Here is a 57671-nt window from a genome sequence, read left to right on the forward strand (position 1 = left end):
AGGAACCGAAGGGACTTGGTCACGCCATCTGGTGCGCCCGCAAGTTTATCGGCAACGAGCCTTTTGCCGTCCTGCTAGGGGACGACATTGTGGAAGCGGAACATCCCTGCCTGAAGCAGATGATCGATGTCTACGATGAACTGCAATCTCCGATTGTTGGTGTACAGCCTGTTGATTGGAGCGAGGTATCCCGCTATGGGATAGTGGACGGAGAGTTGCTGACCCCTACCGATGATCGTGTTTTTCGGGCCCGCCGCTTAATTGAGAAACCAAAGACCGAAGACTCTCCCTCCAACCTGGCTATTATGGGACGTTACATTCTTACACCGGATATTTTCGAGATCCTGGGTCAACAATCTGCTGGTGTAGGGGGAGAAATTCAGCTTACGGATGCCTTGTCCCGATTGAATGAACAGCGGCAAATTCTTGCTTATCATTTTGATGGGTTACGTCATGATGTTGGTGAAAAGTTGGGCTTTATTGAGACATCGATTCACTACGCATTGCAACGCCCGGATCTACGGAAAGATCTCTTAAAGTATTTGGAACAGGTCGTAAAGGATCAATAAATGGTTTTCCGCATGCCCTTGAAGTCCAGCCGAAGAATGATATCGCGGCTGGGCTTTAATTTGTTTTATGGAAGAGCAAATATGAGGGTTATACAGGCCAATGAACAAACACATACCCGACACTTTACATATACATAGTCAATATGAAGAAATGATGTCAACAGCAAAACGGAGGGATGTCATGAAGGTACTTCCGCTGTTTATGGATGGTGCTGCCATATTGGAACCCAAGGTTTATGGTGATCACCGTGGATATTTTATGGAGAGTTATAATGAGCAGGTTCTGCATGAACAGGGGATACAGCACGTCTTTATTCAGGACAATCAATCCTTGTCGGCTGAAGCAGGTGTTCTGCGTGGGCTTCATTACCAGCTTCAGCCCAAAGCACAGACTAAATTGGTGAGGGTTATATCAGGGGCTATATATGATGTGATTGTGGATGTCCGCACCTCATCCCCTACTTTTGGCCGATGGAAAAGTGTCATTCTAAGTGAGTACAACCAGCGGCAGCTGCTTGTTCCTCAAGGATTTGCTCATGGATTTTGTACCTTGGTGCCTAATTCCCTGGTAACTTATAAGGTAGACGCCTATTATTCGCCTGAACATGATCGTGGAATTTTGTGGAACGATCCGGCGCTCGCCATTGATTGGCCTGTGACGAAACCTATATTATCGGAGAAGGATCAGAAGCATCCTCTACTGAAAGATGCTGAACTGAATTTCGACTAATTAATCAGACTTTTCAGATACTTCTGTATCTGGAGGCAGAGGGAGAGAGACAGCATGAAACTACTGGTTACGGGTGGGGCCGGATTTATCGGCAGCAACTTTGTGTTATATATGCTTCGTGAACATCCGAGTTATGAAATTATCAATGTGGATGCATTAACGTATGCAGGAAACTTGGAGAACTTGCATACGGTAGAGTCCAATCCCCGATATACCTTCATCAAGGCAGATATTGCAGATGTACAGCAGATGGAAGCTGTTTTTTCCCAAGGCATCGATGTGGTTGTGAATTTCGCTGCCGAGTCTCATGTGGATCGAAGTATCCTGTCCCCGGATATCTTTGTGCGTACCAATGTGATGGGTACTCAAGTTCTGCTGGATGCGGCAAAGAAGTATCAGGTCACCAAATTTGTTCAGGTATCGACGGATGAGGTATATGGATCATTGGGTGCAACGGGGTTATTTACTGAAGATACACCTCTGATGCCAAACAGTCCTTACTCTGCAAGTAAAGCTGGCGGGGATCTGCTCGTAAGAGCCTATCATGAAACCTTTGGATTGCCTGTAAATATTACACGTTGCTCCAATAACTACGGGCCTTTTCAATTCCCGGAGAAACTGATTCCGCTGATTATATCCCGTGCATTAAATGATGAAGCCATTCCAGTATATGGTGACGGCCTCAATATTCGTGACTGGCTGTATGTCGAGGATCACTGCAGCGCGATTGATTTGGTGATTCATAATGGTCAATCTGGAGAGGTATACAACATTGGTGGTAATAATGAACGTACCAATATATACATTGTGGAGAGCGTATTGGAACAACTGGGTAAACCGGCGAGTTTGATTCAATATGTACAGGATCGATTGGGACATGACCGACGTTATGGTATAGATCCTACCAAGATACGTACAGAGCTCGGATGGCAACCTGCACACAATTTTGAGACAGGGATCAAGGAGACGATCCAGTGGTATCTGAAACATCAAGATTGGTGGACTAGAATTCAATCAGGCACATATCAGGACTATGTTCAGCTTCAGTACGGTAAGCGGATGGGTGATTCGTCCAAATGAACTATAGAGTTATGGTGACTGGCGCGGCAGGACAGCTGGGTTATGATGTGGTGAAGACCTTTCAAGCAGAGGGTCATCAGGTATTGGCCTGTGACAAAAACCAGATGGATATTACCGATCAACAGCAGTGCACAGATATGATTACAACCTTCCGGCCTCACATCATTATTCACTGCGCTGCTTACACGGCGGTCGATCAGGCTGAGGTAGATGAGGATACAGCACATGCAATCAATGCATCAGGTACTAGAAATATCGCGGTTGCCGCCGAGAAAGTGAAAGCAAAACTGGTATATATCAGTACCGATTATGTATTTGATGGGAGCGGGAGTACACCTTACCGCGAGTACGATGTAACGAATCCGCAGAGTGTATATGGCAAGTCGAAGCTTGCTGGGGAACGGCTGGTTCAAAGTTTGTGTACGCAATGGTTTATTATTCGAACATCATGGGTGTTTGGCGTGTATGGCAGTAATTTTGTCAAAACCATGCTGGAACTTATGGAGAAGCGTCCACAACTGCAAGTTGTTCATGACCAACAAGGTTCGCCAACCTATACGGTCGATCTTGCCCGATTCATTCATACCCTTTCTACGAGTGAAAAATATGGTATCTATCATGCTTCCAATTCAGGAACTTGCTCATGGTACGAGTTTGCAGAGGCAATAAAAGAAGAAGGCGGTAAGCAGAGTGGGTTCGAGCCGACAGCCGAACTTACACCATGCACAACCGATCAGTTTCCGCGTCCAGCCCCTCGTCCTGCATACTCGGTGATGGATCATCTGGCGATTCGAACGAACGGTCTGGAACCTCTGAGACCTTGGCGTGAGGCACTGATTGCGTTTATGAAAGAGTGGAGTGTACAGCAAAAGGACTGAGCATGTGGAGGGTCTCTGCTTTATACCCATAGTCTACCCACCATTTAACAGCCGCCTCGGGCGGCTATTTTGTTTTGCACCTCATCAATTCGGGTAGTTAGCTAACAAAAAGCTACTGAGGATGTGAATGCTATATGAAACGCATTGCCGCCGTGTTAATATTACTGATCGTTACCGTGGGCACACTCTTTTTCGCCTATGAAAGCGAGAGTGAGGAACAACGGGACGGATTTACCGCCTATAGATTAATCGCCCATGCGATGGGCAGCATTCGTGATCAACCATATACCAACGCCTATGAAGCGATGATTGCCAATTACGAGAAAGGCACACGTGTATTTGAGATCGACTTTATGTTAACATCGGATCGCAAAGCCGTAGCCAGACATGAATGGACCGCTAATATGAGCAAAATGCTAGGACAAGACGAAGAGCTTCCGGAGGATAAACAAGCCGGGGCACTGACACATGATGAATTTATGAATACGCCTATTTTAGGCATGTATCAACCCATGGATGCCGATGGCATTATAGATGTACTGGCCGAGTATCCGGATATGTATATCGTAACCGACACCAAGGAACAGAAGGATGAGGATATTCAGCAGGTGTTAAGATCCCTCGTGGATGCAGCCAAAGAACATGATCCATCCGTGCTGGACCGGGTGGTTGTACAGATCTATAACGAACCGATGCTCGAAACGGTGAAAGAAGTCTATGCATTCCCTTCCATTATCTATACGTTATATGCCACACAGGATACAGAAGCTCAGGTTGTTGATTTTGTTCAAAAGAATGATATTGATGCAGTTACCATGCCTGAATATAAAGTAAACCAGAATTTCGTCGCCAAGCTGAATAGTGCAGGTTCTGTCACCTACGTGCACACCATCAACGACACTGAACAAGTGGCTAACTATGAGAAGTGGGGCGTGTACGGAGTATACTCAGACGTGCTGACGGAGCAGGAACTGGATGAGATGAATACACGTTTTGCCTGGAAACCGTAAAAATTCATGTTTTTCTGTTCCCCTTTTTATACGAACATTGACACTCACTGTCTGCTGACTTAGACTTAGTTTACAAGCTTTCTAGGATGCAGAAGAACCTCTGGAGGAATGTTCGTTGATAGACATGATTAAGCAGTGGAGACATGTATTTAAGCTTGACCCGGACCGGGAGATTACTGACGAAGAACTCGATCTGGTCTGCATGTCGGGGACCGATGCAATTATCGTCGGCGGATCTTCGGGAATTACTTATGATAACACGGTAGACCTGATGTCCCGTGTGCGTCGTTATGAGTTGCCATGTGTGCTTGAAGTATCCGATCTGGAGGCTGTTGTTCCCGGTTTTGATGGATATCTGATCCCAATGGTCCTGAATGCAACGGACAGCAAATGGATGATTGGGCACCACCAGCAAGCCATAGAGCGTTATGGTTATCTTATCCCATGGGATCTGCTGATTGCCGAGGGTTATATTGTGCTTAATGCAAACTCTACGGTAGCGCGGTTAACTGGTGCAGATACGGATCTGACGACAGGAGCTGCGGTGGCATATGCCCAGGCAGCGGAGCGTCTGCTCAATCTTCCAATTGTATATATGGAGTACAGTGGAACGTTCGGAGATATGGAGCTTGTTGGTGAGACATACAGACAACTGGAGCGGGCACACCTTATCTACGGCGGCGGAATTGATGATTCGGAGAAAGCCTCGCAAGCTGCCCAAGTGGCAGATACTGTCGTGGTAGGTAACATTGTGTATAGCGATTTGACTAAGGCACTTGAGACGGTGTTGGCTGTAAAAGGAACCATTTAATCGGTTTAGTTTACCATTCCCCCATTTTCCCCTTATGATCTGTTAAAATAGAACTTTGCCCTTACTAATTAAAGAAGTTATATGAGCGTAATGTCGTTTACACGATAACAAAGAGGAGAGAAGTGAGCTGGAGAAACGAAATGCTCGTTAAAAGCTTTCTGTAAGAAAGCTAAATCCTAAGCATACTTCTATTACCTGATTTTGTTCTTTTTTTACTAAGAAATTCGTATACAGGGACTATGTTTACACGAGAACGAAGAGGACAGAAATAAGCTGGAGAAGCGGAGCGTTCGCCTTTATTACCTGATTTTTACCTTTGAAAAGTAGATCGAAAAATCCGGGAATAACAGCGATCGGAAGATTATTCTGTCATCGTAGTGACGAGTGTAACCGATAGCTCACTTATACCGACCAACCAACGAAAGGAGCATGCATGCATGCAACCTGTAAATATACATGATGCCGTTGCACGGCTTAACACCCCTCAACGGCAAGCCGTCGAGGCGACGGATGGCCCGCTGCTGATTATGGCCGGAGCGGGCTCCGGCAAGACCCGGGTGCTAACACACCGGATTGCCTACCTCATTGCAACACGGAAAGCACCCCCGTGGGGCATTTTAGCGATTACATTTACGAACAAAGCCGCTCGTGAGATGCAAGACCGGGTATCCCAACTCGTAGGTGGCTCACAAGGCCGCGACATTTGGGTATCCACATTCCACTCCATGTGCGTGCGTATTCTGCGCCGTGATATTGAACGTATTGGCTTTACCTCCAACTTCAGTATTTTGGACTCATCGGACCAATTATCTGTAATTCGTAGCTGTATGAAAGATCAGAATATCGATACCAAGAAATTCGAGCCCAAAGCAGTTCAATCCATGATGAGCACGGCGAAGAATGAACTGATCAGTCCGGAGCAATATGAGAAGCAGGCAGGAGATTATTTCGAGGGTATTGTAGCGAAGATATATAAGATGTATCAGAAAAAGTTAAGAGCCAACAACTCACTTGATTTCGACGATCTCATTATGCAGACCATTCAACTGTTCAAAGAAGTGCCGGAAGTCCTCGACTTTTACCAAAAGAAATTCCAATACATTCACGTGGACGAGTATCAGGATACGAACCGTGCACAGTACATGCTGTGCCGCATGCTCGCTGACAGTCACCATCACATCTGCGTTGTAGGGGATAGTGACCAGTCGATCTATCGCTGGCGTGGGGCGGATATCAGCAATATCCTGAACTTTGAGAAAGATTACCCTGAAGCAAGTACGATTTTGCTGGAGCAGAACTATCGTTCAACTTCCAATATCCTGAATGCAGCGAATGAAGTGATCGGCCTGAATACAGGGCGTAAACCGAAGAAACTGTGGACGGACAAAGAGGGTGGTTCGAAGATCAAGGTGTACCGTGCGGATTCCGAGCATGATGAGGGGTATTTTGTTACCTCTGAGATTAGTAAAAATGTGAAGAACGGCAAATCATATCAGAACCATGCTATTTTGTACCGTACCAACGCTCAGTCCCGGGTTATAGAGGAAATTCTGATCAAGTCTGATATTCCGTATCAGATTGTCGGCGGCATCAAGTTCTATGATCGTAAAGAGATCAAGGACATTCTGGCGTACCTTCGACTATTGTCCAACCCCGACGATGATATCAGTCTTACACGGATCATTAATGTACCGAAACGTAGCATCGGGGATACAACAGTAGCGAAGCTGGCGGCTGCGGCAGGAGAGCGTGGAATTTCTATTTTCCGTGTACTTCAGGTCGTAGATGATCTTGGTTTTGCTGGTCGTACGCGGAATGCGCTGGTGGAGTTCTATGACATGATCGCTGCGTTGCATCAGATGGTAGAGTATCTGTCTGTAACTGAACTGACCGAGAAGATTCTTGAGATGAGCCAATACCGTCTTGAGATGCAAAATGAAAACACACTCGAATCCCGTGCACGGCTGGAAAACATTGAAGAGTTCCTGTCGGTAACGATGGAATTTGAGAAAAATAATGAAGACAAAACGCTCGTGTCGTTCCTCACCGATCTTGCATTGATTGCTGACATCGACAGCATGAACGATGATGAAGAGGATCAGAGCGACGCGGTTACCCTGATGACCATGCACAGCGCCAAAGGTCTGGAGTTCCCGGTTGTCTTTATCGTGGGTATGGAGGAAGGAGTCTTCCCGCATAGCCGTGCCTTTATGGACAATGAAGAACTGGAAGAAGAACGCCGACTTGCTTATGTAGGGATCACCCGTGCGGAAGAGCAACTTTTCCTGTCTTGTGCACAGATGCGGACGTTGTTTGGACGTACCACAGCGAACCCGCCTTCCCGCTTCCTGGATGAAATTCCGGATGAGCTAAAGGAGGACACCTCCATGGCTCGTGATCGTTACCGCCGTGGCAGTAGCGGAGGAGGCTCATATGGTGGACGCGGACTAGGTTCCAGTGGAGGAAGTAACTTCGGTGGTGGCACCAAGCTGTTCGATCACCAAAGTAAAAGCGGTTCATCTGCTACCTCATCCACGCCAACTTCGCGTGTGACCACAAGTGTCTCCCGCCCAACATATTCTACGCCATCATCTGCTTCCAAGCCGGCAGCTTCTAATGGTGAAGCAGGGTTCAAGGCAGGAGATAAAGTGCAGCATGGCAAATGGGGGACAGGCACGATTGTTGCGGTCAAAGGGACAGGTAATGATACAGAACTTCAGATTGCCTTCCCGGCTCCGGTGGGTGTGAAACGTTTGCTTGCCGGATTTGCCCCAATTACGAAAGTAGAATAAGAACGAAACCTCCTTTTGCACGATAACAGAGAGTACAGAAATAAATTGAAGAAGCATAGCGTTCGCCTTTATCCCCGGATTTCCACCTTTTAAAATGGATTAAAAGAAATCCGGGGATAACAGCGATCGGAAAGTTATTCTGTTATCGGAGTGTGAGTGTGGATATTCATTCATTGAAATTATGTAGTGATATCAACGATGGAACGTTATTCTGTTATCGGAGTTTAACGTGCAATAGGAGTGTTCGTTCTACATATATAGACCAAATTAACGGAGGGATGGCCCTGTATGGACCCGATGCACCGGATGGAGCAACTCGTTACCGAGCTGAACCAGCATAATTATCAGTACTACACGATGGATCAGCCACAGATCAGCGATAAGGAGTATGATCTTCTGTACGATGAACTGGTTACGCTGGAACAGGAAAGCGGCATGGTTCTGCCTGATTCTCCAACACAGCGTGTGGGTGGCGAACTGCTCAAGGGGTTTACCCCGCATCGCCACTTATCCTCCTTATGGAGTCTGGACAAAGCACAGAATATTGAGCAGCTGCGTAGCTGGAATACCCGTGTACTGAAACTGATTAATGACTATAACAGTAAAAATCCCGATACGCCTTTACCGGAACCAGGTTATGTCATTGAGTTGAAGTTTGACGGATTGACGCTGAACCTGACGTACACAAACGGTGAGTTGGTACAAGCCTCTACACGAGGGAACGGTACCGTAGGTGAAGGTATTTTGGCACAGGTAAGAACGATCCGATCCGTTCCGCTCAAAATTCCTTACACAAGCGGTACGATTGAAGTACAGGGTGAAGGTATCATGAACTTGTCTGTCCTGGATCGATACAATGAGACAGCGGCAGAGCCGCTCAAAAATGCGCGGAATGCAGCAGCAGGAGCGCTCCGCAACCTGAATCCAAAGGCGACGGCTGAGCGTAGGCTGAATGCTTATTTTTATAATGTAGGTTATTCGGACGACATTCAATTTGCCAATCATCAGCAGATGATGGACTTCCTGCGGGAGAACCGCTTCAAAGTGAATCCATCCATCACGTATTTCCATGAGTTTGATGATGTAATGGAACAATTGGCTGCGATTCAGGAGAACCGGGGGCAGCTAGACTATCTGATCGATGGAGCTGTTATCAAAATTACGGACATGCGCACCCGCGAAGTGTTGGGTTATACCGATAAGTTCCCTCGCTGGGCGGTGGCATACAAATTCGAGGCTGAAGAGACCACAACGGTTCTTAACGCTGTGGTATGGAATGTGGGCCGTACTGGCAAAGTAACTCCGCTGGCACGCGTAGAACCGGTTGAACTTGCCGGGGTAACGGTACAGAACTGTACTCTGAACAATGTCGGCGATATTGAGCGCAAAAATCTGAAGTTTGCTCTGGGCACACGGGTCTTTATCCGTCGCTCCAACGACGTCATTCCTGAGATTCTGGGTAAAGTGACGGAGGAGAGTGATGGTGAGGAGATCGTCTTCCCTGAGCAGTGTCCTGCATGTGGATTCCCACTGGAGCAACGCGGAGCGCATCTGTTCTGTAACAATAGACTTGCGTGTAAACCACAAACGGTGGCACGTATTTCCCATTTTGCTTCCCGTGATGCCATGGACATCGAGACGTTCAGTGAGAAAACGGCGATTCAGCTGTATGATGATTTGAACGTGCGTGAGCCTGCCGACCTGTATACGTTACAGTTTGATGATCTGGTGAAGCTGGAGCGGTTTGGGGAAAAGAAAGCGAACAACCTTATCGCTGCGCTTGAGCTTAGTAAAGATAGAGACCTGGCTTCCTTCTTATACTCACTGGGTATTCCGAACACAGGTAAATCGACAACGCGCATGCTCGCTGATCATTATCGAGATCTGCACGCCATTATGAATGCAACCGTGGAAGAGCTGGTTGAATTACCCGACGTAGGTGGTATCGTGGCTGAGAGCATCGTAAACTTTTTTGCAGATCCGTTTACACAGGCTGCAATTGAGAAAATGCTCAACTTGGGTGTGAAAGCTCAGGCACCTGAGGCACCAGCCGTTGCTGTTGTGGAAGATTCCTTCTTCAGTGGTAAAACGGTCGTCTTGACCGGAACGCTGCATCAATTGACGCGGGAAGAGGCAACGCAAAGACTGGAAGCGCTCGGAGCGAAGGTGACTGGCAGTGTGTCGAAAAAGACAGATTTGGTTATTGCCGGAGAGAAGGCAGGTAGTAAACTAACCAAAGCTCATGATCTCGGTATTCCAACGATTGAGGATGAGGACGAACTTGTACGTCTTTTGAACCCACAGGGTTAAAGTGTAATCAGAGAGTTCATAATGAGGAAAAAGAAAAAGGCCCCCGAAAACACGAATATGTGATCGGGGGCTTTTGCTATTTATCTAAATTATTTTTACAACGAATGAATGCTCACCAATCTTATCTTATCTGATCATGACCCACTTAAATTGTTAGGGATGCGTTGAGATGCGCCTGTAAGCCATGCATCCTTGTCATATCCTCGTTCTTCCCAGTAACCGATATGTTCGCTGTCGATGAGTTCAATGCGATTTAACCATTTTACCGATTTATAGGCATACATCTGAGGAATGACGAGGCGTACCGGACCGCCAAGATCAGCAGGGATAGGTTTGCCATCATGCATGACAGCGACCATAATATCTTCCATTTGCGCTTGATCCAACGTAATCGCATCCGTATACACACCATCACCGGAATAAAACTTCACACTGTGAGCTTCCGGTTTGACCCCGGCTTGTTTCAAAAGATGTGCAAGAGAAATGCCTTCCCAGGTATTTTTATATACAGACCAGCCCGTTACACAGTGGAAATCACTAACCTGTACGGTACGCGCCAGCTTCACGAATTGTTCCCAATTCCAAACCTGTGCCCGTTCAACCAGTCCATCAATTCGGAAAGACCAGTTAGCATTGGAGAAGGACGGTATAGGCGTAACCGTATATACGCGGAAATGACCTTCAGCTCCGCCTCCAATGGGAGGTGAAGAGGCAGACAGCGGTTGTGGCAGAGGAACCATACGGTTAGGGTCGTTCTCCAGCATGCTATCAATACTGTTATCGATCTTGAGATTTCGTCCTACCCAGGATATAAAAGTAGGACCAAGAGTCACGGCGAGACCAACCCCCACAGCAGAACGGATGAAAGTTCGTCGTGTATACAACGGTTGAGGTCGCTCCTCTGATTTGAGGGGATCTCTCTCGGAACTGCGATCAAACTGGGAAGAAGATATAGCAGCCGGAGTTTCTTTTTCATCCGATCTTGAATCAGATGGGTCAGCTGTATTTTGAGTTCGTGTTGAAGTTGTAGTGGTTTTAACCGCACGACGTGCAGGATCCTTTAACCATTTGGTCCGAGTGATGGAGTGATAGATAATATAAGGTAAGCCCACCCAAGTCAGCAGGTCATGGATCAAAAGTGCAGCATTCGACCATCGAGGTCCAGCTAGCTTGAACTGCCATAATACAATACCCGAGAGGAGCCAGCCTACCAGCAGCGCAAGAACAAAGATGGTGTTCACCCTTTGCCAAGGCCTATTTCGAAGTTGTTTCCAGTGCTTTCCGGCCAAAATCAAGTAATATACTACGGGTGCCAGCATAGCTAGCCCAACGATGATATGTAGCCATTTTAACCAGACACGTCCAATTCCGAGTATCTCGCGCCAAAAGCCGCCTACCAGCATAAGACCTGTTATAGCAAGGATCACAACAATCCATGCATTCCATGCATGGATGGAAACCAACTTTTTGCCGTAACCTTTCCGTCTGTTCTTTAACCATTGCTTCAAGTGCGATCACCCCATATAGGTTAGTAATGAGTTTATTCAGAACTTTGATATGTAATAGCTAGCTGTGAATGGAGTACGTGATCTGTGTAAAGGTGCAATGAGAGATGGTTATACGATTGTTCATAGGCTACTTATGAAAGTAGTACAATTGACTGCTTAACCTTATCCCTATATCTATATACCTTATTATAGAGTTTTTGGATCACTTTCTTCAAACTAATAGAAGGGAGTATTTATAGAGATGAGTTATTTCTTTAATATGTAATGCACTTTAAGGGTAGCCTTTCACTTGCTCAGAGCATGTGCTAATCTGTCGAATACAGGTTGGAAACAAGACACCGTAGATGAAGATATCATGTTATCAAAAGATTGATTAAAAATGCTTGCTAAATAAATCACTACGTGATATATTATTTCTTGTCGCTTCAAACGAATGATTGTCATAATCATTTGAAAGAAGACGAAAACAAAGTGTTGACAGTAAGTTAGTTAACATGATATGATAAGATTCCTGTCCGGTTGACAAACATCAACATAAACGGACATACAAGTTCCTTGAAAACTGAACAAATGGATAGTAACTTTTGATTCACAATGAATCGTCAGATTCAAAATGAGCTTATCGCTCTTTTCAATACTTTATTGGAGAGTTTGATCCTGGCTCAGGACGAACGCTGGCGGCATGCCTAATACATGCAAGTCGAGCGGAGTTGATAGGAAGCTTGCTTCCTTGATACTTAGCGGCGGACGGGTGAGTAACACGTAGGCAACCTGCCCTCAAGTTTGGGACAACTACCGGAAACGGTAGCTAATACCGAATAATTGTTTTCTTCGCCTGAAGGAAACTGGAAAGACGGAGCAATCTGTCACTTGGGGATGGGCCTGCGGCGCATTAGCTAGTTGGTGAGGTAACGGCTCACCAAGGCGACGATGCGTAGCCGACCTGAGAGGGTGATCGGCCACACTGGGACTGAGACACGGCCCAGACTCCTACGGGAGGCAGCAGTAGGGAATCTTCCGCAATGGGCGAAAGCCTGACGGAGCAATGCCGCGTGAGTGATGAAGGTTTTCGGATCGTAAAGCTCTGTTGCCAGGGAAGAACGCTTGGGAGAGTAACTGCTCTCAAGGTGACGGTACCTGAGAAGAAAGCCCCGGCTAACTACGTGCCAGCAGCCGCGGTAATACGTAGGGGGCAAGCGTTGTCCGGAATTATTGGGCGTAAAGCGCGCGCAGGCGGTCATTTAAGTCTGGTGTTTAATCCCGGGGCTCAACCCCGGATCGCACTGGAAACTGGGTGACTTGAGTGCAGAAGAGGAGAGTGGAATTCCACGTGTAGCGGTGAAATGCGTAGATATGTGGAGGAACACCAGTGGCGAAGGCGACTCTCTGGGCTGTAACTGACGCTGAGGCGCGAAAGCGTGGGGAGCAAACAGGATTAGATACCCTGGTAGTCCACGCCGTAAACGATGAGTGCTAGGTGTTAGGGGTTTCGATACCCTTGGTGCCGAAGTTAACACATTAAGCACTCCGCCTGGGGAGTACGGTCGCAAGACTGAAACTCAAAGGAATTGACGGGGACCCGCACAAGCAGTGGAGTATGTGGTTTAATTCGAAGCAACGCGAAGAACCTTACCAGGTCTTGACATCCCTCTGATCGATGCAGAGATGTATCTTTCCTTCGGGACAGAGGAGACAGGTGGTGCATGGTTGTCGTCAGCTCGTGTCGTGAGATGTTGGGTTAAGTCCCGCAACGAGCGCAACCCTTATATTTAGTTGCCAGCACTTCGGGTGGGCACTCTAGATAGACTGCCGGTGACAAACCGGAGGAAGGTGGGGATGACGTCAAATCATCATGCCCCTTATGACCTGGGCTACACACGTACTACAATGGCCGGTACAACGGGCTGCGAAATCGCGAGATGGAGCCAATCCCAACAAAGCCGGTCTCAGTTCGGATTGCAGGCTGCAACTCGCCTGCATGAAGTCGGAATTGCTAGTAATCGCGGATCAGCATGCCGCGGTGAATACGTTCCCGGGTCTTGTACACACCGCCCGTCACACCACGAGAGTTTATAACACCCGAAGTCGGTGGGGTAACCGCAAGGAGCCAGCCGCCGAAGGTGGGATAGATGATTGGGGTGAAGTCGTAACAAGGTAGCCGTATCGGAAGGTGCGGCTGGATCACCTCCTTTCTATGGAGAATCGTTTCCTGCAACGGAAACATTCAAATATGCAGGTTCTTAGAACCTGCAACAGCAACACAGTTACTTATCCATTTGTTCAGTTTTGATGGAATTTGATGAGGGGCCATAGCTCAGCTGGGAGAGCGCCTGCCTTGCAAGCAGGAGGTCAGCGGTTCGATCCCGCTTGGCTCCACCAAACAATTTCATCTATTTGGCTTGTTCTTTGAAAACTAGATATCGAAACGAAACAAACGCGAATTAGAACATTCCTTTAAGCTGAACTTGTGCAAACAAGTCAAGTGTATAAAGGTAGTTAAATTGCTTTTGTGATGGTATCGGGTGAGAGCGACTTTTGGCTTTGCGCAAGCAAAACAAGGGAAGCGAGCGACCGAAACCGGAACAAAATGGTTAAGCTACTAAGAGCACACGGAGGATGCCTAGGCGCTAGGAGCCGATGAAGGACGTGGCGAACAACGAAACTGCCTCGGGGAGCTGTAAGCAAGCTTTGATCCGGGGGTGTCCGAATGGGGAAACCCAGCTGGGGTAATTTCCAGTTACTCACAACTGAATACATAGGTTGTGTAGAGGCATACCAGGGGAACTGAAACATCTAAGTACCCTGAGGAAGAGAAAACAATAGTGATTCCGTCAGTAGCGGCGAGCGAACGCGGAGAAGCCCAAACCAAAGAGCTTGCTCTTTGGGGTTGTGGGACGTCTCACATGGAGTTACAAAGGAACCGGTTAAGCGAAGAGGTCTGGAAAGGCCCGCCAAAGAAGGTAAAAGCCCTGTAGTTGAAAGTTGGTTCCCTCCGAGACGGATCCCGAGTAGTGCGGGGCACGTGAAACCCCGTATGAATCCGGCAGGACCATCTGCCAAGGCTAAATACTTCCTAGCGACCGATAGTGAAGCAGTACCGTGAGGGAAAGGTGAAAAGCACCCCGGAAGGGGAGTGAAATAGAACCTGAAACCGTGTGCTTACAAAAAGTCAGAGCCCGTTTTAGGGGTGATGGCGTGCCTTTTGTAGAATGAACCGGCGAGTTACGTTCCCGTGCAAGGTTAAGGTGAAGAGCCGGAGCCGCAGCGAAAGCGAGTCTGAATAGGGCGATGTAGTACGTGGACGTAGACCCGAAACCGGGTGATCTACCCCTGTCCAGGGTGAAGGTGCGGTAACACGCACTGGAGGCCCGAACCCACGCATGTTGAAAAATGCGGGGATGAGGTGGGGGTAGCGGAGAAATTCCAATCGAACTCGGAGATAGCTGGTTCTCCCCGAAATAGCTTTAGGGCTAGCCTCGGAAAACAGAGTCGTGGAGGTAGAGCACTGATTGGGTGCGGGGCCCGCAAGGGTTACCAAGCTCAGTCAAACTCCGAATGCCATAGACTTACTTCCGGGAGTCAGACAGTGAGTGCTAAGATCCATTGTCAAAAGGGAAACAGCCCAGACCATCAGCTAAGGTCCCCAAGTGTGTGTTAAGTGGGAAAGGATGTGGAGTTGCACAGACAACCAGGATGTTGGCTTAGAAGCAGCCACCATTGAAAGAGTGCGTAATAGCTCACTGGTCGAGTGACTCTGCGCCGAAAATGTAACGGGGCTAAACACACCACCGAAGCTATGGCTTGATGCTTTGCATCAGGGGTAGGGGAGCGTTGTATAAGGATTGAAGGTGTACCGTAAGGAGCGCTGGACATTATACAAGTGAGAATGCCGGTATGAGTAACGAAAAGATCAGTGAGAATCTGATCCGCCGAAAGCCTAAGGGTTCCTGAGGAAGGCTCGTCCGCTCAGGGTAAGTCGGGACCTAAGGCGAGGCCGAAAGGCGTAGTCGAAGGACAACAGGTCGAAATTCCTGTACCACCGTAAGCCGTTATGAGCAATGGGGGGACGCAGTAGGGTAGTGACGCGGACTGATGGATGTCCGTCTAAGCAGTAAGGCTGATGTGTAGGCAAATCCGCACATCATTAAGGCTGAGCTGTGATGGGGAGCGAAAATTGTAGTAGCGAAGGTCATGATCTCACACTGCCAAGAAAAGCCTCTAGCCAGGTGAAGGTGCCCGTACCGCAAACCGACACAGGTAGGCGAGAAGAGTATTCTAAGGCGCGCGGAAGAACTCTCGTTAAGGAACTCGGCAAAATGACCCCGTAACTTCGGGAGAAGGGGTGCCCCGGTAGTGTGAATAGCACGAGGGGGCCGCAGTGAAAAGGCCCAAGCGACTGTTTAGCAAAAACACAGGTCTGTGCGAAGCCGTAAGGCGAAGTATACGGGCTGACGCCTGCCCGGTGCTGGAAGGTTAAGGGGAGTGGTTAGGGAGCAATCCCGAAGCTGTGAACCGAAGCCCCAGTAAACGGCGGCCGTAACTATAACGGTCCTAAGGTAGCGAAATTCCTTGTCAGGTAAATTCTGACCCGCACGAATGGCGTAACGACTTGGGCGCTGTCTCAACGAGAGATCCGGTGAAATTTTAATACCTGTGAAGATGCAGGTTACCCGCGACAAGACGGAAAGACCCCATGGAGCTTTACTGCAGCTTGATATTGAATTTGGGTACGATCTGTACAGGATAGGTGGGAGCCTTTGAAACGTGAGCGCCAGCTTGCGTGGAGGCAACGTTGGGATACCACCCTGATCGTATCTAGGTTCTAACCTGGTACCGTAATCCGGTGCGGGGACAGTGTCAGGTGGGCAGTTTGACTGGGGCGGTCGCCTCCTAAAGAGTAACGGAGGCGCCCAAAGGTTCCCTCAGAATGGTTGGAAATCATTCGAAGAGTGCAAAGGCATAAGGGAGCTTGACTGCGAGACCTACAAGTCGAGCAGGGACGAAAGTCGGGCTTAGTGATCCGGTGGTACCGCATGGAAGGGCCATCGCTCAACGGATAAAAGCTACCCTGGGGATAACAGGCTTATCTCCCCCAAGAGTCCACATCGACGGGGAGGTTTGGCACCTCGATGTCGGCTCATCGCATCCTGGGGCTGAAGTAGGTCCCAAGGGTTGGGCTGTTCGCCCATTAAAGCGGTACGCGAGCTGGGTTCAGAACGTCGTGAGACAGTTCGGTCCCTATCTGTCGTGGGCGTAGGAAATTTGAGAGGAGCTGTCCTTAGTACGAGAGGACCGGGATGGACGTACCGCTGGTGTACCAGTTGTTCCGCCAGGAGCACCGCTGGGTAGCTATGTACGGACGGGATAAACGCTGAAAGCATCTAAGCGTGAAGCCCCCCTCAAGATGAGATTTCCCAGTATGTAAGACCCCTTGAAGACGACGAGGTAGATAGGCTGGGGGTGGAAGTGCAGCAATGCATGGAGCTGACCAGTACTAATCGGTCGAGGGCTTATCCAATAGCAAGTTGTAATTCGCATGTTTCGTTTCGAATCTAGTTTTCAGAGAACGATCTCTGAAATGTAAGCTAAGCTATGCGTTTGGTGGCGATGGCGGAGGGGTTCCACACGTACCCATCCCGAACACGACCGTTAAGCCCTCTAGCGCCGATGGTACTTGGACCGCAGGGTCCTGGGAGAGTAGGACGCCGCCAAGCGAAGAACCACTGCCGATGTTATTCGGTGGTGGTTTTTATTTGTTTATTTTAGGGGATGCGGAAGCATCTCTTATTTGACTTTGTAAGAATCCTCTGACACACTCTAAGGGGTACATATATCAGATATCAGGCCATGATTTGGATTGATATAACTCTAGCGAATGGGGTGTAGGACAACATGGAAATTCAGAAATTGACGGTAGATGATTTTGAACCGGCGATGGCACTCTCCGAATATGCTTTTCAAGTGGCAATGAGTGAAGAACAGAAAGAAAAACGGCGGAGTCAATTTTCGTCACAGGATATATGGGGTGTATATGAGGACGGGCAGCTAGGAGCCAAACTTCACATTATCCCTTTTCAAACCTATATTCATGGCAGATCGTTCGAGATGGGCGGTATTGCGGGTGTAGCCACCTGGCCAGAGTATAGACGCAAAGGCTGGGTAGCGGGTCTGCTGAAGCATGCGTTGGAAGAAATGAATCGTAACAAACAGAGCATATCATTCTTGCATCCATTCTCTTTTGGTTTCTATCGGAAGTATGGATGGGAGACTTATGTTGAATTTAAACGTTATAAAGTACCTACAGCTCATTTGCCTCAGAAAAAAGCGACACCTGGAACAATTCGGCGTGGGGATCCGGGCCTCAGCATATTAAAGGAAGTATACAGTGCTTATGCTGAGCGTTATAACGGAACTCTGGTTCGGGATGATGCAAGGTGGGAGAATTCAGTTCTTGTTAATGGGACCAGCCAGAAGGCTGTATATTACGATGAAACTGATGCAGCACAAGGTTATCTTTTATATGAGGTTAAGGAAAATAAATTTACCATTAAAGAGATCATCTATCTGAATGAAGAGGCTAGGCAAGGATTGTGGACCTTCATTGCTAACCATGATTCCATGATCCAGGAAGTTACTTTGCAGGCGCCTGCCAGTGATACGCTTGCCTTCCAATTGGATAACCCACGGATTCAGCAGGAGATTGTACCTTATTTTATGGCGCGTATCGTTAGTGTAGAGCAGTTTATATCCCAGTATCCATTTGCAAGCCAGGACTCACCGGTGCAGATTGTTCTACAGGTAGAGGATACCTACGCTCCGTGGAATGAAGGGGTATGGCAATTAAACGTGGCAATGAACGGAACAGCGTCCATATGGAAAACATCGGAACCAATTAATGATGATCAGACCATTAAGGTGGATATTCAATCCCTTACCGCGGTGCTGATGGGATATCGCAGACCAACGGAAATGGCACGAATCGGAAGAATTAACGGACCGAACACAGCAATCAAGGCTTTGGAACAAGCGATTCCTGAACGGGAAACCTATTTGCTCGATTTCTTCTGATGACTATTCCTACTGCTCCATTTAACTTGATTAGCTTATATAGAAATACGGCGTGATTGAAAGACAAATGGACTTCTCCAGCAATTTTGGGGAGGTTTTTTTGTGTCTGGGGAATATTTCGTGTAAAATCGTAAAAAATGAATAGTGACCCCACTTGGCAAAACCACAAAATATGCTATAATGGTTATAAAGTCAAAGAAAGTCAAAGTCAACTAAAGGTTTAATACTTAAGTAGCTTTCTTTCTACAATCTGATGCATGATCGCTAATATACGGGGTTCATTTCATCGGAGGATCAAGGGAATATTAAAGGACCTTCGTGCTTCCTTCGCTCTCCTGTTGACACCTGTGGAAGCAAGATTCGCTGTTTCCCTGATTGGTTAAATGGGTAGAGAAGGTGTACTCTGTGGGGGCGTGTGGGTCCTTATTGACTTAACGTTTCAGACAGTGGAGGATGATTGGATGCGTAATATCTCTGATATTATCGAACGATATCTGAAGAGTATTTTGCATGAAAGTCCCGAAGGAATGGTTGAAATTCAGCGTAATGATCTGGCAGATCAATTCTCATGTGTACCTTCCCAGATCAATTATGTCATCAGCACACGTTTTACACTCGAGAAGGGATACCTGGTAGAGAGTAAACGCGGCGGTGGTGGTTATGTTCGCATACAGCGCATTGAATTACCGGCCCAATCAGCTCTGCATAATCATTTGCACCATAGTATTGGTGAAGAGATCGGGCAGACAGCTGCCGAAGGTCTGATCTATCAATTGGAAGAAGCGCGCTTCTTGAGCAAGCGGGAAGCCGGGTTGATGCGAGCTGCTGTATCTAGAGAGGTTATATTGGTCAAACTTCCTTACCGGGATCAAATTCGTGCCAGAATGTTGAAGGCGATGTTAATATCTTTGCTCGGTAAATGAAAACTATCGGGGTCAAAGGAGGTACATCAATATGCTGTGCCAAGAATGCAATAAACGTCCGGCGACACTTCATTTTACGAAGATCGTAAATGGAGAGAAGACGGAATTCCATATTTGTGAGTCATGCGCCCGTGAAAAAGGGGAAATGATCCCTGGAACAGCAGGTGGGTTTTCCATTCACAACTTGTTGTCCGGATTGCTTGATTTTGATCCAGCCGGCAAAAGTGGATCGGCAGGAACACCACCTGCAAAAGCACTTCAATGTGAAGAGTGTGGTATGACGTACTCACAATTTAGTAAGATAGGCCGGTTCGGCTGCAGTTCATGTTATAAATATTTTGACAGCCGTCTGGATCCTTTGTTCAAGCGGGTTCATGGTAATACGTCCCATGTAGGCAAAGTGCCTGCACGAGCTGGTGGTCGCATCAAGGTAAAACGGCAAATTGCTGATCTGAAGCGTGAGCTCCAAGAGAGCATCGCACAAGAGGAATTTGAAGAGGCGGCTCAGATCCGTGACCAGATCAGAGGACTTGAAAAAGGAATAGCTCAGGAGTAAAGTTTGTCATGAGTAGGAGGGATGCGTAATGCCTAATCTGCGTTTTACAGAGAAGGCGCTCAGCGACTGGATGCGCAGTGATGCGGCTGATTCCGAAATTGTCATTAGCAGCCGTGTCCGGATTGCACGCAACCTTCAGCATGTTCCGTTTCCGATGCTGGCTTCCAATGAGCAATCGGAAGAGGTGCTGAATAAGCTGAGCGAAGTACTTCAATACGATGACGTTCATGCCTTTGGGGATTTTCATACGTTGGACCTGATCGATATTGACGAACTCGACAAACGGGTGCTGGTGGAGAAACATCTCATCAGTCCAAGTCTTGCGAATGAATCCAGGAATGGTGCGGTTATTCTCAGTGAGGATGAGTCTGTCAGTATTATGATTAACGAAGAGGATCATCTTCGTATCCAGTGCCTCTATCCGGGGTTCCAGGTGAAAGAAGCCTGGGAGAAAGCTTCCGCAATAGATGATGCTTTTGAAGCGCACGTGGATTATGCTTTTGATGATCGCAGAGGATACTTAACCAGCTGTCCTACTAATGTAGGTACAGGTGTAAGAGCATCGGTTATGATGCACTTGCCTGCCCTGGTGATGACACAGCAGATTGGCCGTATTCTAACCGCAGTTTCCCAAGTGGGATTGACGGTAAGAGGAATATACGGTGAAGGTAGCGAGGCGATGGGTAACCTGTTCCAGATCTCGAACCAGATTACTTTGGGACAGACCGAACAGGAAGTCATCGAGAACCTGCATGGTGTTGTGTTACAGATGATTGGTCATGAACGTACAGCGAGAGAACGGTTAATTACCGACTCCAGACTTCGGATTACGGATCGGGTCATGCGTTCTTATGGCATATTGTCTCATGCAGCTATTGTTGATTCCAAGGAAGCTGCACAGCGCTTATCGGATGTACGACTTGGCGTGGATCTCGGCTTGTTGGATGGACTGTCCATCACGGTAATGAATGAATTGAATGTGATGACACAGCCGGGATTTTTGCAGAAAACATTCGGGGAAGATATGCGCACAGATGAGCGTGACATATACCGTGCTCAGTTGATTCGTGATACGATCAATGCAGCGAAGCAGTCCTAGTTTAGCCTGATATTGTATTGAATTATGGTTTCATGCCGCGTTGCGGCTTTTATATAATAAGGCATGTACAAATGCCGATTGACTTTATTCGCAGCACGGCTGCAAACAAAAATGATATGAAAAATACGACGGTTATTTCATTACATGACCCTCGTTTTATCCAAAACCATGGAGGTGCAGGAGATATGATGTTTGGAAGATTTACGGAACGGGCCCAAAAGGTGCTCGCACTCGCGCAGGAAGAAGCTGTCCGTCTCGGTCATAATAACATCGGTACTGAGCATATTTTGCTCGGCCTCATTCGTGAAGGCGAAGGCATCGCAGCCAAAGCACTGATCGGCCTGGGACTCGGATTGGAAAAAATTCAGGATGAAGTAGAAACGCTGATTGGCCGTGGCCAAGAGCAACCTACCAACATTGCATATACGCCACGTGCGAAAAAAGTAATTGAACTGTCTATGGATGAAGCTCGTAAATTGGGCCACACTTATGTAGGCACAGAGCATATCCTGCTCGGATTGATTCGTGAAGGCGAGGGTGTTGCAGCACGTGTGCTCAATAACCTGGGAATTAGCCTGAACAAAGCACGTCAACAAGTGCTGCAATTGCTTGGCAGCAGTGAAGCTGTATCCAGCCATAATGGCACACCTGCCAATGTAAGCACACCAACGCTGGACAGTCTGGCACGTGACCTCACGGCATACGCCAGAGAGAATAACCTTGACCCGGTTATTGGACGTAGTAAAGAAATTGAACGTGTCATTCAGGTGCTCAGCCGTCGTACCAAGAACAACCCGGTATTGATCGGTGAGCCAGGTGTAGGTAAAACAGCGATTGCTGAAGGCCTTGCCCAAAAAATCATTGCAAATGAGATTCCGGAAACATTACGCGACAAACGTGTAATGACCCTGGATATGGGTTCTGTAGTCGCTGGAACCAAATATCGTGGTGAGTTTGAAGATCGTCTGAAAAAAATCATGGATGAGATTCGCCAAGCAGGTAACATTGTCCTGTTTATCGACGAATTGCATACCTTGATTGGCGCAGGCGGAGCTGAAGGTGCCATCGATGCTTCTAACATTTTGAAACCGGCTCTGGCCCGTGGAGAATTGCAATGTATCGGTGCGACAACACTGGACGAATATCGTAAATACATCGAGAAGGATGCAGCGCTTGAGCGTCGTTTCCAACCGATTACTGTAGATCAGCCTTCTCCAGAAGAAGCGATTCAAATCTTGCACGGCTTGCGTGACCGTTATGAGGCGCATCACCGCGTGAAAATTACGGACGAAGCAATTGTGCAGGCGGTTAAACTGTCTGATCGTTACATTACAGACCGTTTCCTGCCAGATAAAGCGATTGACCTGATTGATGAAGCGGGTTCCAAAGTAAGATTGAACTCTTACACGATCCCACCAAACCTGAAACAACTGGAAAGCCGTCTGGAAGATATCCGTAAGGAAAAAGACGCTGCAGTTCAAAGTCAGGAGTTCGAAAAAGCAGCAGCTCTGCGTGATACGGAACAAAAAATCCGTGAAGAGCTGGATGTAACGAAGAACCAGTGGAAAGAGAAACAAGGTCGCACCGATTCCGAGGTTACTCCTGAGGATATCGCACAAGTGGTAGCCAGCTGGACAGGAATCCCTGTGAACCAACTGAAAGAAGAAGAGACACAGCGTCTGATGAATCTGGAGTCTATTCTACATGAACGTGTCATCGGTCAGGATGAGGCAGTGAAGTCTGTCAGCCGTGCGGTTCGTCGTGCTCGTGCGGGACTTAAAGATCCAAAACGTCCGATGGGTTCATTCATTTTCCTCGGCCCTACAGGGGTAGGTAAAACAGAACTTGCTCGTGCTCTGGCTGAAGCGATGTTCGGCGATGAAAATGCAGTAATCCGGATTGATATGTCCGAGTATGGTGAGAAGCACTCGACTTCTCGACTTGTCGGAGCGCCTCCAGGATATGTTGGGTACGAAGAAGGTGGCCAGCTGACAGAGAAAGTTCGTCGCAAACCATATTCCGTAGTCCTGCTCGATGAAATCGAGAAAGCACATCCAGAAGTATTCAATATCTTGTTACAAGTGCTTGAGGATGGTCGACTGACGGATTCCAAAGGTCGCGTCGTTGACTTCCGCAATACGCTGATCATTCTAACATCCAACGTGGGTGCCGAAGCGATCAAACGTAACTCTACACTGGGCTTCACTGCAGTTGTAGATGCAGGAGCAGATTATGACAACATGAAGGGGAAAGTGATGGATGAGCTGAAGAAAAGCTTCCGTCCAGAGTTCCTTAACCGGATTGATGAAATTATCGTGTTCCACTCACTCGAAGAAAAACACATCGCTGAAATTGTTACGCTGATGAGTGAAGAACTTCGTAAACGACTGCTCGAACATGAGGTCGATTTCGAACTCACTGATAATGCCAAGTCTTTCCTTGCGAAATCAGGCTTTGATCCAGCTTACGGTGCGCGTCCGCTTCGTCGGGCGATCCAGAAGCATATCGAGGACAAATTGTCCGAAGAGTTGCTCACAGGTAACGTAACCAAAGGGGATTCATTGCTCATCGACGAAGAGAACGGTGCACTGTCTGTTACGAAAAAAGACGTGGTCGTTCCGTCCAATGAGGAAATCGAAACCAAATAATATACAGCAAGCTTTGAAGTTAAACTTCAGCTTGTATTAATCCTTATTCCTTAATCAAATCCTTCTCGGCTTCGGCCGGGGAGGATTTTTTGCACTTTGGACAGAAGACGGACATGATTATGTCAGGAACATGTGTAAAGTTTGCGATAATCCTTTACGAAAAATCTCAAACAATGGTAAACTTTTAGTAACCCTGCACGTCAGGGAGTTTGGGTGAAATTCGTCGAATAATGCAAAATGCTGTTATAAAATTAAATTATAGGAGTGCTGAAGTGGCCAAAGTTAAAACCAAGTTTCAATGTACGGAATGCGGCTATGAAGCCCCCAAGTGGTACGGTAAGTGTCCGGGTTGTCAGTCATGGAATTCAATGGTGGAAGAAACAGAGACGGTGGTCAAAACACAAGGGAGAAATTCTCCTCTGTTTGACAGTAAAGATAAACCGCTTCCTATCATAGATATAGATAGCGGTCAGGAACCGCGTGTACAGACTGGAATCGGAGAGTTGAACCGGGTATTGGGTGGCGGAATCGTTCCGGGTTCACTCGTTCTGGTGGGCGGAGATCCGGGTATTGGTAAATCAACGTTGATGTTGCAGACGTCCCATGCTTTGACGCATTCGGGTTTGCGTGTGTTATATGTTTCCGGTGAGGAATCAGTCAAGCAAACCAAATTGCGGGCAGACCGCCTCGGGGCACTCTCTGCCGAGTTGTATGTACTGTGTGAAACCAATATGGAACGTGTAGAGGAAGCGGTGGATCAGATCCAGCCGCATTTTCTTGTCATCGACTCCATTCAGACGGTATATCTTCCCGAAGTTACCAGTGCGCCGGGTAGTGTTGCACAGGTAAGGGAATGTACGTCAAGGTTCATGCGGATTGCCAAAGGCAGAGGCATTGCAACGGTTCTTGTGGGGCATGTTACCAAAGAAGGTGCCATTGCCGGTCCACGTATGTTAGAACATATGGTGGATTGCGTGCTTTATTTTGAAGGAGAACGGCATCATACGTATCGCCTGCTGCGTGCGGTGAAGAACCGTTTTGGTTCCACCAATGAGATTGGCATTTTTGAAATGGGCGAGGATGGACTTCGTGAGGTGGGCAATCCGTCCGAACTCTTTTTGTCGGAACGTCCACTGGGTGTAGCAGGTTCAACGGTAGTTGCCAGTATGGAGGGGACACGTCCTCTGCTCGTAGAATTGCAGGCATTGATCTCGACGACCCATTTCCCTTCTCCCCGCCGTATGGCAACAGGGGTAGATCTTCATCGGTTAAACCTGATTATTGCTGTGTTGGAGAAGCGAATGGGGATGTTTTTGCAGACCCAGGATGCATATCTGAATGTGGCCGGGGGTGTAAGGCTGGATGAGCCCGCTGTAGATTTGGCGGTTGCGGTCTGCATTGCATCCAGTTTGAGAGATGTACCGACCAAGCCGGACGACGTGATCTTTGGCGAGATCGGTCTGACAGGTGAAGTTCGAGCCGTATCACGGGCCGAACAACGAGTGAAGGAAGCCGCAAAGCTGGGCTTCAAACGAGTCATTTTACCAGAAAAAAGCTTAAAGGGCTGGAAACATCCTCGCGGGATACAACTGATCGGTGTGAATACCGTGGCAGATGCACTAGCGGTTGCTTTAGATTAGGGGGCATAACAAGATGAAAGATATGAGCCAACTGGATAATATGAATGAATTGTTAAGGCTGATCGCACCAGGTACACCTTTCCGCGAAGGTCTGGAAAATGTGCTGCGCGCCAAGACGGGCGCACTGCTTGTTGTAGGATACAGCCCTGAAGTAATGGAAGTGGTGGATGGGGGATTCTCGATTAACTGTGATTTCTCCCCGAACTATCTGTACGAACTCGCCAAGATGGATGGAGCCATTATTCTTAGCGAGGATTTGAAGCGTATTCTTTACGCCAATACCCAGTTAATCCCGGATTCATCTATCTCTTCATCAGAGACGGGGATTCGTCACCGGACGGCAGAGCGCGTAGCAAAGCAAACGGGTAAATTGGTCGTATCCATATCACAGCGCCGGAATATCATTACTTTGTATCAGGGAACACTTCGTTATTCCCTCAAGGAAATCGGGGTTATTTTGACCAAAGCGAATCAAGCGATTCAAACCCTGGAGAAATACAAAGCGGTATTAACACAGTCCCTTACGAATCTGAGTGCTTCGGAATTTGAGGAATTAGTAACGATTCCTGAAGTGGTTAATGTGATTCAGCGTACCGAAATGGTGATGCGGATCAAAACGGAAATCAAACGATACATTCATGAACTCGGGAATGAGGGACGACTCATTTCCATGCAAATGGAAGAACTCGTGGGTACAACGGAAGAAGAAGCCTGGTTATTGTATAAAGACTATGCTCGTGACGACAGTGATGACAAAATCCGTGAAATTATCGTGGGACTGAAAAGATTGTCGGACGATGAGTTGCTGGATGCACATCATATTGTCCGTCTTCTCGGCTATCCATCATCAGCGGCTACTTCTGAGGATTCGGTTGCCCCTCGTGGATTCCGGGTATTAAATAAGATACCCCGCCTGCCCAATGTCATTATCCATAATCTGGTGGATCAATTCGAACAATTGCCTCATGTTATTATGGCTACAATTGAAGAACTGGACGAAGTGGACGGTATTGGTGAAGTTCGTGCCCGGACCATTAAGGAAGGCCTCAAACGTTTGCAGGAGCAAATGTTTATCGACAGACAGATGTAAGGGTTTGCCTATATAAAGGCTTGAAATGGATGAGGTGAAACAACGATGCTAACCAGATTCATTCCGAATCTCTTTACCCTGGGTAATCTGTTTCTTGGAATGATGGCAATTTTGCTTGCGATTGATGGAAATTACAGTTTGGCTGCCATTATGGTCATTGTAGCTATGCTGCTGGATGGTCTGGATGGCCGAGTGGCACGTGCACTCAATGCTCAAAGTGAATTCGGCAAGGAACTGGATTCCTTGTCTGACATGGTTTCCTTTGGTGCAGCACCAGCCCTGATCATATTTATGGTGTCGTTTCAAGATTCGATGCCGATCCTCGCCTGGATTGCAACAGCGGCTTTTCCGATCTGTGGAGCCATTCGTCTTGCTCGGTTTAATGTTCGTCCGGGAATCCCCGGGTACTTCACAGGTCTGCCAATTCCCGCAGCCGGTGGTGTGCTAGCTACACTGTCCTTGTTCAATAAGGATATTGGCCCGGTTAGTATGATGATTGCTACGTTGCTGTTATCGTATCTGATGGTGAGTTCGCTTAAATATCCCAATTTCAAAAAGGTCGGTTTGCCACGCAAGGCAATTTGGATTGCACCATGGGTTGTGTTATTTGCCATAGCCGTAGCCGTTATTTTCCCGGAGCAGTTATCCAAATTGATCTTTATTCCGTTGGTGTTATACGCCCTGTATGGAATGAAGCATAATGTGCGAACAGCGGCCTCACGTAGTCGGGCGAAAAAGCGCAAGGATGAGAAATCTTCCCGTCCTTCCGATCGATAAGTCGCCTTGGGGACAGACACTATACAAAGAAAGCACGTACTCTCCTGAACTGGAGAATGCGTGCTTTTTGTTTATATCAGATCTATTTACGGTAAAAGAAACCCTTACGGACGACATACATATCTTCTTACGACAGATTAAACATCCCTAACGTTGAACACTTCTGTGATTCGTGATTTACGACCTCTTCCATGTTAATGTCCAGCAGATTGCAGAGAGCCGACATGTAGAACAGGTTCCGTCCTAGCTCAGAGCTGATGACCTCTCTGCAGTTCTCACACAACTCACCTTCCACATGCGTTTCCAGCAGGCCCTTGGTTTGAGCGATATCGCTCTCCGGGGCATATTTCTGCTTGGTGGCGTGCAGCTCGATGCAGCCGCATTCGGTAATGGCTTTGGACACGGCACGGTTAACAGACGCTCCGGCTTGTCCCGTTTTGGACAGTACATCAATCAGGCTGCGATGACGCAACAACAGTTCAGAAACTTGATCCTGGAAAGCCTGTAAACTTAGCGTACTCATTTTGCCACTCACCTCGGGATATGAATTGAATTCATTATATGCCAATAATTTACCTACTTTCAACTGGCGATTGCAACATTTCCAAAAAGTTCTTCCAGATGGGATTAGCAATTCAGGAATTGGATCATACTGGATATAAAGATCAAGATACATTGAAGGAGGTGCAGGGACTAATGTGGAAAAAAGGCATTTTAACTTTTACAGGATTGTGCGGTGCATGGTTCGGCTACACGGCATATCATCTGGCAGGAAAATCGGTCCCATGGATGGCGGAGTGGATTCAGTCAGCAGGATTACTGGGAGCTGGTATATCGACGCTGCTGGGAGCTGTAATGTTTATGGCTGTATGTAATATTGGTGGAACATTGATGGCAGATAGGCTGCATAGTGGAATTGACTCATTGGCAAAAGTACCTATGAACGAATTGGCTGCAGGTGCCGCAGGTACCGTTGCAGGATTGCTCGTGGCCTTGTTGCTCTACCCTGTTGTGGGATGGATGGGGACGGCAGGAGAAGTGCTGCAAGTAGCGCTGACGGTGATTAGTGCTTATTGCGGTTATACCCTTGCCATGGCGAAGAAAGACGATCTGGGGGCCTTCTGGATGTCTGGACGATGGGGTCATCCCGAGGTGGACGAGGATAGACGGATGGAAGAACATAAAATTCTGGATACCAGTGTTATTATCGATGGGCGTATCGCTGATATATGCAAAACCGGATTTATTGAAGGTACGATCGTAATTCCGGAATTTGTTCTGGAGGAGTTACAGCATATTGCCGATTCATCGGATCTGCTCAAGCGGAACAGAGGACGGCGTGGACTGGACATTTTGAACAAAATCCAGAAGGAACTCGATGTAAAAGTCCTAATCTACGAGGGGGATTTCGAGGAAATCTCCGAGGTGGACAGCAAACTGGTTAAACTGGCTAAAGTGCTTCAGGGCAAAGTGGTCACCAATGACTTTAACCTGAACAAAGTGTGCGAACTCCAGGGTGTATCTGTGTTGAACATTAATGATCTCGCCAATGCGGTTAAGCCGGTTGTTCTGCCAGGTGAGGAGATCATGGTGCAGATCATCAAGGATGGCAAGGAGCATGGTCAAGGTGTAGCCTATCTGGATGATGGCACAATGATCGTTGTGGAAGGCGGACGCGAGTATATCGGCATGATGATGGAAGTGCTGGTGACCAGTGTGTTGCAGACTTCAGCGGGACGAATGATTTTTGCCAAGCCGAAACTGTTGGAAAAAGCCCAATAAAGCGGTATGATGGGTAGTGTATCGTTGAATGATATTGTATATCTTTGGACGATAAACTGACAGACAAGGCAGGGATTGCGGCATGGATAAAGGGTGGGGCGTTGTCATTGTGGCAGCAGGTCGCGGTACCCGGATGGGGACGACCGAGAGCAAACAATTTCTGTTGCTGCAGGACAAGCCCGTTTTCATACATACGCTTGAGGTATTTGCTGCGCTGGACGAGATCCGCGAGATGGTGCTGGTCACAGGAGCCGCAGATGTTGAACGCTGCCAGGATTGGGTAAAAGAATACCAACTGGATTCACGTGTCCGTGTTATCCCCGGAGGGAAAGAGAGACAACATTCTGTCCATAAAGGCCTTGAGGCACTTGGGACGGATTGGGTTCTCGTTCACGACGGGGTACGTCCTTTTGTGAACCATGAGCAGATCAAGGGATGTATGGCGGCCGCCATATCTGGTGGTGGAGCAGCTGTACTGGCGGTTCCCGTGAAGGATACGATCAAACAAGTGAATGCGGAAGGAGTCGTTACAGCGACGCCAGACCGCAGCAGTCTGTGGAGCATTCAAACCCCGCAGGCTTTTCGTCTTTCTTCCCTGCTCTCCGCCTACGAATCAGCCGAGCAGGACGGATTTCTGGGGACAGATGATGCCATGCTGGCTGAACGTCAGGGAATGTCGGTCAAGGTTGTGGAAGGCAATTATACCAATATCAAATTAACAACGCCGGAAGATTTGCAATATGCTACGTTTTTGCTGGGGGGAGAGAAGAAGCGATGATACGTGTAGGACAGGGATTTGATGTACATCAGCTGGTAGAGGGACGCCCGTGTATTATTGGCGGAGTAACGATTCCTTATGAAAAAGGACTGCTGGGTCACTCGGACGCAGACGTGCTGTTGCACGCGATTAGTGATGCCATTTTGGGTGCGGTGGCACTTGGGGATATTGGCAAGCATTTCCCGGATACCGATCCGGAATTCAAAGATGCCGACAGTCTGAAGTTGCTGGAGCATGTATGGCAGCTTGTGAAGGATCGCGGGTATAAGCTAGGGAATATCGATTCAACGATTATTGCCCAGAAGCCAAAGATGGCTCCTTATATCCCACAGATGGCTGAGGTTATTGCCAAAGCACTGGAAGCGGATGTAACACAGGTGAACGTGAAAGCAACAACGACAGAGCAACTGGGATTCCCGGGACGGGGAGAGGGCATTGCCGCTCAATCCGTTGTTTGCCTTGTACGTGTGTGATATCATCAATCAATTAGTGACGGAGGGGATCATATGAGCACGGATATTCGTGTGCGTTACGCGCCGAGCCCAACGGGACACCTGCATATCGGGAATGCCCGTACGGCGTTGTTTAACTATTTATATGCCAAACATAATAACGGTAAATTCATTATTCGTATTGAAGATACGGACGTGAAGCGGAACATTGCCGGTGGTGAAGAAAGCCAACTGAAATACCTGAAATGGCTCGGAATTGAGTGGGACGAAAGTATTGACGTGGGCGGAGAATACGGACCATACCGTCAAACGGAACGTCTGGACCTCTATCGTAAATATACGCAGGAATTGCTGGATAAAGGTCTGGCTTACCGTTGCTTCTGCACGGAAGAAGAATTGGAGCAAGAGCGCGAGGAACAGTCAGCACGTGGAGAAACACCGCGTTATTCTGGCAAACACCGTGACCTGAATCCAGAGCAAATTAGTGCGTTCGAAGCGGAAGGCCGCGTAGCGAGTATTCGTTTCCGTGTGCCGGAAGAGCGCACATATACGTTTGATGATATGGTTAAAGGCACAATCTCGTTCAACAGCAAGGAATCCGGTGACTTCGTCATTGTGAAAAAAGACGGCATTCCCACATACAACTATGCCGTTGCTGTGGATGATCACTTGATGAAGATCTCCCACGTCCTGCGTGGGGAAGATCACATCTCGAACACGCCGCGTCAACTGATGATCTATGAAGCGCTTGGCTGGGAGCCACCGCAATTCGGTCATATGACGTTGATCGTGAATGAAAATCACAAGAAGCTGAGTAAACGGGATGAGTCCGTTATTCAGTTTATTGAGCAGTATGATCAGCTCGGCTATTTGCCTGAAGCAATGTTTAACTTTATCTCCTTACTGGGCTGGTCGCCGGAAGGGGAGGAAGAGATATTCTCGCAAGAGCAACTGATCTCCATTTTTGATACGAAACGTTTGTCCAAGAGCCCTGCGGTATTTGATACCCACAAGCTGGCTCACTTGAACAACCACTATATCAAACATGCTGACCCGGAACGTATTGCCGAAATGGCCATTCCGCATCTGCAAAAGGCTGGACGTATTTCTTCCGAGCTGTCTGCTGAACAAAAAGAATGGGCTTATACTCTGGTACACCTGTACCAAGAGCAGATGAATTCTGCCTCCGATATTGTCGAATTGTCGGAAGTATTCTTCCGTTCCAATCTGGAGCTTGAAAGTGAAGGAGAAGCAGTGCTTGCTGAGGAGCAGGTGCCAACCGTACTGAAGGCATTTGCGGATAAAGTACAGGCGAGTGAAGAGTTTACTCCAAGCAAAATGGCTGCATTGATAAAGGAAGTACAGAAAGAAACCGGCTTTAAGGGCAAACAGCTCTTTATGCCAATTCGTGTAGCCTTGACTGGACAGACGCACGGACGGGATCTGAACCAAACGATCGTGCTGCTGGGTCGTGATACGGTGATCGAACGTTTGCTTGCACAAGTAAAATAAGCTTAGTCGAAGACATTCCGTTTATTTGGAATCTGAACACAGTCCTACGATGGATGGATTACGTAGGAGGCTGTTGTCAGTCTGAGGCCTTTTCGCTATAATAACAACACAACGAATAATTGATATGATTTATCTAATAGAACAGCAAAGATCGGGAGGAGTAGACTGACCCGGACAGATTCAGAGAGGATGGTCCCGCAGCAAAGAAAGATTTCTTTGGTTGCGGTGGCTGTGAACCATCCACTGTCCATCAGCCGAAATGCGCCCGTGAGCTGCACAGCCGAATCCGGCCCCGCCTTTGTCGATCATGACATGGGAAAACGTTAGGATAGGTTGTGACGATTGGTTTCCGTTACCAAACCGCTTGAGGGCTCATTCTATTTAAGAATGGACCGAGCAGAGTGGGACCGCGATAAACGCCTCTGCAGCTAAATGCTGCAGGGGCGTTTTTTTGTTTAGGCGAGTGTGCAGTACACTACCAAGGAACGCGCCGTCCGGTAAGCCGGAGGACGGGAACCTGAACAAGAGGGGAACGAGCATGTTCAAGAAGATCAGATCAGATATCCAGGCGGTGTTTGAAAACGATCCGGCGGCCCGAGGTTGGTTTGAGGTGGTATTCACCTACTCCGGGCTGCATGCGATATGGGCACACCGGATGGCTCATTTTTTATACAAGCGAAGATGGTTCTCGGTTGCCCGGTTCATTTCGCAGGTTAGCCGTTTTATGACAGGAATCGAGATACATCCTGGAGCTACGATCGGAAATCGGTTGTTTATTGACCATGGAATGGGCGTCGTTATTGGAGAAACATGTGAGATTGGCGATGATGTCGTTATCTATCAGGGGGTTACCTTGGGCGGAACAGGGAAAGAAAAAGGGAAGAGACATCCGACCATTGGTAATAATGTGGTTATCTCATCCGGAGCCAAGGTGCTGGGTTCATTTAGCGTGGGGGATCAATGTAACATTGGTGCGAACTCCGTTGTGCTTAAGGAGGTCCCTTCCAATAGTACCGTGGTAGGTATACCGGGCAGAATTGTTAAACAGGATGGCCGACGGGTAGATCGCCTCAGTCAGCAATTGCCCGATCCGGTCGTTGACTCCTTGCGCGGTATGCAAAAAGAACTCGAACGATTGCAGGAAGAAGTACGTACACTGCAGAATGCCCGTGAAAATGAGACTGTGCGTGATACGTGATACAATAAATAAAGGCAGTATAGGATGAAAGGATAAGTGACCATGACGCTTCAGATTTATAATACGATGAGTCGTACCAAAGAGGAATTTGTTCCCCAAGAGCCAGGGAAAGTGAAAATGTATGTCTGCGGACCAACGGTATATGACTACATTCATATCGGGAATGCACGCCCGGTTATCTTTTTCGACACAGTTCGCGGGTACCTGGAACAGACAGGACATGAAGTGAACTACGTGGTGAACTTCACGGATGTCGACGATAAGCTGATTCGCAAAGCAGAACAACTTGGAACAGACGTTCCTCATGTGGCTGAGAAATTTATTGCTGCCTATTATGAAGACCTTGAGGGACTGGGTATTCCCAAGGCAAGCAGCAATCCGAGAGTAACGGAAAACATGCCGCTGATCATTGATTTTATCCGTGAGCTGGTTGAAAAAGGATTTGCGTATGAAAATGGCGGTGACGTCTATTATCGCACAGGCAAATTCAGCGAATATGGCAAACTTTCGAAACAAAACCTGCAGGAGCTGCAATTTGGAATCCGTGTGGGTGTGGATGAGCGCAAAGAGCATCCCGAAGATTTTGTGCTCTGGAAGGCTGCCAAACCAGGTGAGATCTATTGGTCCAGTCCTTGGGGTGATGGTCGACCAGGATGGCATATTGAGTGCTCCGCCATGGCTAGGGAGTACCTTGGGGATACACTGGACATTCACGGGGGTGGACAGGATTTGCAGTTCCCGCACCATGAGTGCGAATGCGCCCAATCCGAAGTATTAACAGGTAAACCACTTGCGAACTACTGGATGCATAATGGATTCATCCGGATTGATAACGAAAAGATGTCGAAATCACTCGGTAATGGTGTTCTGGTTAAAGACTTACGGAATCAATATAAACGCGAAGCGATTCGTTATTTCATGTTGTCTACCCACTATCGCAACCCATTGAACTTCACGGATGATACGATGGAGCAGGCACAGAACAGTGTGGACCGGATTGCGAATGCGGTAGGTAACCTGAACCATCGTCTGAATGCAGTAACTGTTGATCAGGATATCACAGCAGAGTTTGCGGCAAGACTCGACCAAATTCGTCAGCAGTATCACGAGAAGATGCAGGATGATTTCAATACTCCTGATGCGATTACTGCTATGTTTGAGTGGGCAGGGGAAGCCAACCAACTGTTGCAGCAAGAAGTAGTTAATGCGGCAGACATTCGCGCGCTCCTCGAGTTGTTCAGTGAATTGAATGCTGTGCTGCGCATCTATACTGACGCAGAGCCAGAACTTCTGGATGAGGAAGTAGAACGCCTGATTGAAGAGCGTGTAGAAGCGCGCAAGTCCAAAAACTGGGCAAGAGCGGATGAAATTCGCGATGAATTGTCTGCACGTGGCATTCTGCTTGAAGATACGGCGCAGGGCATGAGATGGCGGCGCAAATGAGCGAAGGACATCCAAATACACCAAAACAACAGGAGCAGGTCACAGAGGGAGGATGGTTCCCTTATCCTCCTTCCAGACCTGCGAGGTTGATTCCACCTATTGCACTGGCCTATATTGGTGATGCGGTATATGAGGTAGCTGTTCGTCAATATCTGTTGTCGAAGGCCAACATGCGTCCCAATCATTTGCACCGTAGTGCAACCGGGTTGGTATCAGCGAAGGCACAGAGCCGCATACTTACAACGATTGAGGATGAACTGACAGAGGAAGAACGGGATATCGTCCGGCAAGGGCGGAATGCCAAGTCGGGTAGTGTGCCCAAAAATGCAGATGTGTTGGAGTACAGACATGCTACGGCTTTTGAATGTCTCATTGGTTACCTCTATAGCAGTGGTCATCATGATCGCATGATTGAACTGATCGGGCTTGGCATTGAGCACGCGGAACAACAATCGCCATCGCCGACAAAAAAATAGAAAATTCAACAAAACAACGCATTACAGAGAGGATCGAACAACGATGGAAGAAGAATGGATCGCCGGTAAACACTCCGTGACGGAGGCGCTGCGTTCAGGCCGGACCATTAATAAAATATGGATTGCCGATACAGCACAGAAACATCTGACTCAACCTATTATCTCGGAAGCTAAAAAACTAGGTATTGTCATTCAACACGTGGACAAGCGTAAACTGGATCAAACGGTACCAGGCATTCAGCATCAGGGGGTAGTTGCTCAAGCAGCACCTTACGCTTATGTGGAGGTAGAAGACATTCTTGCCGCAGCAAAAGCGAAGAATGAGCATCCTTTCCTGATTCTGCTGGATGAGATTGAAGATCCTCATAACCTGGGGTCAATTTTGCGGACAGCAGATTGCACGGGTGCGCATGGCGTCATTGTACCGAAACGTCGCTCGGCAGCGGTAACCGTGACAGTATCCAAAACATCAGCAGGCGCTGTGGAGTACGTGCCAGTGGCTCGTGTAAGTAATCTTGGTCAGACCATCGATCGCCTCAAAGAGGAAGGTGTATGGGTTGTAGGGACAGATGTCACGGCTCACGAAGGTGTCTTTGGTAATGGAGTCTTTACTGGCCCTGTGGCATTGGTAATCGGAAATGAGAACAAGGGAATGGGACGACTTATTCGTGAGAAATGCGATGTGCTGATCAAACTACCAATGCAAGGTCAGATTAATTCCCTGAATGCTTCCGTGGCAGCCGGGGTTGTCATGTATGAAGTGCTCCGTTCGCGTCAAGCGCAGGAATAGAAGGTATGGCTGATTCCCGTGATGTGCTTCTTGTAGACGGGTACAACATGATTGGTGACTGGCCGGAATTAACCAAACTGGCGGAAAGTGGGCTGGAAGAGGCGCGCAACAGGCTTCTCTTTCGTCTTGCAGATTACCAGGCTTTCTCCGGCCGTCGAGTCATTGTTGTGTTTGACGCCTACCTCGTGCCTGGACTCGGTAAATCCTTTACTCAGAGCAAAGTGCAGATCTATTTTACAAAGGAAAAAGAGACGGCAGACGAATGCATTGAGAGACTCGTTCGGGAACTAAGCATGCGAAGACGCCAAATCTATGTGGCTACGAGCGATATGGTAGAGCAACATGTCATTTTTGGACAGGGAGCGCTACGCGTATCTGCAAGGGAGTTGCTAATTGAAGTTGAGCAGAACGAAAAAGAATTAAAAAAACGACTGGAAGAAGATCAGGCGAAGACCACGCGTAACACAATCGGGGGTAAGTTAAGTCCCGATGTATTGAAAGAGTTTGAGCGATGGCGCCGGGAATAACAGCACGTTTTTACAAAATTTAGATTATTGAAACTCTTGACATTTATGTTATTGATGTTCTTTTTTAGGCAGAGCGTGGTTGACGGTGTGAGGTACCATCATATATACTGATCCTATATTTCATAGAGTAGAGTAACGGGGTACCTTGCGTTGCAGCCGGAGGGATTGTCTGTGAGTGTCGACCTCAAAGATATCATGTTATCTAAGTATGATTACCAAAGTGACGAAGACATTGTCGAAGCTTTCCGTGAAGGCGAAAGCGAAGCGTTAGAGTTTCTAATTAACAAATATCGTAACTTTGTACGCGCCAAGGCAAGATCTTATTTTCTGATTGGGGCAGACCGGGAAGATATTATTCAAGAAGGAATGATTGGCCTCTACAAATCCATTCGAGATTTCAAAGGGGACAAGCTGGCTTCGTTCAAGGCTTTTGCCGAACTGTGTATTACAAGACAGATCATCACGGCGATTAAGACAGCAACACGTCAGAAGCATATTCCGCTTAATTCTTATGTATCTCTGGACAAGCCTATTTATGACGAAGAGTCTGATCGTACGTTACTCGATGTGATTTGTGGAACCCAGGTCAGTGATCCGGAAGAACTTATCATCAATCAGGAAGAGTTTGTGGGCCTGGAAGATAAAATGTCCGAGATTCTGAGTGATCTGGAACGTAAAGTATTGATGTTGTATCTGGACGGGAGATCTTATCAAGAGATTGCAGTAGATTTGGACAGACATGTGAAGTCCATTGATAATGCACTTCAGCGCGTCAAGCGCAAACTTGAAAAGTACCTGGAAGTTCGAGATAATTAAACACATGTTGTCGTTGACGGAAAAGGCTCGGTGTTTGAGTCTTTTTTTAGTGTCTCAAGTTTATAAAATCTAAGAATGTTTATACTAGTAATCGCTCGGTCCAAGCAGGAGAAGAGAAAAACAGAGATGAGAAACGAATGTACGTTGTACGGAAGTAATACCCAATGAATGAAAGACTATTCTTTCATTGACATGGTTATACCCTTGTGATAAAGTGTTTTAGGTAGGCCTAAATTTATGGCTTTTTTTCAGGATCAATTTAGAGACTCTGCTTGAATGTGGAAGTCTTCGGGAGGTGTACATCATGCGGGTAATTATTACTTTGGCTTGTACTAACTGCAAACAAAGAAATTACACTACGACAAAAAACAAGCGTAATCACCCCGACCGCATGGAGATGAAGAAATTTTGCAAGTTTTGTAACGAGCAGACTTCTCATCGCGAAACCAGATAGTTTTTGGAGGTGTCGGCGTGAAACGAAGTTTCAAATCTCTGATTTCCTTTTTCTCAGAAAGCTGGGCTGAACTTAAAAAAGTTCGCTGGCCTAATCGTAAAGAGCTGACCAACTACACATTGATCGTACTTGGTACTGTTGTGGTTATGACGCTGTTTTTTTGGGTCATTGACATTGGCATCTCCTTTGTGATCGAAGCGATTATTTAAGAAGGGTTCCGGTGGCTTGATATGGAAAAAAGATGGTACGTCGTTCATACCTATTCAGGGTATGAGAACAAGGTCAAAGCCAATTTGGAAAAACGCGTAGAGTCTATGGGCATGGAAGACAAGATATTCCGCGTTCTTGTTCCTATGGAAGAAGAAGTGGTAAACAAGGACGGTAAGAAAAAAACCGTTATGCGTAAAGTTTACCCCGGTTATGTCTTGGTGGAAATGGTACAGACGGATGATTCTTGGTATGTTGTTCGCAACACACCAGGGGTTACAGGATTTGTCGGTTCGACAGGTTCTGGGTCCAAACCAACTGCATTGCTGCCTGAAGAAGTGGAACAAATTCTGAAGCACATGGGAATGGTTGAACCTAAGCCGAAAATTGAGTTCGATCTTAAGGAATCCGTACGTATTAAAGTCGGTCCTTTTGCGAATTTCGTAGGCTCCGTGGAAGAAATTTTGGTAGACAAAAGCAAGTTGAAAGTGCACGTGAACATGTTTGGACGGGAAACACCGCTTGAGTTGGAATACACGCAAGTGGAGAAGATATAGTCTCTTCAAGTTTCTTGTGGGAGGGTTGAAAAACCCGTTAACCACTATTTTGCAAGGAGGTGTCAATCATGGCGAAAAAAGTTATTAAAATGGTAAAACTGCAGATTCCAGCAGGTAAAGCAAACCCAGCACCACCAGTAGGTCCAGCTTTGGGTCAAGCAGGTGTCAACATTATGGCATTCTGTAAAGAATTCAACGCTCGTACAGCTGATCAAGCGGGATTGATTATTCCAGTTGAAATTTCTGTATTCGAGGACCGTTCCTTTACTTTCATCACTAAAACTCCACCAGCAGCAGTTCTGTTGAAAGTGGCAGCTAAAGTTGAAAAAGGATCAGGCGAACCGAACAAGAAAAAAGTTGCTACTGTTAAACGTGATGCGGTACGTCAAATCGCAGAAACAAAAATGCCTGACCTGAATGCAGCAGACGTTGAGTCCGCTATGCGTATGGTCGAAGGTACTGCCCGCAGCATGGGTATCACCATCGAAGACTAATTTTCATAAAGAAACATGGCTTCGTAAAACCGGTCGATTCGCGACCGGTTGATGTGGGAGGTATATCCGCTAACACCACAAAGGAGGAATAAAACATGGCTAAACACGGTAAAAAATACCTGGAAGCTGCTAAGCTGATTGACAGCGAAGCAACTTACGAGCCTTCAGAAGCTGTAGAGCTTGTGAAAAAGGCAGCTACTGCAAAATTCGATGAAACAATCGAAGCAGCAGTTCGTTTGGGTGTAGACCCTCGTAAGCAAGATCAGGCTGTACGTGGTGTTGTTGTCTTGCCACACGGCACAGGTAAAACACAACGCGTATTGGTATTTGCAAAAGGTGACAAAGCGAAAGAAGCGGAAGCGGCTGGCGCGGACTATGTTGGTGATGCAGACATGATCAACAAAATCCAACAAGGCTGGTTCGAATTCGACGTCTGCGTAGCGACACCAGATATGATGAGTGAAGTAGGTAAATTGGGCCGACTGCTCGGCGGTAAAGGTCTGATGCCTAACCCTAAAGCCGGAACGGTAACTTTCGATGTAACTAAGGCTGTTCAAGAAATTAAAGCCGGTAAAATCGAATATCGTCTGGATCGTGCAGGTCAAATTCATGCACCGATTGGTAAAGCTTCTTTCTCTTCTGAGCAACTTAATGAGAACTTCAAAGCTCTCATGGAAGCTCTGAATCGTGCTAAACCAGCGGCAGCAAAAGGTGTTTATCTGAAGAATGTTAGTCTTTCTTCCACGATGGGCCCTGGCGCACGCGTGAACGCAGCAGCTTTTAGATAATATCTCTTGACAGGCTTGTCCTGTTTTTGATAAGATATAAAAGTTGTGAGTCCGAGTGACTGACCGTTGACATTTGAATATGCTTGCCGTAGACAGTAGGTGCCATTTGGCTTAATTTCCTGCCGAGGTGTGATTATAGAACTTAGAACGATGCAAATCGATGATGAGTATATATCAAGCCTTCGTGATTCTACGGAGGCTTTTCTTAATGGGATAAATTTGATCAGGAGGTGTACAGATTGGCAAACGCAAAAGTGATTCAAGCAAAACAAGAATCCGTTGATGCAGTAACAGCAAAATTGCGCGAGAGCGTTACAACTGTTGTTGTTGACTATCGCGGATTGAACGTTGCCCAAGTAACTGAGTTGCGTAAGCAACTTCGTGAAGCAGGGATCGAATTCCAAGTGCTGAAAAACTCGTTGCTTCGCCGTGCAGCTGCAGCAGCAGAACTGACAGAACTCGATAGTGTTCTTACAGGTCCTACTGCAATTGCATTCAGCGTAGATGACGTTGTGGCTCCAGCTAAAATTCTGAACGACTTCGCGAAAAAGAACGATGCATTGGAATTGAAAGGTGCAGTCGTAGAAGGTCGCGTAATCGGAGTAGAAGAAGTTAAGGCATTGGCAGAACTGCCATCCCGCGATGGACTCCTCTCCATGCTCCTCAGCGTGCTTCAAGCGCCAGTGCGCAACTTCGCGCTTGCGGTTAAAGCAGTTGCAGAAAAAGAAGAACAAGGCGCGTAAGCAACTTGATCTGAATGCTGCTTAGGCGGCAAATGAATTAAAAAAAATAATATTATATATGGAGGTTCACTCATGAGTAAAGAGCAAATCTTGGAAGCAATCAAAGGCATGACTGTACTGGAATTGAACGATCTTGTTAAAGCAATCGAAGAAGAATTCGGCGTAACTGCTGCAGCTCCAGTAGCTGCTGCAGGTGCAGTAGCTTCTGCTGAAGCTGAGCAATCCGAATTCGACGTAATCTTGACTAGCGCTGGTGCTTCCAAAATCAACGTTATCAAAGCAGTTCGCGAAATCACAGGTCTTGGCCTGAAAGAAGCAAAAGAATTGGTTGACAACGCTCCAAAAGCATTGAAAGAAAAAGTTGCTAAAGAAGAAGCAGAAGCGGTTAAAGCTAAGCTTGAAGAAGCAGGCGCTTCAGTTGAAGTTAAATAATTTAGCTTTTACAAGCTAAATGAACAAAACAACAAACCCCTTGACTTATATCAAGGGGTTTGTTGCTGTAATTGTAAATGGAAAGTGAGTGAGGGCATGTCCAATCATTATTATTCGGACAAACCGCAAGTGGCGCATGATCGCAGAGCAACTGAAGCGGTTCTTCGCGGATTCAGTCTGCGATTCGTGACGGATGCCGGTGTGTTTTCCAAAAGCGGAATCGATTATGGCAGCAGAGTATTGATTGATGCGATAGAGTTGCCATCAGGGGCTCATGTTCTCGATGTGGGCTGTGGATACGGGCCAATGGGTCTTACAGCAGCCAAACTTGTACCGGATGGGCATGTCACCATGATCGATATCAACGAGAGAGCCGTTGAACTTTCCAGGGAAAATGCAAAAGCAAACGGAATCAACAATGTCACGGTATTACAAAGTAATCTACTGGCTGAAGTGAAAAAGCAAGATTTTGACGTTATCCTAACCAACCCGCCTATACGGGCTGGGAAAGAGACGGTTCATACTATTTTCGAACAGGCACATCGCCATCTGAAGGTAGGCGGTTCGTTGTGGATTGTCATTCAGAAGAAACAAGGAGCCCCGTCAGCGAAAGCAAAATTGGAATCTTTGTTTGGAAGAGTGGAAGAAGTGACGAAGGATAAAGGCTATCGGATTTTCAAAGCGGTGAAATCGGAAGAGGTATCTACTAAAAGCTGAATCCGAGTTTGTAAAGTAAGCAGGGGATCATTTTTTTTGCAATAGGACTATTGACTTGAAATTCAGGTCGTGGTATAGTTGTAAAATGTCAGTATTAAGATGCCCTACTTGGCTTTAGCTAACTAAAAATGTCAACCTTTTTTTTACGCCGAACGGGCTTATTATGCCTACGTTTGGCGTATAATATGTACATTTTGGGCAAACTGGGGATAAGAATGATTTGGAAAGACATCCGCCGATCAAAGTTGCTCTTTTTTCGAACGACATTTCGAGTAAGGGCTTTTCTTTATTTGTGGATGCATTGCTTTGCTCTGTATGTGTACCATTATAAGGTTACAAACAGAGGTTCGCAACGAAATTTTTAAAGTGAGTAGACATTGAGGGGTGAGTTTAAGTTGGCAGGACATCTTGTTCAATATGGTCGACGCACTCGGCGCAGTTATGCACGAATTAACGAGATACTCGAAGTTCCGAACCTGATTGAAATCCAACAAAAATCCTATGATTGGTTTTTGGAGGAAGGGTTGCGCGAAATGTTCCAGGATATCTCGCCGATCCAGGATTTTACAGGTAACTTGATTTTGGAATTTATCGATTACAGTCTCGGTGAACCGAAGTATACAGTAGACGACGCAAAAGAGCGTGACGTTACGTATGCAGCACCGCTTCGGGTCAAAGTCCGGCTCATTAATAAGGAAACCGGCGAAGTCAAAGAGCAGGAAGTATTCATGGGAGATTTCCCGCTGATGACCAACACGGGCACATTTATTATTAATGGTGCGGAACGGGTTATTGTCAGCCAGTTGGTTCGCTCTCCTAGCGTTTACTTCAGTACCAAAGTAGATAAAAACGCCAAAAAAACGTATACCGCTACAGTTATTCCTAACCGCGGCGCTTGGTTGGAACTGGAGATGGACGCGAAGGATGTTGTTTATGTCCGGATCGACCGTACACGTAAAATACCGGTTACGGTTCTCCTGCGTTCACTTGGTTTTGGCACAGATGCTGAGATTCTGGATCTGCTCGGTAATGACGAATATATCCGCAACACACTGGACAAAGACAACACGGATTCCACGGAGAAAGCCCTCATTGAGATCTATGAGCGTCTTCGTCCGGGCGAGCCTCCAACGCTGGATAATGCGAAAAGCTTGCTCGTAGCACGTTTCTTTGATCCAAAACGTTATGACCTGGCTAATGTAGGTCGTTACAAAATGAACAAAAAGCTTCACATCAAAAACCGTTTGTTTAACCAGCGTTTGGCTGAATCACTTGTTGACGCTGAAACAGGCGAGATTATTGCTGAAGCAGGTCAAATGGTGGATCGTCGCTTGTTGGATGAAATCATGCCGTATCTGGAGAAGAGCGTTGGTTTCCGCACGTATCACGTGGGTAATGGTGTTCTGGATGCTAATGATGTTCCTATGCAAACGATCGATGTATTTTCACCAACAGAAGATGGTAAAGTAGTCAAACTGATTGCCAATGGAATCATTGACAAGTCCGTTAAAAACGTGACACCGGCGGATATCATTTCGTCCATCAGTTATTTCCTTAACCTTCTGCAGGGAATTGGTAGCACGGATGATATCGATCATCTGGGTAACCGTCGTTTGCGTTCGGTGGGTGAACTCCTGCAGAACCAGTTCCGTATTGGTTTGTCCCGTATGGAGCGTGTGGTTCGTGAGAGAATGTCCATTCAGGATGCTAACGTAATTACACCACAGGCCTTGATTAACATACGTCCTGTTATTGCATCGATTAAAGAGTTCTTTGGTAGCTCTCAGCTGTCACAGTTTATGGATCAAACGAACCCGTTGGGTGAGTTGACACATAAACGTCGTTTGTCCGCACTCGGACCCGGTGGTTTGACGCGTGAGCGTGCAGGTATGGAAGTGCGTGACGTCCATCCATCCCACTATGGTCGTATGTGTCCAATCGAGACGCCAGAGGGACCAAACATCGGTTTGATCAACTCCTTGTCTACGTTCGCTCGTGTGAATGAATATGGCTTCATTGAAGCTCCATATCGTTGGGTTGATCCGAAGACAGGTATTGTAACCGAGCAAATTGATTACCTGACAGCGGACGAAGAGGACAACTATGTTATCGCGCAAGCGAATGCGAAGTTGAACGAAGACGGTACATTTGAAGAAGAAGCGATCATTGTACGTTATAACAAACAGTCGGATAACATCCTTACGATGCCGAGTGAGCGAGTTGACTACATGGACGTATCTCCTAAACAGGTTGTATCCGTCGCGACAGCGCTGATCCCGTTCCTTGAGAACGATGACTCCAACCGTGCACTCATGGGATCAAACATGCAGCGGCAGGCGGTTCCACTCTTGATTCCTAAAGCACCACTTGTAGGGACAGGTATGGAGCACAAAGCTGCAAAAGATTCTGGTGTATGTATTGTCTCCGATTATGACGGAATTATTGAACGTTCTTCTGCGAACGAAATTTGGGTCCGTCGTGTTGAAGAAGTGGATGGTCAGGAAGTCAAAGGCGATATCGTTAAATATAAATTACACAAATTTATGCGTTCGAACCAAGGAACATGCATTAACCAGCGTCCGATTGTCAAAAGAGGTGCTGCTGTCAAAGCTGGCGATATCCTCGCTGATGGTCCTTCAACGGAAATGGGTGAATTGGCTCTGGGACGTAACGTTGTTGTTGCCTTCATGACTTGGGAAGGTTACAACTACGAGGATGCGATCTTGCTCAGTGAAAAACTCGTTAAGGAAGATGTATACACATCCATCCATATCGAGGAGTATGAGTCAGAAGCACGTGATACCAAGCTTGGACCTGAAGAGATCACACGTGACATCCCTAACGTTGGGGAAGAAGCGTTGCGTAACTTGGATGAGCGCGGTATTATCCGCATCGGTGCTGAGATCAGTGCTGGCGACATTCTGGTTGGTAAAGTAACACCTAAGGGTGTAACAGAGCTGACAGCAGAAGAACGTCTCTTGCATGCGATCTTTGGTGAGAAAGCACGTGAAGTACGTGATACTTCCTTGCGTGTACCACATGGTACTGACGGTATCGTAGTAGACGTGAAAGTATTTACCCGTGAAAACGGTGATGAGCTGCCTCCAGGTGTTAACCAACTCGTTCGTGTATATATCGCTCAAAAACGGAAAATTTCCGAGGGTGATAAAATGGCCGGACGTCACGGTAACAAAGGGGTTGTGGCCCGCATCTTGCCGGAAGAAGATATGCCTTTCCTGCCAGACGGTACACCGGTTCAGATCGTTCTTAACCCACTGGGCGTACCTTCCCGGATGAATATCGGTCAAGTACTCGAGGTTCACTTGGGTATGGCGGCGATGCAACTGGGTATTCACGTAGCAACTCCTGTATTCGACGGAGCGAAGGAGTATGACGTCTTCGATACGATGGAAGAAGCAGGTATGCAGCGTAATGGTAAAACTGTCCTGTATGATGGTCGTACAGGTGAAGAGTTTGAACGTGAAGTTACCGTAGGTGTCATGCACATGATCAAATTGGCACACATGGTTGATGATAAAATCCATGCCCGTTCCACGGGTCCTTACTCACTTGTTACGCAACAGCCATTGGGTGGTAAAGCCCAATTTGGTGGACAGCGTTTCGGGGAGATGGAAGTATGGGCGCTTGAGGCATACGGTGCTGCTTATACACTGCAAGAAATCTTGACTGTTAAATCCGATGACGTTGTTGGTCGGGTTAAAACGTATGAATCCATTGTCAAAGGTGAGAATGTTCCGGAACCAGGTGTTCCTGAATCATTCAAAGTATTGATCAAAGAGCTGCAAAGCTTGGGTATGGACGTTAAGATTTTGAGCGAAGATGAGCAAGAGATTGAAATGAGAGAAATGGACGATGAAGATGACGCTGCGAGCGATAAGCTCAGCCTCAACCTTGAGGGTACAGAGGTCGGAGCGGAATAAATCGCTTCGAGCGCATGATGACCGGCGTTTTTCATCAGGCTCACGTCTTGCTCCGGCTTCGGCCGGAGTGGGCGTAACCTAGAATCAGGAATTGGTTAAGGAGGGTTGCTCCTTGTTGGACGTCAACAATTTCGAATACATGAAGATCGGGCTTGCTTCCCCAGAGAAAATTCGTTCTTGGTCCCGCGGAGAAGTGAAAAAACCGGAAACGATCAACTATCGTACGTTGAAACCGGAAAAAGAAGGGCTGTTCTGCGAAAAGATTTTTGGCCCTACAAAAGACTGGGAATGTCATTGCGGTAAATACAAACGCGTCCGTTATAAAGGCGTTGTCTGTGATCGTTGCGGTGTTGAAGTAACACGTGCGAAAGTACGCCGTGAACGGATGGGCCATATTGAGCTCGCTGCTCCGGTATCGCATATCTGGTACTTCAAAGGTATTCCGAGCCGTATGGGTCTTGCTCTGGATATGTCACCAAGATCTCTTGAAGAGATTATTTATTTTGCATCATATGTTGTAACTGATCCAGGAGAAACTCCACTGGAGAAAAAACAGCTGTTGTCCGAGAAAGAATACCGCAGCTACCGTGAAAAATACGGCTATGGTTTCCATGCTGGCATGGGCGCAGAAGCGGTTAAAAAATTGCTTCAAGACCTTGACATAGACAAAGAGCTCGAGTTCCTGAAAGAAGAGCTCCGGACTGCGCAAGGACAACGTCGTAATCGTGCAATCAAACGTCTGGAAGTTATCGAAGCATTCCGCAACTCCGGCAACAAGCCAGAGTGGATGATCATGGATGTACTTCCTGTTATCCCGCCGGAACTTCGTCCAATGGTACAGTTGGATGGTGGACGTTTTGCAACGTCTGACCTGAATGACTTGTATCGCCGTGTAATCAACCGGAACAACCGTCTGAAACGTCTGCTTGATTTGGGCGCGCCAGATATTATCGTGCAAAATGAAAAACGGATGTTGCAGGAAGCGGTTGACGCATTGATCGATAATGGTCGTCGTGGACGCCCGGTAACGGGTCCTGGTAACCGTCCATTGAAATCTCTCAGCCACATGCTGAAAGGTAAACAAGGACGTTTCCGTCAAAACTTGCTCGGTAAACGGGTTGACTACTCTGGTCGTTCCGTTATCGTTGTTGGACCTTACCTGAAAATGTATCAGTGTGGTCTGCCAAAAGATATGGCACTTGAATTGTTCAAGCCTTTTGTTATGAAAGAGCTTGTAAATAAAGGGCTTGCCCACAACATCAAGAGCGCGAAACGTAAAGTTGAGCGTGTAAGTCCTGAAGTATGGGATGTTCTTGAAGAAGTAATCAAGGAGCATCCGGTTCTGTTGAACCGTGCCCCTACGCTTCACAGACTCGGTATTCAAGCATTTGAACCGATTCTCGTTGAAGGTAAAGCAATTCGTCTTCACCCGCTCGTATGTACGGCATACAATGCCGACTTTGACGGTGACCAAATGGCCGTGCACGTTCCGTTGTCCGCTGAAGCTCAAGCGGAAGCACGTATCCTGATGCTTGCATCTGGTAACATTTTGAACCCGAAAGACGGTAAACCGGTTGTTACTCCTTCCCAGGATATGGTGCTTGGTTCTTACTACCTCACTATGGATAACAAGGAAGAAAAGGGCACAGGTATGATCTTGCGTACAGTTAACGAAGCTGTGTCGGCATACCAACGTGGTACTGCTGGTCTGCATGCGCGTGTAGCTATTCCTGTTAAGGCGCTTGGTAAAACAAGCTTCACGGAAGAACAACAAGAAGGAATGTTGCTGACAACTGTCGGTAAAATTATCTTTAATGAAATTTTCCCGGCAAGCTTCCCGTATATCAATGATGCGACTCGTGCTAACCTGTACCAAGGTACTGCAGATCACTCATTTGTATATGAAAAAGGTGCTGATCTCAGAGAAGCTATTATGAATGCTCCTCTGGCTGGCGGTGTTGGTAAAGAATACCTCGGCTCCATCATTGCACGTTGTTTTGAAATTTATCACACAACGGAAACAGCCGTTATTTTGGATAAAATCAAACAACTTGGTTTCACATACTCTACACGTGCCGGTATTACGGTTGCGGTATCTGATGTTATCGTTCCGCCTGAGAAGTTTGAAATTCTTAGGAAATCTGAGGAAAAAGCACAAATCGTTACGAATCAGTACCGTCGTGGTCTGATTACGAATGAAGAGCGCTATGACCGTATCATTGATATCTGGTCAAAATCCAAAGATGACATCACTGAGATTCTGATGAAGTCCATGGATCGTTACAACTCGATCATGATGATGGTAGACTCCAAAGCACGGGGTAACAAATCGCAAATTACCCAATTGGGCGGTATGCGTGGTCTGATGGCCAACCCATCCGGTCGAATTATCGAACTCCCAATCAAATCGAACTTCCGTGAAGGTCTGACGGTACTCGAGTACTTTATCTCCACTCACGGAGCGCGTAAAGGTTTGGCGGATACAGCCCTGCGTACAGCCGATTCAGGTTACCTGACTCGTCGTCTCGTAGATGTAGCCCAAGACGTAATCGTGCGTGATGATGATTGTGGTACAGATAAAGGCTTTACGGTAAGTCGTATCCAGGATGGTAAAGAGGTTATCGAAGACCTCTACGACCGTATTGAAGGCAGATACTGCTTCGAGACTCTTCGTCATCCGGAAACGAAAGAAATCATTGTAGGTCGCAATGAATTGATTGACTCCGATAAAGCAGAAGCGATTATCAAAGCAGGTATTACTAAATTGCAAATCCGCTCCGTGCTCAGCTGCCGTGCAAGTCATGGTGTCTGCAAGAAGTGTTATGGTCGCAACCTCGCGACTGGTAAACATGTGGAGATTGGTGAAGCAGTTGGTATTATCGCAGCACAGTCCATTGGTGAGCCAGGAACACAGCTTACAATGCGTACGTTCCATACCGGTGGTGTAGCCGGAGACGATATTACGCAAGGTTTGCCACGTATCCAGGAGTTGTTCGAAGCTCGTAATCCTAAGGGTCAAGCAACGATCAGTGAAATCGATGGTGTGGTTAAAGAGATTCGCGAAGCGAAAGATCGTCGTGAAATCGAAATTCAAGGTGAAGCGGAATCCAAAGTATACGCCGTTACCTACGGTTCCCGTGTGCGCGTAAGCGAAGGCGCGGAAGTTGAAGCGGGTGACGAGTTGACAGACGGTTCCATTGATCCAAAAGAGATGTTACGGATTAAAGGCATACGTGGTGTACAAAACTACATTCTGCAGGAAGTACAACGCGTATATCGTAACCAAGGCGTAGAAATTAACGATAAGCACGTTGAAGTTATGATCCGTCAAATGCTGCGTAAAATCCGTATCGTAGATGCAGGAGATACAACGCTGTTGCCAGGATCGTTCGTGGATATGCATGAGTACGAAAGAGCTAACAAAATTGCGATTCTTAGTGATAAAGAGCCGGCGGTTGCTAAACCAATCCTGCTCGGTATTACGAAAGCATCCCTGGAAACAGACTCCTTCCTCTCGGCGGCTTCGTTCCAAGAAACTACACGTGTATTGACAGATGCAGCGATCAAAGGTAAAGTCGATCAGTTGCTCGGTCTGAAGGAAAATGTAATCATCGGTAAATTGATTCCTGCAGGTACAGGTATGCACCGTTACCGCAGCATTAAATTTGCTGAGCCAGAAGATGGTCAATCTTCAGTAGAAGAACTTGAGCCAGTTTCGGTTGATTAAATATATTTCTCCTCATTAGAGGAGAGCGAAAGTTTTGTGCGTCAGGAGACGGACGTTTGTATGATACAGGCGGACGAATCCTGATGTACGTAAACTTTTAAAAAATGTTTTAGGATTAGCATTGACAATGCTTGCGCTAGATGCTAATATATCAAAGGTGCGTGGGCAGCTGATTGTACATGGTTCTATTCGGAGGAATACACAATGTCTAATGAAAAAGCCTTGCAAGATGCTCATGTCAAAATAGGTACCAAACAGACCATGCGGATGGTGCAGACAGGTATGGCTTCTGAAGTCTATGTCGCAGAAGATAGTGATCCGCAGCTTACTTCCAAAATCATTGCTTTGTGTGAACAACACAATGTGAAATGCACGAAAGTGGATACAATGAAAAATCTCGGCAAGGCTTGCGGGATTGGAGTAGGAGCAGCTATGGCTGCTGTCGTAAAATCATAGGGTAAGGAACGTTTTTGTCCGAGAACTTTTAAGGATTCTCCAAGGCAAAAACTTTTCATTTGTCTTTTTATGAACCGCCTGGGTCTGTGGACTTAGTGCAAAGAGGTTTATAAAGAAACATGAATATTTGAGGAAGGGGGTGGCAATCACATGCCAACTATTAACCAACTGGTTCGTAAAGGACGTCAAGCAAAAGTTGAGAAGTCAAAATCTCCAGCTTTGCAAAAAGGATTCAACGCTTTGAAACGTGAATCTACTAACATCAGTGCCCCACAAAAACGTGGTGTCTGCACTCGTGTAGGTACAATGACTCCACGTAAACCAAACTCTGCACTTCGTAAGTATGCCCGTGTTCGTTTGACGAACCGTCTCGAGGTTACTGCTTATATCCCGGGAATCGGACATAACCTTCAAGAGCACAGTGTGGTATTGATCCGCGGAGGTAAAGTTAAAGACCTTGCAGGAGTTCGTTATCACATCGTTCGTGGAGCTCTCGATACTGCTGGTGTAAACAACCGTATGCAAGCTCGTTCGAAATACGGCGCTAAACGTCCAAAAGCTAAAAAAGCCTAAACTATTATAGGCAGATAGCCTGAAAGCCTTCTGGTCTAAGTCTGGAAGGTACAGGATCTGCTGAACAAGAAAGAAAGGGGGATATCCATGCCACGCAAAGGTCCAGTTACGAAAAGAGACGTTCTGCCTGATCCGTTATACAACAGCAAGTTGGTTACTCGTTTAATCAACCGCATCATGATCGGCGGAAAACGCGGTGTTGCTCAAAGCATTCTGTATAATGCGTTCAAGTTGATTCAAGAACGTACGGGTAATGACCCTATGGAAGTATTTGAAGCAGCAATCAAGAACATCATGCCAGTCCTGGAAGTTAAAGCTCGCCGTGTCGGCGGTGCCAACTACCAAGTACCAATCGAGGTGAAACCAGAGAGACGTACTGCTCTGGGATTACGTTGGCTCGTGAACTACTCCCGCAACCGCGGTGAGAAAACAATGGAAGAGCGTTTGGCGGCTGAGATCATCGATGCTTCCAACAACACAGGCGCTTCCGTTAAAAAACGTGAAGATACGCACAAAATGGCTGAAGCGAACAAAGCGTTTGCTCACTACCGTTGGTAGGATTCAGTTCACAATAAAAAAACTTCAATTTTGAAGGGAGACCCATTTCATGGCTAGAGAGTTCTCCTTAAAAAATACACGTAATATCGGGATCATGGCTCATATTGATGCGGGTAAAACCACTACAACTGAGCGGATCTTGTTCTACACAGGACGTACGCACAAAATCGGTGAAGTTCACGAAGGCGCTGCGACAATGGACTGGATGGAGCAAGAGCAGGAGCGCGGAATTACGATTACTTCCGCTGCAACTACCGCTGCTTGGAAAGGCCACCGCGTTAATATTATTGATACCCCGGGACACGTTGACTTCACTGTTGAAGTTGAACGTTCCCTTCGTGTATTGGACGGAGCAGTTGGTGTATTCAGTGCGAAAGAAGGCGTTGAGCCTCAGTCCGAAACCGTATGGAGACAGGCTGACAAGTACGGCGTACCTCGTATCGCATATGTAAACAAAATGGATATCATCGGTGCTGACTTCCTGAACGTTGTATCTGACATGCGTGATCGCCTTCAAGCGAACGCTGTTGCGATTCAACTTCCAATCGGCGCTGAAAATGATTTCAAAGGCATCATCGATATCGTTGCTCAAAAGGCTCATATGTACAAAGATGACCTGGGCCAAGATATCGAAGAAGTCGAAATTCCTGCGGAATTTGCAGATCAAGTTGAAGAACTTCGCAACGAGTTGATTGAGCGCGTTGCTGAACTGGATGAAGAATTGACAATGAAATACCTGGAAGGCGAAGAGATCACAATTGATGAGATCAAAACCGTACTCCGTAAAGGTGTTGTAGATGTTAAGATATTCCCAGTTATCTGTGGATCCTCATATCGTAACAAAGGTGTTCAACTGATGTTGGATGCTGTTATCGACTACTTGCCAGCTCCAACAGATGTTGCATCGATCACGGGACATCTTGAAGATGGAACTGAAGCAATTCGTAAGTCATCCGATGAAGAGCCATTCTCCGCATTGGCATTCAAAATTATGACAGACCCTTACGTTGGTAAATTGACATTCTTCCGCGTATACTCCGGTGTTCTTCAATCCGGATCATATGTATTGAATGCCACTAAAAACAAGCGTGAGCGTATCGGTCGTATCCTTCAAATGCATGCGAACAGTCGTCAAGAAATCACTGTAGTTTACTCCGGTGATATTGCAGCTGCCGTAGGTTTGAAAGATACGGGTACAGGTGATACACTATGTGATGAGAAAAATCCGGTTATCCTGGAGTCAATGAACTTCCCTGATCCGGTTATCGAAATCGCTGTTGAACCTAAAACCAAAGCTGACCAGGATAAACTGGGTGTTGCTCTCGGTAAGTTGACTGAAGAGGATCCAACTCTTCGTGCTCATACTGACGAAGAAACAGGCCAAACGATCTTGGCAGGTATGGGTGAGCTTCACCTTGATATCATCATCGACCGTATGCGTCGTGAGTTCAAGGTTGAAACTACTGTGGGTAAACCACAAGTAGCTTACCGTGAAACATTCCGTGCTCCAGCGCGCGTTGAAGGTAAATTCGTACGTCAATCCGGTGGTCGTGGTCAATACGGTCACGTATGGGTTGAATTCGAACCTCTCGAGCCGGGTACAGGCAGCCAGTTCGAAAGTAAGGTTGTCGGTGGTTCGGTTCCAAGAGAATACATTCAACCTGCACTGTCAGGGATTGAAGAGCAAATGAAAAACGGCGTTATTGCAGGCTTCCCGCTTGTAGACGTTAAGGCTACAATCGTAGACGGATCTTACCATGATGTCGATTCCAATGAGATGGCATTCAAAATTGCCGGATCTATGGCGCTTAAAGCGGCTAAAGACAAATGTAAACCAGTTCTGCTTGAGCCTATCATGAAAGTAGAAGTAACTGTTCCAGAAGAGTACATGGGTGACGTAATGGGAATGTTGAACTCCCGTCGTGGCCGCATTGAAGGTATGGATTCCCGTAGTGGAGCTCAAATCATTCGTGCTAAGGTGCCTTTGTCTGAAATGTTTGGTTACTCTACAACTCTTCGTTCCGGTACTCAAGGACGCGGTGTATTCTCCATGGAACTCTCTCACTATGAAGAAGTTCCTAAGAGCATCGCTGAAGAAATCGTTGCCAAAACAAAAGGCACCGAGTAGTTTTCTCACACTGGATGCAAGTGCATAAGAATTCAATTCGGAGCACTTCATTCAGTGAAAACATAAAATTATAATTTTAAGGAGGCCACGTTCAAATGGCAAAGGCTAAATACGAACGTAATAAACCCCACGTTAACATCGGTACTATCGGTCACGTCGATCACGGTAAAACAACTCTGACTGCTGCAATCACAACTGTATTGTCCAAAACTTACGGTGGTGCTGCAATTGCATTCGACCAAATCGACAAAGCTCCAGAAGAGCGCGAACGCGGTATCACAATCTCCACATCACACGTTGAGTACGAAACTGACACTCGTCACTACGCTCACGTTGACTGCCCAGGTCACGCCGACTATGTTAAAAACATGATCACTGGCGCGGCTCAAATGGATGGAGCTATCTTGGTAGTATCCGCAGCAGACGGCCCAATGCCACAAACTCGTGAGCACATCTTGCTCTCCCGTCAAGTAGGCGTACCTTACATTGTTGTATTTTTGAACAAATGTGACATGGTTGAAGACGAAGAGTTGTTGGAATTGGTTGAGATGGAAGTTCGCGACCTTCTTAACGAATATGAGTTCCCAGGTGACGATACTCCAATCACTCGTGGATCCGCTCGTGAAGCTCTGGCAAACCCAGATGGCGAATGGGCTCAAAAAATCATTGAGATGTTCAAAGAGATCGACACTTACATCCCACTGCCTGAGCGTCAAACTGACAAGCCTTTCTTGATGCCTGTCGAGGACGTATTCTCCATCACTGGTCGTGGTACTGTTGCTACTGGCCGTGTAGAGCGTGGTACTGTTAAAGTCGGCGAAGAGATCGAAATCGTTGGTATCACTGAAGAAACTAAAAAATCCGTTGTAACAGGCGTTGAGATGTTCCGTAAATTGCTGGATTCCGCTCAAGCGGGTGACAACATCGGTGCATTGTTGCGTGGTGTTGACCGTACTCAAATCGAGCGTGGTCAAGTACTTGCAAAACCAGGTTCTGTTAAGCCACACACAGAATTCACAGCTCAAATCTACGTTCTGACTAAAGAAGAGGGCGGACGTCACAAACCATTCTTCACTGGTTACCGTCCACAGTTCTACTTCCGTACAACTGACGTAACAGGCATCATCAACCTGCCTGAAGGTACTGAAATGGTAATGCCTGGTGATAACATCACTGTTACTGTTTCCCTGATCTCCCCAATCGCGATTGAAGAAGGTACTAAATTCTCCATTCGTGAAGGCGGACGTACAGTAGGTGCCGGTTCCGTAGCATCTATCCAAAAATAATTCGGCTTAACGCTGAATAAAGCATATGTAACAGTGTACTGGAACGAGTAACATTGTATTGTAACGAAGCTTCGGAAGAGTTCTTTATCCGACATCGGATAGAGAACTCTTTTATTATGTTTAAAGTTCGGAACCTGCGTCATACGAAATGAACATCATTTACGTGTTTAGAAGGATTGGCAAGGCAGCCTGGATATTGAAGATTAACACTGCAATAAACGAAGTCATTTCATCAGAAAAGATAAGTTTAAATGTTTTTCTTAAATATGCTTGCAATACGCCTATCTTTTCTATATAATAATGAATGTTGTTCTGTGACGTTGCGATGATGTGAGAGGTTACTGGCACACCCGGCCCCTTTGCCATGGGAGAGTGGCTAGAAAATTTTCACGGAGTATGTCCGATAAAAAATTGGGCGATAGAAGGAGGGACTAAAATGGCAAAGCAAAAAATTCGTATTCGTTTGAAAGCTTACGACCACAGAATTCTTGATCAATCCGCGGAGAAAATTGTTGAAACAGCAAAACGTTCGGGTGCTGGTGTATCCGGTCCGATTCCGCTTCCTACTGAAAAACAAATCATTACTATTCTTCGTGCGGTGCACAAGTACAAGGATTCTCGGGAACAATTCGAACAACGTACACATAAACGTTTGATCGACATCGTTAACCCGACTCCACAAACTGTGGATGCCTTGATGCGCTTGGATCTGCCGTCCGGTGTAGATATCGAAATTAAATTGTAATACAAGCTACAACAAAGACCATGTATAAAGGAAAAGAGGTGTCAACATGAAAGCAATCTTAGGAAAAAAACTCGGAATGACTCAAGTATTTACTCCTGAAGGTAACGTCGTTCCAGTAACGGTTATCGAAGCAGGCCCTTGTGTTGTTTTGCAAAAGAAAGACATTGAGAACGATGGCTACGAAGCAATTCAAATCGGTTACTCCGATAAGAAAGAAAAAAATGCTAACAAGCCAGAAGCAGGTCACGCTAAAAAAGCGAACACTGCCCCTAAGCGCTACGTTCGTGAAGTTCGCGGTATCAACATCGCAGAATATGAAGTTGGCCAAGAACTGAAAGCTGACATTTTCGCTGAAGGCGAATTCGTTGACGTAACGGGTATTTCTAAAGGTAAAGGTTTTGCCGGCGTTATCAAACGTTGGGGACAAAGCACTGGACCTATGTCACACGGTTCGCGTTACCACCGTGGCCCTGGTTCAATGGGTTCGATCCAAGCTAACCGCGTTCCTAAAGGCAAACGCCTGCCAGGACACATGGGACATGATACTATTACAATCCAACGTCTTGAAGTAGTTAAAGTAGACGCTGAGCGTAACGTGTTGCTCGTGAAAGGTTCCATTCCTGGACCGAAAAACAGTCTCATTAGAGTTAAAGAAACGGTGAAAAAATAACCACTGAAGAAAGGAGGAACACAAAATGCCAAAAGTATCAGTTTACAATGTAGATGGTAGCCAAGTAGGCGAAGTTGAATTGAACGATGCGGTTTTCGGAATTGAGCCGAACCAACACGTTCTGTACGATGCAGTTCTTATGCAACGCGCTTCCCTTCGTCAAGGTACCCACAAAGTAAAAGGACGTTCTGAAGTTCGTGGCGGTGGACGTAAGCCTTGGAAACAAAAAGGTACAGGTCGCGCTCGTCAAGGTTCAATTCGTTCACCACAATGGAAAGGCGGCGGTATCGTATTTGGTCCAACACCACGGAGCTATGCGTATAAACTGCCTAAGAAAGTTCGCCGCTTGGCGATCAAATCAGCCCTTTCATCCAAAGTGCTTGACAATGACATTATCGTTTTGGACGCTCTCACGTTGAGTACGCCTAAAACTAAAGAATTCGCAGCCATCTTGAGTAACCTCAAAGTGGGACGTAAAGCTTTGATCGTAGCTCCTAGCTATGATGATAATGTAGCTCTTTCCGCACGGAATATTCCAGGCGTGAAATTCGTAGCTGCTGACGGTATTAATGTTCTTGACGTGCTCTCGCACGACAAATTGATCATTACGAAAGAAGCAGTTCAGAAGGTAGAGGAGGTGCTCGCGTAATGAAGGATCCTCGTGATATTGTAAAACGTCCGATTATTACGGAACGTACTGCTGACATGATGAACGACTTGAAATATGTATTTGAAGTCGATATCCGTGCAAACAAAACCGAGATCAAAAAGGCAGTAGAAGCTATTTTCAATGTAAAAGTGAAAAACGTGAACACGCTTCGTGTTCCAGCTAAGCCGAAACGGTACGGACGTTATTCCGGATATACTAGCGAATGGAAAAAAGCGTTTGTAACGTTGACAAAAGACAGCAAAACGCTTGAGTTCTTTGAAACTGTATAATTGAATTTTTGAAGTAAGGAGGGAAACCCAGTGCCAATCAAAAAGTATAAACCAACATCCCCGGCAAGACGGAACATGTCCGTTTCTACATTTGAGGAAATCACCACAAATCAGCCGGAGAAATCGTTGTTGGCCCCGTTGAGCAAACAAGCAGGCCGCAACAACCAAGGTAAAATTACAGTTCGTCACCATGGTGGTGGACACAAACGTAAATACCGTATCATTGACTTCAAACGTACTAAAGATGGAATACCGGGCCGCGTTGCTACGATTGAGTATGACCCGAACCGTACATCCAACATCGCTCTGATTCACTATGCTGATGGTGAAAAGCGTTATATCATCGCTCCTAAAGGTTTGAAAGTTGGAGATCAAGTATTCTCCGGACCTGAATCAGACATCAAAATCGGTAACGCACTGCCACTCGAAAACATTCCAGTAGGTACCGTTATCCACAACATCGAGTTGAAACCAGGTAAAGGCGGACAATTGGTTCGTGCTGCTGGTACAGAAGCTCAATTGCTTGGTAAAGAAGAAAAATACGTTTCCGTTCGTCTCTCTTCTGGAGAAGTTCGTCGTATTTTGAAAGTTTGCCGCGCGACAATCGGATCTGTAGGTAACCAAGACCACGAGCTCATCAAAATCGGTAAAGCCGGTCGTAGCCGTTGGTTGGGTAAACGTCCTGAGGTTCGTGGTGTAGTAATGAACCCTAACGATCACCCACACGGTGGTGGTGAAGGTCGTGCTCCAATCGGACGTAAATCGCCAATGTCACCATGGGGTAAACCTACACTTGGTTACAAAACGCGTAAGAAAAATAAAGCTTCTGATAAATACATCATTCGCCGCCGCACGAAGTAATACACACTGTGCATAACTTCGTGAGGCATCTGCGGATGCATAATAGCTATGTTTGAAGGGAGGATCTCCACATGGGTCGCAGTTTGAAAAAAGGGCCATTCATTGATGGCTACATGCTTAAAAAGGTAGAAG

49 protein-coding genes, 1 tRNA gene, 3 rRNA genes and 1 other annotated feature (2 of these 54 running past the window's edge) are annotated in these 57671 nt (G+C 46.8%); of the genes, 51 read left to right on the forward strand and 2 right to left on the reverse strand.

Features of this window, described 5'->3' with window-relative positions; genetic code table 11:
* From galU to ligA, 8 genes are all read left to right on the forward strand, one after another.
* Positions 1–569, forward strand: partial view of a UTP--glucose-1-phosphate uridylyltransferase GalU gene (gene galU / locus ACDJ59_RS29220; protein WP_076209856.1) — the 3' portion only. Its footprint begins 310 nt before the window's first position; the window shows 569 of its 879 coding nt (coding positions 311–879); its start codon lies off the left edge, out of view; the stop codon is at positions 567–569.
* A 181-nt stretch (positions 570–750) separates the two neighbouring features.
* A complete protein-coding gene (rfbC, locus tag ACDJ59_RS29225; RefSeq protein WP_127551787.1) occupies positions 751–1299 on the forward strand; it encodes a dTDP-4-dehydrorhamnose 3,5-epimerase in 549 nt (182 codons plus the stop codon).
* A gap of 54 nt (positions 1300–1353) precedes the next feature.
* The gene (gene rfbB, locus ACDJ59_RS29230) at positions 1354–2379 is read left to right on the forward strand and encodes a dTDP-glucose 4,6-dehydratase (protein ID WP_076328771.1); all 1026 of its coding nucleotides are present in this window, start codon (positions 1354–1356) and stop codon (positions 2377–2379) included.
* A complete protein-coding gene (rfbD, locus tag ACDJ59_RS29235; RefSeq protein WP_413407083.1) occupies positions 2376–3257 on the forward strand; it encodes a dTDP-4-dehydrorhamnose reductase in 882 nt (293 codons plus the stop codon). The genes rfbB and rfbD overlap by 4 nt, the downstream gene beginning before the upstream one ends.
* A gap of 134 nt (positions 3258–3391) precedes the next feature.
* Positions 3392–4267 (forward strand): phosphatidylinositol-specific phospholipase C/glycerophosphodiester phosphodiesterase family protein, encoded by an 876-nt coding sequence (locus ACDJ59_RS29240; RefSeq protein ID WP_339195764.1) that lies wholly within the window; start codon positions 3392–3394, stop codon positions 4265–4267.
* A 124-nt stretch (positions 4268–4391) separates the two neighbouring features.
* Positions 4392–5078, forward strand: coding sequence for a heptaprenylglyceryl phosphate synthase (locus ACDJ59_RS29245; RefSeq protein ID WP_413409942.1), 687 nt, complete (start codon positions 4392–4394; stop codon positions 5076–5078).
* A gap of 437 nt (positions 5079–5515) precedes the next feature.
* Complete coding sequence (gene pcrA / locus ACDJ59_RS29250) at positions 5516–7870, forward strand: DNA helicase PcrA (RefSeq protein WP_413407084.1); 2355 nt, start codon at positions 5516–5518, stop codon at positions 7868–7870.
* Between the two features lie 288 nt (positions 7871–8158).
* The gene (ligA, locus tag ACDJ59_RS29255; RefSeq protein ID WP_413407085.1) at positions 8159–10180 is read left to right on the forward strand and encodes an NAD-dependent DNA ligase LigA; all 2022 of its coding nucleotides are present in this window, start codon (positions 8159–8161) and stop codon (positions 10178–10180) included.
* Between the two features lie 134 nt (positions 10181–10314).
* On the opposite strand, the gene ACDJ59_RS29260 is transcribed toward ligA, so the two are convergent.
* The gene (locus ACDJ59_RS29260; protein ID WP_413407086.1) at positions 10315–11688 is read right to left on the reverse strand and encodes a molybdopterin-dependent oxidoreductase; all 1374 of its coding nucleotides are present in this window, start codon (positions 11686–11688) and stop codon (positions 10315–10317) included.
* Between the two features lie 639 nt (positions 11689–12327).
* Between ACDJ59_RS29260 and ACDJ59_RS29265 the strand changes: the two genes are divergently transcribed.
* From ACDJ59_RS29265 to pssA, 12 genes are all read left to right on the forward strand, one after another.
* Positions 12328–13880, forward strand: a 16S ribosomal RNA gene (locus tag ACDJ59_RS29265).
* 111 nt (positions 13881–13991) lie between these two features.
* Positions 13992–14067, forward strand: a tRNA-Ala gene (locus tag ACDJ59_RS29270).
* A gap of 210 nt (positions 14068–14277) precedes the next feature.
* Positions 14278–17206 (forward strand): 23S ribosomal RNA (locus tag ACDJ59_RS29275).
* A gap of 79 nt (positions 17207–17285) precedes the next feature.
* Positions 17286–17402, forward strand: a 5S ribosomal RNA gene (rrf, locus tag ACDJ59_RS29280).
* The 16S, 23S and 5S rRNA genes sit together here with 1 tRNA gene alongside, the layout of an rRNA operon.
* Before the next feature lie 178 nt (positions 17403–17580).
* Entirely contained in the window at positions 17581–18756 is a 1176-nt protein-coding gene (gene eis, locus ACDJ59_RS29285; protein WP_413407087.1) for an enhanced intracellular survival protein Eis, read from the forward strand.
* A 461-nt stretch (positions 18757–19217) separates the two neighbouring features.
* Positions 19218–19679, forward strand: coding sequence for a CtsR family transcriptional regulator (locus ACDJ59_RS29290; RefSeq protein WP_036607135.1), 462 nt, complete (start codon positions 19218–19220; stop codon positions 19677–19679).
* A gap of 31 nt (positions 19680–19710) precedes the next feature.
* Positions 19711–20235 carry a UvrB/UvrC motif-containing protein gene (locus ACDJ59_RS29295; RefSeq protein WP_413407088.1) on the forward strand — a complete coding sequence of 175 codons (525 nt, stop codon included), beginning with the start codon at positions 19711–19713 and terminating at the stop codon, positions 20233–20235.
* A 28-nt stretch (positions 20236–20263) separates the two neighbouring features.
* A complete protein-coding gene (locus ACDJ59_RS29300) occupies positions 20264–21334 on the forward strand; it encodes a protein arginine kinase (protein ID WP_036607140.1) in 1071 nt (356 codons plus the stop codon).
* A gap of 185 nt (positions 21335–21519) precedes the next feature.
* Complete coding sequence (locus tag ACDJ59_RS29305; RefSeq protein ID WP_036607223.1) at positions 21520–23982, forward strand: ATP-dependent Clp protease ATP-binding subunit; 2463 nt, start codon at positions 21520–21522, stop codon at positions 23980–23982.
* Between the two features lie 272 nt (positions 23983–24254).
* Positions 24255–25622, forward strand: coding sequence for a DNA repair protein RadA (gene radA, locus ACDJ59_RS29310; protein ID WP_413407089.1), 1368 nt, complete (start codon positions 24255–24257; stop codon positions 25620–25622).
* 13 nt (positions 25623–25635) lie between these two features.
* Positions 25636–26712, forward strand: a complete 1077-nt coding sequence (gene disA, locus ACDJ59_RS29315; RefSeq protein ID WP_047841130.1) for a DNA integrity scanning diadenylate cyclase DisA — start codon at positions 25636–25638, stop codon at positions 26710–26712.
* Positions 26713–26757: 45 nt separating this feature from the next.
* A complete protein-coding gene (gene pssA / locus ACDJ59_RS29320; protein ID WP_017692048.1) occupies positions 26758–27489 on the forward strand; it encodes a CDP-diacylglycerol--serine O-phosphatidyltransferase in 732 nt (243 codons plus the stop codon).
* Positions 27490–27616: 127 nt separating this feature from the next.
* On the opposite strand, the gene ACDJ59_RS29325 is transcribed toward pssA, so the two are convergent.
* Entirely contained in the window at positions 27617–28012 is a 396-nt protein-coding gene (locus tag ACDJ59_RS29325) for a hypothetical protein (RefSeq protein WP_017692049.1), read from the reverse strand.
* A gap of 173 nt (positions 28013–28185) precedes the next feature.
* Between ACDJ59_RS29325 and ACDJ59_RS29330 the strand changes: the two genes are divergently transcribed.
* The 31 genes from ACDJ59_RS29330 to rpsS all read left to right on the forward strand — a co-directional run.
* Positions 28186–29271: a PIN/TRAM domain-containing protein gene (locus tag ACDJ59_RS29330; RefSeq protein WP_100528521.1), complete on the forward strand. Its 1086-nt coding sequence runs from the start codon at positions 28186–28188 to the stop codon at positions 29269–29271.
* Between the two features lie 82 nt (positions 29272–29353).
* Positions 29354–30049, forward strand: coding sequence for a 2-C-methyl-D-erythritol 4-phosphate cytidylyltransferase (gene ispD, locus ACDJ59_RS29335; RefSeq protein ID WP_413407090.1), 696 nt, complete (start codon positions 29354–29356; stop codon positions 30047–30049).
* A complete protein-coding gene (gene ispF, locus ACDJ59_RS29340; protein ID WP_413407091.1) occupies positions 30046–30522 on the forward strand; it encodes a 2-C-methyl-D-erythritol 2,4-cyclodiphosphate synthase in 477 nt (158 codons plus the stop codon). Before ispD ends, ispF begins: the two co-directional genes overlap by 4 nt.
* 33 nt (positions 30523–30555) lie before the next feature.
* Positions 30556–32013, forward strand: a complete 1458-nt coding sequence (gltX, locus tag ACDJ59_RS29345; protein WP_413407092.1) for a glutamate--tRNA ligase — start codon at positions 30556–30558, stop codon at positions 32011–32013.
* A gap of 538 nt (positions 32014–32551) precedes the next feature.
* Positions 32552–33211 (forward strand): serine O-acetyltransferase, encoded by a 660-nt coding sequence (gene cysE, locus ACDJ59_RS29350; RefSeq protein WP_413407093.1) that lies wholly within the window; start codon positions 32552–32554, stop codon positions 33209–33211.
* A 42-nt stretch (positions 33212–33253) separates the two neighbouring features.
* Entirely contained in the window at positions 33254–34654 is a 1401-nt protein-coding gene (gene cysS, locus ACDJ59_RS29355; RefSeq protein WP_413407094.1) for a cysteine--tRNA ligase, read from the forward strand.
* On the forward strand, positions 34651–35130 hold the full coding sequence (locus ACDJ59_RS29360) for a Mini-ribonuclease 3 (protein WP_017692056.1): 480 nt from the start codon (positions 34651–34653) through the stop codon (positions 35128–35130). The genes cysS and ACDJ59_RS29360 overlap by 4 nt, the downstream gene beginning before the upstream one ends.
* Before the next feature lie 43 nt (positions 35131–35173).
* Complete coding sequence (gene rlmB / locus ACDJ59_RS29365; RefSeq protein WP_017692057.1) at positions 35174–35920, forward strand: 23S rRNA (guanosine(2251)-2'-O)-methyltransferase RlmB; 747 nt, start codon at positions 35174–35176, stop codon at positions 35918–35920.
* Between the two features lie 5 nt (positions 35921–35925).
* Positions 35926–36447: an NYN domain-containing protein gene (locus tag ACDJ59_RS29370; protein WP_017692058.1), complete on the forward strand. Its 522-nt coding sequence runs from the start codon at positions 35926–35928 to the stop codon at positions 36445–36447.
* Positions 36448–36618: 171 nt separating this feature from the next.
* Positions 36619–37263 carry an RNA polymerase sporulation sigma factor SigH gene (gene sigH / locus ACDJ59_RS29375; protein WP_017692059.1) on the forward strand — a complete coding sequence of 215 codons (645 nt, stop codon included), beginning with the start codon at positions 36619–36621 and terminating at the stop codon, positions 37261–37263.
* 304 nt (positions 37264–37567) lie between these two features.
* Positions 37568–37717, forward strand: a complete 150-nt coding sequence (rpmG, locus tag ACDJ59_RS29380; RefSeq protein WP_072735843.1) for a 50S ribosomal protein L33 — start codon at positions 37568–37570, stop codon at positions 37715–37717.
* Positions 37718–37734: 17 nt separating this feature from the next.
* A complete protein-coding gene (secE, locus tag ACDJ59_RS29385) occupies positions 37735–37926 on the forward strand; it encodes a preprotein translocase subunit SecE (RefSeq protein ID WP_017692060.1) in 192 nt (63 codons plus the stop codon).
* Between the two features lie 21 nt (positions 37927–37947).
* The gene (gene nusG / locus ACDJ59_RS29390) at positions 37948–38481 is read left to right on the forward strand and encodes a transcription termination/antitermination protein NusG (protein WP_017692061.1); all 534 of its coding nucleotides are present in this window, start codon (positions 37948–37950) and stop codon (positions 38479–38481) included.
* 68 nt (positions 38482–38549) lie between these two features.
* Positions 38550–38975, forward strand: a complete 426-nt coding sequence (rplK, locus tag ACDJ59_RS29395) for a 50S ribosomal protein L11 (protein WP_017692062.1) — start codon at positions 38550–38552, stop codon at positions 38973–38975.
* 95 nt (positions 38976–39070) lie between these two features.
* Positions 39071–39763: a 50S ribosomal protein L1 gene (rplA, locus tag ACDJ59_RS29400; RefSeq protein ID WP_017692063.1), complete on the forward strand. Its 693-nt coding sequence runs from the start codon at positions 39071–39073 to the stop codon at positions 39761–39763.
* Between the two features lie 68 nt (positions 39764–39831).
* Positions 39832–39979 (forward strand) — a sequence feature (ribosomal protein L10 leader region).
* 23 nt (positions 39980–40002) lie between these two features.
* The gene (gene rplJ / locus ACDJ59_RS29405; protein WP_017692064.1) at positions 40003–40506 is read left to right on the forward strand and encodes a 50S ribosomal protein L10; all 504 of its coding nucleotides are present in this window, start codon (positions 40003–40005) and stop codon (positions 40504–40506) included.
* Positions 40507–40578: 72 nt separating this feature from the next.
* The gene (gene rplL, locus ACDJ59_RS29410; protein WP_017692065.1) at positions 40579–40938 is read left to right on the forward strand and encodes a 50S ribosomal protein L7/L12; all 360 of its coding nucleotides are present in this window, start codon (positions 40579–40581) and stop codon (positions 40936–40938) included.
* Between the two features lie 96 nt (positions 40939–41034).
* Positions 41035–41655 (forward strand): class I SAM-dependent methyltransferase, encoded by a 621-nt coding sequence (locus ACDJ59_RS29415; RefSeq protein ID WP_413407095.1) that lies wholly within the window; start codon positions 41035–41037, stop codon positions 41653–41655.
* Between the two features lie 395 nt (positions 41656–42050).
* Positions 42051–45596, forward strand: a complete 3546-nt coding sequence (rpoB, locus tag ACDJ59_RS29420; protein ID WP_074096567.1) for a DNA-directed RNA polymerase subunit beta — start codon at positions 42051–42053, stop codon at positions 45594–45596.
* A 112-nt stretch (positions 45597–45708) separates the two neighbouring features.
* On the forward strand, positions 45709–49323 hold the full coding sequence (gene rpoC, locus ACDJ59_RS29425) for a DNA-directed RNA polymerase subunit beta' (RefSeq protein WP_413407096.1): 3615 nt from the start codon (positions 45709–45711) through the stop codon (positions 49321–49323).
* Between the two features lie 204 nt (positions 49324–49527).
* The gene (locus ACDJ59_RS29430; RefSeq protein WP_036607175.1) at positions 49528–49779 is read left to right on the forward strand and encodes a ribosomal L7Ae/L30e/S12e/Gadd45 family protein; all 252 of its coding nucleotides are present in this window, start codon (positions 49528–49530) and stop codon (positions 49777–49779) included.
* Between the two features lie 150 nt (positions 49780–49929).
* Positions 49930–50352 carry a 30S ribosomal protein S12 gene (rpsL, locus tag ACDJ59_RS29435; protein WP_017692070.1) on the forward strand — a complete coding sequence of 141 codons (423 nt, stop codon included), beginning with the start codon at positions 49930–49932 and terminating at the stop codon, positions 50350–50352.
* Between the two features lie 87 nt (positions 50353–50439).
* The gene (rpsG, locus tag ACDJ59_RS29440) at positions 50440–50910 is read left to right on the forward strand and encodes a 30S ribosomal protein S7 (RefSeq protein ID WP_017692071.1); all 471 of its coding nucleotides are present in this window, start codon (positions 50440–50442) and stop codon (positions 50908–50910) included.
* 49 nt (positions 50911–50959) lie between these two features.
* Positions 50960–53038 carry an elongation factor G gene (gene fusA / locus ACDJ59_RS29445; protein ID WP_211085395.1) on the forward strand — a complete coding sequence of 693 codons (2079 nt, stop codon included), beginning with the start codon at positions 50960–50962 and terminating at the stop codon, positions 53036–53038.
* 95 nt (positions 53039–53133) lie between these two features.
* Positions 53134–54324: an elongation factor Tu gene (gene tuf / locus ACDJ59_RS29450; RefSeq protein WP_211085394.1), complete on the forward strand. Its 1191-nt coding sequence runs from the start codon at positions 53134–53136 to the stop codon at positions 54322–54324.
* Between the two features lie 436 nt (positions 54325–54760).
* Positions 54761–55069: a 30S ribosomal protein S10 gene (gene rpsJ, locus ACDJ59_RS29455; RefSeq protein WP_017692074.1), complete on the forward strand. Its 309-nt coding sequence runs from the start codon at positions 54761–54763 to the stop codon at positions 55067–55069.
* Between the two features lie 46 nt (positions 55070–55115).
* A complete protein-coding gene (rplC, locus tag ACDJ59_RS29460) occupies positions 55116–55739 on the forward strand; it encodes a 50S ribosomal protein L3 (RefSeq protein ID WP_017692075.1) in 624 nt (207 codons plus the stop codon).
* Positions 55740–55764: 25 nt separating this feature from the next.
* Complete coding sequence (rplD, locus tag ACDJ59_RS29465; RefSeq protein ID WP_017692076.1) at positions 55765–56388, forward strand: 50S ribosomal protein L4; 624 nt, start codon at positions 55765–55767, stop codon at positions 56386–56388.
* Positions 56388–56678, forward strand: a complete 291-nt coding sequence (gene rplW / locus ACDJ59_RS29470) for a 50S ribosomal protein L23 (RefSeq protein WP_017692077.1) — start codon at positions 56388–56390, stop codon at positions 56676–56678. The genes rplD and rplW overlap by 1 nt, the downstream gene beginning before the upstream one ends.
* 30 nt (positions 56679–56708) lie before the next feature.
* Positions 56709–57539 carry a 50S ribosomal protein L2 gene (gene rplB, locus ACDJ59_RS29475; protein ID WP_017692078.1) on the forward strand — a complete coding sequence of 277 codons (831 nt, stop codon included), beginning with the start codon at positions 56709–56711 and terminating at the stop codon, positions 57537–57539.
* A gap of 71 nt (positions 57540–57610) precedes the next feature.
* Positions 57611–57671, forward strand: the 5' portion of a protein-coding gene (gene rpsS, locus ACDJ59_RS29480; protein ID WP_017692079.1) for a 30S ribosomal protein S19. It continues 218 nt past the right edge of the window; only the first 61 of its 279 coding nucleotides appear in the window; it begins with the start codon at positions 57611–57613; the stop codon falls past the right edge of the window.

It is taken from the genome of Paenibacillus amylolyticus (assembly GCF_047302515.1).
Lineage (GTDB): Bacteria > Bacillota > Bacilli > Paenibacillales > Paenibacillaceae > Paenibacillus > Paenibacillus amylolyticus_G.

Bases quoted from the DNA above. Each gene is read 5' to 3' on its own strand.
- rfbC (WP_127551787.1), top strand. From the start codon at position 751: ATGAAGGTACTTCCGCTGTTTATGGATGGTGCTGCCATATTGGAACCC.
- rfbB (WP_076328771.1), top strand. From the start codon at position 1,354: ATGAAACTACTGGTTACGGGTGGGGCCGGATTTATCGGCAGCAACTTT.
- rfbD (WP_413407083.1), top strand. From the start codon at position 2,376: ATGAACTATAGAGTTATGGTGACTGGCGCGGCAGGACAGCTGGGTTAT.
- ACDJ59_RS29240 (WP_339195764.1), top strand. From the start codon at position 3,392: ATGAAACGCATTGCCGCCGTGTTAATATTACTGATCGTTACCGTGGGC.
- ACDJ59_RS29245 (WP_413409942.1), top strand. From the start codon at position 4,392: ATGATTAAGCAGTGGAGACATGTATTTAAGCTTGACCCGGACCGGGAG.
- pcrA (WP_413407084.1), top strand. From the start codon at position 5,516: ATGCAACCTGTAAATATACATGATGCCGTTGCACGGCTTAACACCCCT.
- ligA (WP_413407085.1), top strand. From the start codon at position 8,159: ATGGACCCGATGCACCGGATGGAGCAACTCGTTACCGAGCTGAACCAG.
- eis (WP_413407087.1), top strand. From the start codon at position 17,581: ATGGAAATTCAGAAATTGACGGTAGATGATTTTGAACCGGCGATGGCA.
- ACDJ59_RS29290 (WP_036607135.1), top strand. From the start codon at position 19,218: ATGCGTAATATCTCTGATATTATCGAACGATATCTGAAGAGTATTTTG.
- ACDJ59_RS29295 (WP_413407088.1), top strand. From the start codon at position 19,711: ATGCTGTGCCAAGAATGCAATAAACGTCCGGCGACACTTCATTTTACG.
- ACDJ59_RS29300 (WP_036607140.1), top strand. From the start codon at position 20,264: ATGCCTAATCTGCGTTTTACAGAGAAGGCGCTCAGCGACTGGATGCGC.
- ACDJ59_RS29305 (WP_036607223.1), top strand. From the start codon at position 21,520: ATGATGTTTGGAAGATTTACGGAACGGGCCCAAAAGGTGCTCGCACTC.
- disA (WP_047841130.1), top strand. From the start codon at position 25,636: ATGAAAGATATGAGCCAACTGGATAATATGAATGAATTGTTAAGGCTG.
- pssA (WP_017692048.1), top strand. From the start codon at position 26,758: ATGCTAACCAGATTCATTCCGAATCTCTTTACCCTGGGTAATCTGTTT.
- ACDJ59_RS29325 (WP_017692049.1), bottom strand. From the start codon at position 28,012: ATGAGTACGCTAAGTTTACAGGCTTTCCAGGATCAAGTTTCTGAACTG.
- ACDJ59_RS29330 (WP_100528521.1), top strand. From the start codon at position 28,186: ATGTGGAAAAAAGGCATTTTAACTTTTACAGGATTGTGCGGTGCATGG.
- ispD (WP_413407090.1), top strand. From the start codon at position 29,354: ATGGATAAAGGGTGGGGCGTTGTCATTGTGGCAGCAGGTCGCGGTACC.
- ispF (WP_413407091.1), top strand. From the start codon at position 30,046: ATGATACGTGTAGGACAGGGATTTGATGTACATCAGCTGGTAGAGGGA.
- gltX (WP_413407092.1), top strand. From the start codon at position 30,556: ATGAGCACGGATATTCGTGTGCGTTACGCGCCGAGCCCAACGGGACAC.
- cysE (WP_413407093.1), top strand. From the start codon at position 32,552: ATGTTCAAGAAGATCAGATCAGATATCCAGGCGGTGTTTGAAAACGAT.
- cysS (WP_413407094.1), top strand. From the start codon at position 33,254: ATGACGCTTCAGATTTATAATACGATGAGTCGTACCAAAGAGGAATTT.
- ACDJ59_RS29360 (WP_017692056.1), top strand. From the start codon at position 34,651: ATGAGCGAAGGACATCCAAATACACCAAAACAACAGGAGCAGGTCACA.
- rlmB (WP_017692057.1), top strand. From the start codon at position 35,174: ATGGAAGAAGAATGGATCGCCGGTAAACACTCCGTGACGGAGGCGCTG.
- ACDJ59_RS29370 (WP_017692058.1), top strand. From the start codon at position 35,926: ATGGCTGATTCCCGTGATGTGCTTCTTGTAGACGGGTACAACATGATT.
- rpmG (WP_072735843.1), top strand. From the start codon at position 37,568: ATGCGGGTAATTATTACTTTGGCTTGTACTAACTGCAAACAAAGAAAT.
- nusG (WP_017692061.1), top strand. From the start codon at position 37,948: ATGGAAAAAAGATGGTACGTCGTTCATACCTATTCAGGGTATGAGAAC.
- rplK (WP_017692062.1), top strand. From the start codon at position 38,550: ATGGCGAAAAAAGTTATTAAAATGGTAAAACTGCAGATTCCAGCAGGT.
- rplA (WP_017692063.1), top strand. From the start codon at position 39,071: ATGGCTAAACACGGTAAAAAATACCTGGAAGCTGCTAAGCTGATTGAC.
- rplL (WP_017692065.1), top strand. From the start codon at position 40,579: ATGAGTAAAGAGCAAATCTTGGAAGCAATCAAAGGCATGACTGTACTG.
- ACDJ59_RS29415 (WP_413407095.1), top strand. From the start codon at position 41,035: ATGTCCAATCATTATTATTCGGACAAACCGCAAGTGGCGCATGATCGC.
- ACDJ59_RS29430 (WP_036607175.1), top strand. From the start codon at position 49,528: ATGTCTAATGAAAAAGCCTTGCAAGATGCTCATGTCAAAATAGGTACC.
- rpsL (WP_017692070.1), top strand. From the start codon at position 49,930: ATGCCAACTATTAACCAACTGGTTCGTAAAGGACGTCAAGCAAAAGTT.
- rpsG (WP_017692071.1), top strand. From the start codon at position 50,440: ATGCCACGCAAAGGTCCAGTTACGAAAAGAGACGTTCTGCCTGATCCG.
- fusA (WP_211085395.1), top strand. From the start codon at position 50,960: ATGGCTAGAGAGTTCTCCTTAAAAAATACACGTAATATCGGGATCATG.
- tuf (WP_211085394.1), top strand. From the start codon at position 53,134: ATGGCAAAGGCTAAATACGAACGTAATAAACCCCACGTTAACATCGGT.
- rpsJ (WP_017692074.1), top strand. From the start codon at position 54,761: ATGGCAAAGCAAAAAATTCGTATTCGTTTGAAAGCTTACGACCACAGA.
- rplC (WP_017692075.1), top strand. From the start codon at position 55,116: ATGAAAGCAATCTTAGGAAAAAAACTCGGAATGACTCAAGTATTTACT.
- rplD (WP_017692076.1), top strand. From the start codon at position 55,765: ATGCCAAAAGTATCAGTTTACAATGTAGATGGTAGCCAAGTAGGCGAA.
- rplW (WP_017692077.1), top strand. From the start codon at position 56,388: ATGAAGGATCCTCGTGATATTGTAAAACGTCCGATTATTACGGAACGT.